We start from the raw sequence: 57,671 nt of genomic DNA, 5'->3' as shown, positions 1-57,671 counted from the left end.
TTTCTACCGAAAGTTGTGAAGTTTCGAAATCTGAGAGTGTTGAATTTTTGGATTTTTATGGATATGGAAATGATATATTTATCCTTGCTAGTCTAGATTTTATTCCTCATGTTTTACACTTGAATTTTACTGCCAAAGAGGTGCAATGCAAAAATATAGAGAAAGTGTCTGGGCTAGGAAGTGCGCGAAGCATTTTTATTACTGAAGATAACGAGTATTTTGTTTTGGGAATGTCCGATACATTGTCGCAACATTATCCTGTACTACTTTCAGAAAAAGGTGAGGATAAGTTACAGTCGATAAGAAGTAAGTTCCCTGTGCTTTTACAAAGTCGAGCTGTCAGAGCAACATTACTAGATAGTGAAATTCTGCTGTTTTTTAACACGAAAGATCTGAACAATTTGCATGCGCCAGCGCAAACCTTTTTTGTGGTTCTGGATAAAAATTTTCAGTTAAAAGGTAAGCTGAAGGAGCTTGACAATAAAGGTGTGTATCAGTTTTTGTCTAATCATAACTTTACCAGTCTCAGTGACTTCGAGCTGCTGGACAATTTCAACGTGCCTCGGGAGCATAAAAGGCAGTCTATCAATAGGATAGTGGACTTTATGTTTAGGATGGGGACCTTTGGATTCGTAGATGAATTTGTACCTTGTATTATCAAGGATGGAAACGCGAATATTTATCTGTTTCAGCCAAGCTATCAAGACACATATCTTGACAGGGGAAGAAGCCAAAGCCTGGTATATAGTGAGATATTGGGTGTTCAAGGCGAAGCTCCATTAGTTTCCACCTGCAAAGTGGTTGCATTATCTAAGGGTAAAGGAAATATTGTGTTTTTTAATGAGGTGGTTGCCGACCCCGCCACTGGGGGGCGAACTTCAAAAAGCGTTATCCGGGGATACAAAGTTGGTCATTAACAATAGCCATAAGTTAGATTTACCTACCCTGATATCGTTATTCCGCCAATCTATATCTAAAACCGGGCAGTGAATTATCTGTACATTCACTGCCCGGAGGAGTGTTACACCGTTTTGGTTTTCCAATTACCACGGCGGAAGTACCAGATGCCCACTACCGCCAGTAATGACTCGGCAATAGTGATGGCCATAAATACGCCGTTGGTGCCTAACTGCATATATTTGGCTAATCCATAGGCCAGCGGGATCTGTAGCATCCAGTAGCACAGGAAGTTAATCCGGGTTGGGGTCATAGTATCCCCCGCGCCATTAAAAGCCTGCACTACTATCATGCCGATACCGTAGAAACCATAACCATAAGCAACAAAGCGCAAGCAGTTTACCCCGTCGCGGATGACCTCAGGATCTACCGTAAACAGGCCGATTATGCCTTCAGCAAACAGGATAAATATCACCGCCACGCTGAGCATAAAGTACAGGTTGTATCTGGCGACCCGCCATACCGACTGTTCGGCTCTGTCTGGCTGACCCGCCCCCAGGTTTTGCCCCACCAGGGTAGCAACGGCGTTACTCATGCCCCAGGCAGGTAAGATGGTGAAGATCACTACCCTGATGGCGATGGTGTAACCTGCCACGGCCGCACTGCCATAGGTAGAGACAATGCGCACCAGTGCCACCCAACTGGCGGTTGCAATCAGGAACTGCAGGATGCCGCCAATACTGACTTTGATCAGTCCCAGCATCACCTCAAGCTGGGGTTTAAGCTCTGCCAGCCCAACCTTAATGCGACTGGCATGACCGCGCAGATGGTAAAGCTGATACAACACCCCCACGCCCCGACCAATAGTGGTGGCTACTGCTGCGCCGGTGACGCCCATTTCTGGGAAGGGACCGACGCCGTATATCAGCAAAGGATCAAGTACGATATTCAGACCATTGGCCAGCCACAAAGAGCGCATGGCCACCGAGGCATCACCGGCTCCGCGGAAGATGGCGTTGATCAAAAACAGGTACAGGATGGTGATAGAGCCACACAGCATCACTAAGGTGTAATCGGCACCTATTGCCAGTACTTTTTCGTCCGCCCCCATCAGGCGCAGAATGTCCTGGGAATAGACCAGACCGATAAATGCCACCATGGCCGATACCAGCATTCCCACCCACAGGGCTTGCCCGGCAACCTGATTGGCTTTTTGCGGATTGCCTTCGCCGATACGCCGGGCGACCAGAGCGGTAATGCCCATACTCAGACCAATGGCCACCGCATAAAGAATGGTCAGCACGGCTTCGGTCAGACCGACTACGGCCACGGCTTCAAAGCCTAAGGACGCGACAAAGAAGATATCCACAATGGCAAAGATGGACTCCATGGCCATTTCGAGCACCATGGGTACTGCCAGTAAGAAGGCCGCTATGCCAATAGAGCCCTTAGTGAAGTCATGTTGTACGTCGCCCTTAAGGGCTTGCCTGAACAACTGATACAAGCTTGGACGTTGAGTTTGTTCCGTCATAACGATTCCAATAATAAGCGGCATCAACCGATTGCAGTCCAGCGTAGATAAAGACGCCAAGGGTGAGCAGACGGATCAATGCCAAAAAAGCGATATTTGTGTGGGCCAAAGCCCAGTATTTTTATTTAGTTGCCAGATAACCCGGCTGGGAGGTTCCCGATCAAATCAGTTATTTGGTACACCGACAAATTCGATCGAAGCGGGATGTGACCGGAAACCCACAGACAATATCAGCCATGCAAAGTGTGCCTTGCATAGAGGAAGCTGACTTGTTCATTGGACTTCTCCGGTTTGGGTGAGAGGGTACTAATGTGCCAACAGTCACGCGTAGAGTCAACACATCGGTGGTAGAAAACTTGTTAAAAAATGCAATCATAAACAAGACCGCAGGGCAGGCCCCAATGGGGGGCCGTTTTGCCGCTACGCGGAAAAGCGCAATCTGGCTTTCAGTTTTTCTTCCAGCGGTACTAACTGCTGCTGTTTGTCGCCGACCAGAATCAGGCTGGCTTGCTGCATGTCCAGGGTTTTACCCTGATATAGCTTATCGCTGAACGCATCATCGGTTTTCTGTCCTTGATGATGGGGAACGATAAACACTGTTACTTTCCCTTGTGGACTCCCCACCACCAGATGCAAACTTTTAACATGCTTAAAATGGCAAAAATTGGCGTAGTAAACCTTACCGATATCATCGGTAAACTCTCCACCGAAGCTGGCCAGTTTAGCATTTACCTGCGTCAGGCTAATATCTTCATCTACTATCAGCGCTTTTTCTTCATGATAAATATGCGCCAGGGCATTTTCGGTTAAGTTCACTTCGACTGGACCTTGTTGCCACAGCGTAAAGCTCAGGCCCACCACTAATAAGAACGACGCTGCCAAACCCAATGTCCAGTGACGGCGTTGCCGCTGTTGACGGAATTCCTGCATAGACTGGCGTAACAGCAGGCGCTGGGCCATACCCTCTGGTACTGCCACGTGTGCCGCGCGTTTGATACGTTCATCCAATTGCTTTGCTTCCTGCCAGGCTTGCGCTTTGGCTGGCTCTTTGTCGGCCGCGTGTTTTAGCCGTTCATCCTGACTGTGAGGATCGGCATAAATGGTACGGCGAAATTCTAGATCATCCATTTTTACGTCCCCGATTCTGCTCGGCACTTTCTAATGCCTCTTTAATCTGGTTTCTTGCTCTGAACAGGCGTGTCATTACTGTGTTCTTGTTTAAATCCAACTGCTGGGCAATTTCATCGCCGCTGTAGCCAAAAATCACCTGCAGCATCAACGGCTCACGATATTCCTCTGCCAGTGAGGCGATAAGCCGGTGAATTTCTTGCTGTTGTAACTGTACATCATGCTCCGGCCCCTGATCGGCCAGGCTGTAATCGTCCATATCCACCAGATCAAATTGTTTACGTTCAAAACGGCGGGCATTTTCACGGCGAAGAATGGTAATCAGCCAGGACTTGGCTGCCTTTTCGTCGAGCAGGGAATCCAAAGATTTCCAGGCACGCAGAAAAGTTTCCTGCACAATGTCTTCGGCCACGGCCTTATCGCCCACCAGCCAGTATGCATATCTGTAAATATCACCGTGAAGGGCCTGCACCAGCGCTTCATAGCGTTTTTGTTTATTTGCCATGTCAGCATGGACCGAGGCAGACGGACTTTGCTTTCGAAAAAACATTGGCGTATTCAGTTCCCTGGCTTTTTATTTGTATAGTCTAATAAAAAAGTCCGGCAATCCGGACTTTTCTGGTCTCAGTTCAGGCTCTTTTGCCCTACCACCCATTGCTGGATTTTGCTTTGCAGCAAGTTCAGTGGCAACGGACCATGTCTGAGCACCTCATCATGGAAGCCTCTGAAGTCAAACTGCTCACCCAGTTCATCCATGGCGTATTGGCGCAGCTCCATAATTTTCAACTTACCGACCATATACGCTGTCGCCTGGCCGGGCATGGCAATATAACGCTCTATAGCCTTAGTCGAGTCGCCTTGTGAATTCGGGGTATTGTCCAGCAGGTATTGTATTGCCTGTTCGCGGCTCCATTTTTTGCTATGTATCCCCGTATCCACAACCAGCCGGCAGGCTCGCCATAGTTCCATGGCCAAACGGCCAAAGTCGGAGTAAGGATCCTGATAGAAGCCCATATCCTTTGCCAGTTCCTCGGTGTAAAGGCCCCAACCTTCAGTATAGGCGGTAAAAGATGCATATTTCTGAAACTCCGGGATACCATCGAGTTCCTGGGTAATGGCCCGTTGCATATGGTGGCCAGGAATACCTTCGTGATAGGCTAGGGCTTCCATCTGATAAATTGGCATATCGGCCATATTGTATAAATTGGCGTAATAGATGCCCGGGCGGGTACCGTCATTGGCCGGACTTTGATAGAAGGCTTTGCCGGCAGATTTTTCCCTGAACGCTTCTACTCGTTTTACAATCATGTCTGCTTTAGGCAACAAACCGAAGTAGCTAGGTAGTTGCATACGCATTGTGTCAATCAGGGCTTTGGCTTCGCTGAGATACTGCTCCCGTCCCTCATCGGTATTAGGGTAATAGAATTGTGCATCGTTACGCATAAAGGCAAAAAAGTCCTGCAAACTGCCTGCAAAGCCCACTTTCTGCATTATCTGACGCATTTGCTGGTGAATACGGGCAACATTGTCCAGACCCAACTGGTGAATCTGCTCAGCATTCAGGTCTGTGGTCGTGAACCAGGCCAGGCGATTGGCGTACCACTTATCGCCGTCCGGTAAGCGCCATACTCCGTCCCCTTCGGGAGATAAATCCCGCTGATGGCTGAGCTCTTGTATAAGTGCTTCGTATGCCGGCTTAACCTGCTCAATAAGTGCTGCCCTGGCGTTGTCCAGCAATGCCTGTTTTTCCTGCGCAGGCAGTTCGAGCTTGGCCACTTTGTTGTTAAAGTCTTCCCATAGGGTTGATGCCACGTCACTGCTATCAAAGGGAGCACCGCTGATGACGTTTTGTGAGGCTACCAGCATCTGCTCGTAAGACCATTTAGGTGGAAACACACCAAGTTTCTCACGGATTTTAAGTTGTTCGACAACCTGTTCAAACAGAGGCTTGATACCTTTTAGCCTGGCAATATAGGCCTGGGCGTCAGCACTATCGCCAATGCTGTGTATATTGATCAGAAAACTGGGCACTTGTGTATGCCAGGCGCTGAATTGATCCATGATATAGCTATGATGCCGGAACTGATCATTGGCCACTCGCCGTTCCAAATCCACTTTGTACAAAGCAAGGCTGAGCTTTTCCTGTTCACTGAGCTTGCTTTGATCAAACTGCGCGGCGGTCGCCAGTCGCTTTTGTCTGATGGCTGCACTTTGTTCGGCCGCTTGCTCTGATACGTCATCCCATTTGTCATAATCCCACTTTAACCCCCGGTAACTTTGCGTCATGGGGGAACGACTTAAATCCTCGTCATAGCTTTGCTGGAAAAATTCAGCCAGTCGCTGGGACTCTGTTTGCACTGCCTGTTCTGTTTCAATATCTGTTTGTTGTGGGGGCTGTGCAGGACTGCAGGCACTGATAGCCAGCGCAATCAGGCTGGCCTTGAAGAGTCTGTGAGGTTGCATGAGCATCTCCTAGTGTAATTATGGTTATATCAGGTGATCTGCAGGCTCACCAGGCCAGTGCCTGGTCTTTGTCTGCGCATCTTATGCTCCTTGCGAATAGCGGTCAGAATAGCTTTCAATTGCTCACTGCTCCAACTCGCGCCTGTTTGTGCATAGCGGCTGGCCAGTAACTGTTCGACAGCTGCATCTAATTCCTGGTTGTTCAGACGATGACGGTGCTGCACCAGATTGGCCGAATGGCCGGTTAATCGATCCAGCCAGCGAGGCAGAAGCTGCAGTGTCTGTTGACCGTCTGCGGCTTTGATTGCCTGTAACAGGGCTTGCCAGGTCGCCTGTTCACCGTCAGTGTCCGGAACTGTGTGGTTAACGGACACCTTAGTGCGACTTTGCCACCACCACAGTAACAGGGTCAACAGCCACAAGACCAACAGTACAGTACTGCTGACAGACCACCATTGCGGGACATCCTTTTTAACCATCTGCACTTGGTCTTCAGCCTGAGATTCTTCGTCGCTGGCCAGTGGGACGGGAGTGATGGCTTGTGGAGGTGGCGCCAAGCCAGTGGTGCCAGGCGCAGCCGGCAATACCTGAATGGTTTTGCTCGGCAGGGTGGCGAATTCGGTTTGGCGGGTAACGATATTAAACCAGGGCACTCGTATTTCCGGTAAGGTCAGTTCTCCTGTATGGGCAGGAATAATCGCCACCGATTCCACCCGCTGGGCAACCAGGGTGTCATCTTTTTCTACCGTGGTGCTGTTGGCCTGGTCCGGGTAGGTTTTTATGCCTGCTGGATACTGAGTTTCCATGGCCGGTAATTGTTCTTCCACCACACCCAGCGCGGTCAGCGTTACAGTGCGGGTAATAGGTTCTCCTACCCGGTACTCATTATTGGTGCCTTGCCATTCCTCATGCACTTCAACATATTCGCTGGGAAGCCAGTGATAGGGGTAAGCTGCGGGAATAGGCAACACCTCGATATCAATGGAAGGGCCGACCCGGCTAATGGTTTTGGTCTGGTTGAAAAAGCCAAAAGACTGACTGTTACGTTCAATCACTTCACCATCAAACAGAGGACCTTCGATAGTGAAAGTGCCGCTGGTCTGGGGAATAATGGCAAAACGGCGCTCAATTACCCGGTAGCGCTGACCATTGGCAATTTCATTGTATTCTTTGTCTTTGCCAATCTGACGAATATCAGCCCCCTGGAGTTTAGGCGCAGCCAGACTGCCACGCTGCAGGTCCCGGGCCAGATACAGCTTGACGCTATAGTGGATCTGCTGCTGCAGATACACCTGCTCCAGATCGGCTTTGGTTTCGATGTAGATATCCCTGGCCTGTCCGCGGGTCGCAGCACTGGCTGGCAGTACCATTAACGTGATGGGCTGGCTGCGTACACCGTCAATTTCAAACGCCGGGATCTGAAAGCGGCCGGGTTGACGGGGAATCAACTGGGTGGTCCATTTGGTCGTGCGGGTCATATCAAAATTGACAATCTGGGTTTGCGTGCTGACGGAGGTACGCCCAACCACGAAGTCTTTCAGCAGCGCAGATGGATCGAATCTGTCACTGTCCACCGAGTCATTAGCGGTTACTTCCAGTACTATACCTTCGTCCACCATGGCCGGATTTTTGTCTACCGAGGCTAATACTTCGGTAACATCGGCATAGGCCAACGGAGTCATTGCCAGACTAATCAGCAAAGACAGTGAAATGTAATGAGCATATTTGAAAAAGGTCGATTGCATCACCAATTCCTTTGAACGCGGTTAGGCAGGGTATGACGGCGGCGTTGCTGGTTTTCCAGCAACATTTTTCTTTTCAGCAGATAAGCAGGATCGTCCGGTACTTTGCGCAGCAAATTCTGCAGACGTTGCTGTTCCTCTCGCTCTTCATCGGTCAGTGGCGCTTCCTGAGCCTGAGCTTGTTGATCCTGTTCCTGCTGTTGTTGATCCTGTTGCTCAGATTGCTGTTGTTCAGATGCTTGTTGATCCTGTTGATCTTCTGGCGATGGCTGGTCTTGCTGTTGCTGGCTTTCACCTTGCTGCTGATCCTGTTCAGATGACTGTTGCTGACCATTCTGCTGATCTTGTTGCTGTTGGTCCTGCTGCTCATCCTGTTGTTGATCTTGCTTGTCTTGCGGCTGACTGTTTGATGACGGCGGCTGTTGCTGCTTCTGCTGCTGTTTCATTTGCTCAAGTAAGGCCTTATTTGCCTTGGCGTCGGCGTGATCAGGCTGTGCCTCAAGCACTTTATCGTATGCTGCGATGGCTTTATCCAGTTCACCCAATTGGGCCAGGGCATTGCCAGCATTATACATGGCCTCCACGCTATCCAGTTCCGAGAATGCCTGTAAAGCGGCGTCAAAACCTCCTTGCTTGTAATGGCTGGCACCACGCCACATTGGATCGTCAAAGACTTTTGCGGCTTGTTCAAAATCCTTGTTATTAAAGGCTTGCTGGCCCTGCTGATCGCCGCGTTGCCACATATCATCCCACCAGCTTGCCTGAACCGGCCGACTGATTAGAGGACTGATCAGTAGTGCTGCCAGTGCCACGCTCAGAATACCGCGGCGAAACGCATATGCAGCCACAGGCAGCAATAGCAATAATAAATAGGGCCCTTCTTCAGCCCATTGATCGCCAGCCTGCTGTTGTTCGTCTTCATTGGTGTCACGGGACAGCAAAGCCTGACTGGTCAGGTAATCTATATCAGTGTCATTGGCCTGCAAACTGACATAACGGCCCTGACCTTTTTCAGCCAATAACTGCAGATTGGCCTCGTCCAGTCTTGGGATCACAATGCTGCCATCTGCTTGTTTCAGCAATTCACCATTGGTTAGTTTTATCGGCGCGCCCTGGTTGGTGCCAACGGCCAGAATAGATAAGCGGTAGGGGCTTTGCGCAATAATATGACTAATAGGCGCAACCTGACTGGGTTCCACTCCATCGGTGATCCAGAATATTTCCCCTTGCTGATACCCCGCATTTTGCAGTAGCTCAACGGCTAAGCGCAGTCCGTCACTGGGCTCACTGCCAGCCACCGGCATAATTTCCGGCGACAAACTGGGGATCAGGGTAGTGAGGTTCTGTGCATCCGAACTCAAGGGACTAATCATAAAGGCTTCGCCAGCATAGGCGACTAATCCTGTTTCCCCCTCGGCAATAGCGTTCACCAGATCAATGGCTTTGTATCTGGCCCGGGTCAGACGATCCGGGCTGATATCAGTGGCGCGCATAGACAACGACATGTCCATCACTACCACCTTGCCTGTATGTAACTGAAAGACCGGTTGCGGCAGCCTTTCCCAGCTCGGCCCGGCCAGGGCGATAACGGCCAGCAGCCATCCCAATGCCAGCAGCCTCAGCGGCGGGCGCTGGCCTGCGTTGGCGGAATCCGTCACCAGATGACGATATAAATGGCCAGCCAGCACGCCTTGCCAGCCAGACTGGTGTCGACCCAGATATCGCAATGATATCAACAGTGCTACAAGCGGCAGCAGTGCCAGTAACCAGCCAGGGCGCAGAAAATGAAACTGACTGAAGTCCATTATGCTGGTCTCCTTAAACTCGCTGTCAGCCAGCGCGTAACCGGAATCAGACAGAGCAACACGGATAGCAACAAAGCAACACTTAAAGGATAGAAATACAACGCAGTTTGCGGGCGCATCTGACGACTTTCGCGGGCAATAGGTTCCAACTCATCCAATTTGCTGTAAATGGCTTCCAGGCCCTGGGTATCGCGGGCGCGAAAATATTGCCCGCCGGTACTTTGAGCCAGTTGAGTGAGCATTTTTTCATCCAGCTCCTGTGACGGATTGACCTGACGGGTGCCAAAAAAACTTTGCACCAGCATACTGTCGGCACCAACGCCGATGGTATAGACAGTGACGTCGTGCTGAATGGCCAAATCGTTAGCTTGTTTTGGGGTAATGTTGCCCGCTGTATTCTGACCATCGGTCAACAGGATCAACACCCGGTTGGATTCTTTACGTGCCTCAAAGCGTTTTACCGCCAGTCCGACCGCATCGCCAATCGCCGTTTGTTCGCCCACCAGGCCGATAACGGCCTCATCCAGCAACTGGTGTACGGTCTCGCGGTCATAAGTCAGAGGTGCTTGCAGATAGGCCGTATCGGCAAACAGAATCAGGCCAAGTCGATCCCCGACGCGGCGCTGGATAAAGTCACCTAACACATGTTTAATCATTACCAGGCGGTCCACGGCCCGGCCATTGACCTGCATATCTTCCACTTTCATCGAGCCGGATAAGTCAACCGCAATCATTAAATCTCGGCCCTCGGCAGGCACATTAACCGGCTCACCCAACCATTGCGGGCGGGCCGCCGCCAATACCAGGCATATCCAGGCCAATATTGCTGCGAAAATTCTCAATCTGTTGCTGGTGGCTTGTTTGTTGGTGCCAACGAAACCCGCATCCACTCTCGGTACTTTTAGTGCCGCGCTATGGCCCTGATGGCGTTCGGGTAATAAGCGGAAAATCAGAGGTAACGGCAAGGCCAGTAGAGCCCAGAGCCAGGCAAATTCAAACATCACTGGCCTCCTTCAAACGGCGTTTGCTAGGGGGCAGGGCATGCTTAATCCAAAACCGGGTCAAACGGCGATAAGATTCGGCATCATCCAGCGACGGGTTTGGACGATAAAGACCATCCAGCAGCGGTTGATAGCCCTTTGCAAATGTCGCACGATGCTTGGTCGGTAATAAGCTGGTCAGCAAATTCAGCCACTGCTGCTGGTGCAAGGCCGCGCTGCTCTCTCTGGGCAGGTAGCTTAGAGTCAGACGTTTGAGCAGGGCATTGAGCCCGGCTGGCCAGTCAGCTTGTGATAAATCCAACCGGTTTAATTCGTCAAGCGCCTGACGCACGGCCAGGCGTTTGTGTCTGGCCCGTATGTATACCAGTATCAAGCCAATCAACAAAGCCACTGCAACAATTGCCAGTAACCACCAGCCATAAGCCGGTGGCCAGGCACTGACAGGATCGGGCAGATGGATATCTTTAAGTTCACTCAGGGGATTGTTCTTCATCGTCTGTTCGCCAACTGCTGTTCCAGTGGCATAGCACTGGACACTGGTAATACCTGACAACGGCATTGTTTCAGCAGATGCACCATGGCCTCTGTTTGCTGCTGATGTCTTTGCTGGTATTGCTTAGCAGTCTGCTTTTCTCCAAGCAGCAAGGTGCGTTGCTCGTTGCCGTCGGTCACACTCACCAGTTGTGGCACTTTCACCGATGGCAAACTGTGTTCAAAGGGATCGCTTATCGGGTAAGCCATCAGTTCACAATGTTGGCCGAGGCGATGCAGATGTTGCCTGGCAGTATCATTGAGTTGGCTGAAGTCGCTGATCAGGAATATCAGACTACCGGGACGGGCCAGCCTGCGCAATCTGGCGCAAGCGTCACTGAAACTCAGTTGTTGCGGCCGCTGCTGGTTTGGTTGATGTAGCTGCATTAAGCCGCTTAACAAGGACAGTACGGCTTTTTGTCGGGTTAACGGTTTGTATTCAAGATGCTGATCCTGGTTATAAAGCAGGCCGCCAATTCTGTCACCGCGCTTGCGGGCAGACCAGGCAATCAGTGCTGTCAGATGGGCTGCCTGGACTGACTTAAATAAAAAACGGGTACCAAAATGCATACTGGCTGACAAGTCAGTAAGAATGAAGATAGGTCGCTCTTTTTCTTCCCGGTACAACTTGGTGTGGGTTTTACCGGTTCTGGCCGTAACCCGCCAGTCAATGGCGCGAATATCATCGCCTGGCTGATAATGCCGGGCTTCATCAAATTCCATCCCCCGGCCTTTGGTCTTGGCCAAATAGGTCCCGGCCAGTTTGGCCTGAATGGTTTTTCGGGGTGACAAATCCAGCAGGCTGGTTTTGCTTTGGTAATACAATAACTCACGAATCGACAGATTAATGCCGTCGCTGTGGTGTTGTGTCAACCAATGCGCTACATCCTGCAAGGGTTGCGATTGTGTGCTGACCACTTGCTGCTCCCTCACTCGACTCAGGGTACGGGTACCAGTTCCAGGATCCTGGCTAACACCTGATTGCTATCGATACCTTCTGCCTCGGCGTCGTAAGACAGCAGCAAACGGTGGCGTAACACATTGTGGAATACTGCCTGAATGTCATCCGGGCCGACAAACTCGCGCCCTTGCAGCCAGGCGTGGGCTCGGGCGCAGCGGTCCAGGGCTATAGTGGCACGTGGACTGGCACCAAACTCGATCCAGCCAGCTAATGCGCTGTCCAGAGCTGCAGGCTTGCGCGTGGCCATAATCAGTTGCACCAGATATTGTTCCAATGATTCGGCCAGATGAATTTTCAATACTGCTTCACGGGCGGAAAAGATATCCTGCTGCGTCAGGCTTGGGGCACTGACCTTGGCTTGGTGTAGTGCTTCATCGCGGGTCAGGCGTAAAATGGCCAGCTCAGTATCTGCACCCGGGTAATCAATTTCCAAATGCATCAAAAAGCGGTCGAGCTGTGCTTCCGGCAGTGGGTAGGTGCCTTCCTGCTCAATCGGGTTCTGTGTGGCCATGACCAGAAACAGTTCAGGCAATTGATAGGTTTTATTCCCCACTGTGATTTGGCGTTCCGCCATGGCTTCCAGCAGGGCGGACTGCACCTTGGCGGGCGCGCGGTTAATTTCATCCGCCAATACCAGATTGTGGAACAGCGGACCACGTTGGAAAACAAAACTGCCGTCTTCCGGACGGTAAATATCCGTACCGGTTAAATCGGCCGGTAGCAGATCCGGGGTAAATTGTACCCGATGAAAGTCCCCTTCAATGCCTTTTGCCAGGGCGTTTACGGCACGCGTCTTGGCAAGCCCGGGCGGGCCTTCCACTAATAGGTGGCCATCAGCTAAAAGGGCAATCAGAATATTCCTGGTCAAGGTGGACTGCCCTAACACCTGGGAGTCTAAATAGGCTTGCAGTTGTTTGAATTGTTCGGCTGCCATTGTACTTCCGTCATTTGCTAATTGTTGCGTTGTGCCTTTATGTCATCCTGCAACAGTATGTTCAGTATATAAAGGCTGCCTCTGCGCATAGAGCGTGAAAGCGCAACAGGATGATGCTCTTTGAGGCCTAAGTCTATATAGGGTTCCAACACGGAAATACAATGTTACAACTATTAAATGGTGGAATTTGGGGTTGTGGCACTGCGTTGTACCAAGCTTGATGAGGGCTAAGCGTGTCATCGGTGCAGAAAAAAGATGGTTGGCTTGTTTGAAAAATAATCAGATATTTTTCATGTGGTTAGAAATGTAAGCAAAAAATCGTGAGGTAAATTGCTGGTTTAGTATGCGGTTTCTAAATTCCTTCCGTAATCTTAGCAACGTGGATACAGCTAAGGAGTCCAATCATGAGCAAATTAGAGAATATCAAGAGTAAAGTGAATGAAGCCGAAGATTTTGCCCGCAAAATCTGGTTGGCTGGTCTGGGCGCCTACGGTAAGAGCCTGGACGAAGTACAAGGCCGTTATGAAAAGCTGAATGCCGAAGCGTCCAAAGTATTTGACGACCTGGTTGAAAAAGGCACCAAGATCGAGTCCGAAACTAAGGACAAGATCAAGGAAAAAACCAATGTTGAAGCCCGCGTTGCTGAAGTACGCAAGAAGTTGGGTTTGGACAAGCCGGATATGGAGCAGAAGGTGGAAGAACTGTCTGCCAAAATTGATGCCTTGACGGCAGCGGTTGCCAAGCTGGCTGATAAGCAAGCGAAGTCCTGATAAATAAGCCCGGCATCGCCGGGCTTTTCACGCTTTGATAGCAGTACTTTGGGCTGCTTAAAGGGTTTGTGTAACAGGCCGTTATGTACCGCATGTTGGCACGCGGATAAGGAGAAACTGATGAATCGTAGCAAGAAAACTGAACAACCCGGACGTAAGGCCTGGTTGGCCGGGGTCGGTGTTTATGGTCAGAGCCGTGAGTTCAGCGGTGAAAAACTGGACAAACTGGTAGAAGGTTCGACCGATTTGGTGGATCAACTGATAAGCCGTGGTGAAAAAGTGGAGCAGGATTTGCGTTCGCGCTGGCAAACGCCAGCCTGGTTACGCCAACGTATGCAGGTATTTAAGAATACCCTGGCGCCGGGCCAAGATGCATTGTCAGATGCCATGGCACGTTTAGACAGCGTATTGAAGGAATTGCAAAGCGTAGTAGATGCTGGTTTAAAAGCCCAGGAACAGCAGGCCAGCCCAAATGATGCGCAGACGACCAAGGCCGAAGCAAAGCCGCAGGAAAATGCTGCAGAGGCGAAAAGCGACAGCAAAGACGCAGCAAGCTCATCCACTGCTACAGCGAGTGGTGCGAAAACAGCAACGACTGAAACCAAAGCGAAGCCATCGTCAACCAATGGCCCCCGCACCAGACGCAGTACCAGTAATACCGCGAGCAAAAGCAGCTCTTAACTGGGGTTACTTGGGCAGTTCGCGAACCGGGCGGATTTCTATGCTACCCAAGCGGGCCGGTGGGATACGTCCGGCCAATTGGATGGCTTCATTTAAGTCTTTGGCCTCCATCAGGTAAAACCCGGCCAACTGTTCTTTGGTTTCGGCAAAAGGGCCGTCTGATAACTGTAACTGCCCGGCCCTGATCCTAACGGTACTGGCGGTATCGGTCATTTGCAGGGCATTACCACCGATACAATGGCCTGAACCCCGTACTTGCTCACCAAAGGCAATGCATTCTTTATTCAGATCCAGCCATTGCTGCTCACTCATATCGCGGATAATTTTTTCATCGTAATAAACAAGGCATACGTATTTCATTGCGGGTTCCTTAAATCAGTATTTTTCGGCGAAAAGTGGCAGTTTTTACCGGGGTGTTTTGTTCTGGTTGAGGTAGTGGAGAGCGTTCTTTCTGAGGCTTTACCATGTTCAGATCCTTTATGTGATATTCCAGTGTTAGTCGTATGGTCGACAACCAGATCGACATGGCTATACATTTAATTCCGACAATCGTTTGTGCAAAAAGCGCTGTTCCGGCCCTTGTTTAGTTAACGCCAGTGCTTGTTGATAGCAAATGCGGGCCTGTTCATGGCAATTCAGTCGTCGGTACAGATCGGCCATGGCGGCGTGGTAAAGATGATAGCCGGCCAGTTTATCCTGTAAGCCCTGCATCTGCTTGAGTCCAGCCTGCGGACCGTCACGCATAGCAATGGCGGCGGCCCGGTTAAGCTCTACTACCGGACTGGGAGAGGCCTGCAGCAGCAGTTCATAAAGTTGTACAATACGCTTCCAGTCGGTGTCGGCAAACTGTCTGGCCATGGCGTGTTGGGCGGCAATGGCGGCTTGCAAGGTAAAACTACCTATTTCTTCACCGGTCATGGCTTCCTGGACTAATACCAACCCTTGCCGAATCTGGTGAAAATCCCACTGTCTTCTGTCCTGAAACTCCAGTTGTACTATTTCCCCCTGCTCTGAATAGCGGGTCGCACGTCTGGCATCCTGCAGTAACATCAGGGCCAACAGACCACTGACCTCTGCGTCCGGCAATAACTCTCTGAGCAAATGTCCCAGTCTGATGGCCTCATTACAGAGTTCCTGTCGGATTAAATCATCGCCGGCAGTGGCTGAGTACCCTTCATTAAATACCAGATAGATAACATGCAGCACTGATTCCAGTCGCTGTGGCAACTGTTGTTGCTCTGGGATTTCATACGGAATACCTGCATCGCGGATTTTGTTTTTAGCGCGCACAATACGCTGAGCCAGTGTGACAGGGGATATCAGAAAAGCACGGGCGATCTCTTCGGTGGTCAGGTCGCAAATTTCCCGTAAGGTCAGCGCCAACTGCGCTTCAATGGCCAGCGCCGGGTGACAACAAGTGAAGATCAGCCTGAGCCTGTCGTCTTCAATATCTGGCTGACTATCGTAATCAGGGGCGTGGGCCGTAAGTGAATCTTCGGCCAGTTCGTCTTGCAATTGGTTAAAGCGTTGCTGACGGCGCAGTTGATCTATGGCTTTAAAACGACCGGCGGATACCAGCCAGGCGCGGGGATTATCAGGTATGCCCTCGGTGGGCCATTGTTGCAGCGCGGCACCAAAAGCCTCCTGTAGGGCTTCCTCGGCCAGGGTAAAATCTCCCAGCAAGCGGATCAACGTTGCCAGGACACGTCGGGATTGCTGTCTATAGATGGTTTGAATATGCGCCTGAACAACTGCAGCCCCTTGAGTTCCGTTTTGCGTATCCCGCATCCACCTGTCCTGCCGATAATCGAAACAGGAGGGTAACAGCTGCCACTGTTGATGAAAATCCTCTTAAGGTTACATTTTGTACCTTGTGCATGGGGGCCAGATTTTGTTAACCAGCCACACTACGTTGGTTGGATGGCGCAGGCAGGTTGCTGAGAATTCTGGCTTCACGAAGTTTCAGTAACTTCAGGTAGTGACGGAAACTTTTGCTGATTTGGGTACTGCGCCGAATCATATCCAACTGCGGCCAGGTTGCCCGTTCACCACTGTGAATCAGTTCACTGATACTTTGCTCACTGGGATTGGCAAGCAGATACTTAAAACTGGCCAGCTTCTGTTCGGGCAGTATGTTGATATCCCCAACATACTGCTGATCAATGATAGAGCGCAGCTTATGGATGCCCAGCTTTGCGGCTTTGCCAGGTACCAGATTTTCCAGAATATCAAAGGCATAAATACTATTGCTCTTGGCCAGACCGGTTAAATGACGCTTGGTTAACGCCAGCAGACCACGACTGTGCTGTTTGCGTCGGGACAAGAAGGGCACGGCCAGTGGATTGGTTTGACTGACAATACTGTGGTTGACCCCATACAAACGTGCAAGTCGGGAAAAGGGCATATCGGCCATTAAAGAGCCATCAGCAAAACGTCGGCTGGGAATGTAGGGCACAATGTCGCCAGCCTGGTTGCGGGCCTTTAACTGTACTGGGGCGAACACCAGGGGAATGGCGCAGGATGCGCGCACGGCCTGAGTGATGATGGCATTGGGAGACGTTTTGGCGTTGAGCAGGCGCGAATACTGATGCAAATCGGCGGGTGATACGGTAATCGTCACGTGGCGACCGGTAAGATTGTAGGCATCTTCAAACGTCAGCAGATCAAATAGTTCAATCAGGGCATTTTCCAGATTGGTGCTGTCTAACCAACTGCCGCGGCCCGGTCCTTGCCAGATGCTCCATTTGTGGAAACGGGAAAAGATCGCCTCGGGGGTCAGCATATCCAGCAACTGTTCATCCTTACGGGTTGCCACTAAGGCCGCCACAATAGAACCGGCGCTGGCGCCGGAAATCACCGGCGGCAGCAAGTCATGGTCTAGCAGTGAACGTACGACGCCGCAGTGAAAAAAGCCCAGTCCTGCACCGCCACTTAGCATCAGACAACTTTGTCCATAGGCGTGGGTGGTTTCCTCAAAGAACGACAGCTTCTCGTGAAAATCAATATCCGCTTCGTCGGCGTTATAAATAAATTCCAGGGCAGAGCAGACTTCGTCGAGAAATTCCTGGATCAGTACTTTTGTGCCCACTTTACTGTAATTGGCCAGTTCCGGATTAGAAATATTGGCCAGGTTGCCATGAATACCCTCATGCAAAATGAACATCAGACCGGCTGCATCGTTATTGGCTTTGGCTGTTTTCATTCGCTCGACACGCTTACGGATCAGGCGAAAATCGTAATCGTTGGATTTATCCTCATGTTTCCAATCGTCGGCGCCTGACAGGCGATCATGTTCCAGGCTGGCTTCCAGAAACTCCTGATAGCTGGCCGCATGATCAATGGCTGCCTGCAGCTTGTTTAATGCCTCTTTATTTGCCATATACCACCCCGACAATCAGATTTCGCTCTATGGCTTAATAAAATGCGAAAAAATTGGAAACGGCAACCTAATTTCCGTACTTAGCGACAGGCAACCCAAATCCGCGCTTATTCGGTATTCAATCCTTATTAAACCTTGCATTCACAGGCAAAATCCGTACAATACCGCGGCCCTTCAACCTGGCATCTATGTCTGGATTGCAAGGGCAAGTAAGGTAATGTCAACGCTTAACGAGTTTAGAGGCAACTATGGTTACTATTCGTTTACAGCGTGGTGGCGCTAAAAAAGCTCCATTTTATCAGGTCGTGGTGGCTGACAGCCGCCGTGCGCGCGATGGTCGTTTCATCGAAAACATCGGCTTTTTCAACCCGACTGCTCAAGGTCAGGAAGAGAAACTGCGTATCGATCTGGACCGTGTTGAGCATTGGGTTGGTGTAGGTGCAAGCCTGTCTGACCGCGTTGCTCGCTTGGTTAAAGATGCAAAAAAAGCAGCGGCTTAAGCCTGTCTGCTGAGGTATAGGAATGAGTGACGCGTCTGAAACTCTGGTGGTAGGCAAAATCGGTGCACCTTATGGTGTAAAAGGTTGGGTCAAGATCACCTCTTATACCGAACAACCGGAAGATATCTTCACTTATGCGCCCTGGCTTTTAAAGTCAGAAGGCGGTTTGAAGGAACTGAAGGTTGACCAATGGCGTGAACATAACAAAGGTTTGATTGCCAAGCTGGTTGGGGTCGAAGACAGAGATGCGGTCGACAGACTGAAAAATCTGGAAATTGTGATTTCGGCTGAGCTGCTTCCTGAATTGGAAGAAGGTGATTTTTACTGGCGTGATCTGGTGGGCATGCAGGTCGTGACCGAGAAAGGTTACAACCTGGGGACCGTCAGGGAATTGTTCGAAACCGGCTCTAACGACGTGCTCGTGGTTAAAGCCAATATTAATGACGCCTTTGGACAAAAAGAACGCATGATCCCATACCTTGTTGACCAGGTGGTTAAACAGGTGGATCAGGCGGCCAAAATCATCACAGTGGATTGGGAACCGGATTTCTGATGACCCGCAAGTTTTGTGTGGTCAGTTTGTTCCCTGACATGTTCGACAATTTCACCCAACAGGGTGTATTTGGTCGGGCGGTCAAGTCCGGCTTGTTACAGGTCGAGTGTTTCAATCCGAGAGACTTTACCCATGACAAGCACCGTACTGTGGACGACCGACCTTATGGCGGTGGCCCTGGTATGCTGATGATGGTGCAGCCGCTGACTGACGCCATCCATGCGGCCAAACAGGCTGCAGGGGAAAACCCTAAAGTGATTTATTTATCACCTCAGGGTAACAAGCTGGACCAGCAAGGAGTGAGACGGCTTTCCGAAACGGAAAACCTGATTCTGGTTGCTGGCCGCTACGAAGGCATCGACGAGCGGGTCATAGCAGCCGAAATTGACGAAGAATGGTCAATCGGTGACTACGTACTCAGTGGCGGGGAACTCCCGGCCATGGTGTTGATGGACGCGATAGCGCGATTTGTGCCCGGCGTGCTGGGACATGAACAATCCGCTGAGCAGGACTCCTTTAATGAAGGCCTGTTGGATTGTCCGCACTATACCCGTCCTGAAAATCTCGACGGTCGCCTGGTGCCAGACATTTTATTGTCTGGTAACCACGAAAAAATCAGGCAGTGGCGGTTAAAACAGTCGCTGGGGAGAACCTGGCAACGACGCCCTGAATTGTTAAACGACCTGGCTCTGACTGAGGAGCAAAAGCGATTATTGAGGCAGTTCCAAGATGAATTTGCCCAGCAGCAAACGCTTTTGCAGCATGATGACAGTTAATCCAGGATGAGAGGTTATGATGAGCAAAATCAATCAAGATATCATCAAGCGTATTGAAGAAGAACAGTTGAAAAAAGACGTTCCTGCGTTCGGCCCAGGTGACACTGTGGTTGTTCAGGTACGCGTTAAGGAAGGCGATAAAGAGCGTCTTCAGGCTTACGAAGGTGTAGTTATCGCCAAGCGTAACCGTGGTCTGCACTCTGCATTTACCGTACGTAAGATCTCCAGCGGTGAAGGCGTTGAGCGTGTATTCCAGACTCACAGCCCGGCTGTAGCTTCTATCGAAGTTAAGCGCCGCGGTGCGGTACGTCGCGCCAAGCTGTACTATCTGCGCGAGCGTAGCGGCAAGTCTGCACGTATCAAAGAAAAGCTTAACTAAGATTAATCTTCCGTTGACATACCTTACTGAAAAAGCCCGGCACTCGCCGGGCTTTTTACTTTGTGCCTTCCCTTTAAATCTATTTTGCAAATCAGATTTGACATGCAACCAATTGGTTGCATAAAGTCATCGTATGGATATTTTCACAGCCCTTTCAGATCCCATTCGTCGCCAATTGATAGAAGCACTCTGGCAGCGTGGGGCTTTGTCGATTAAACAGCTCGGTGAGGGGCTGAATATCAGCCGTCAGGCAGTGACCAAGCATCTGAATGTGTTGATTAAGGCTAAATTAGTCAGCGCTGAGTTCAGCGGCAAGGAACGTATTCATCAGCTCAACCCCAGGCCCATGGAACAAGTGGCCTTATGGTTGCAGCCATTCGCCGTGCAGTGGGACGACAGATTGTCCCGCCTTAACACTTACCTGGGAGAAGAACATGAGCAGGATTGACAGCATTAACCGGGAATTTACTCTCAACGCCCCCATTGAGCGGGTCTGGGCAGCCATTAGCGATCCGGCGCAAGTGGCTAACTGGTTTGGCTCAAAGGCAGAGTTCCAGTTGCAGGTTGGCAGCGAAGGCTGGTTTGAGTGGCCGCCGGAAATTTGTGAGGGGCGCTATGCCATGCGCGTTGAACAGGTGGATGCCCCCGTTTACTTCGCCTGGCGCTGGATGGCCGAGCAGGATGTGCCTTTTGATGAGAAGCAATCCACCTTGGTGGAATGGTGGCTGCAAACGTCAGAAAATGGCACACTGTTAAAGCTAAAAGAATCAGGTTTCCTGACCCTGAAACAGCAGCAAATGAATGTGCAAGGCTGGCAGCAGGAACTGGCCGAACTTGAAGCTTTTGTGCTCAGTTAATTTCAGTGTTTTATGCGCCACAAAGCACGGCAAAGAGACAAGAACGTTCATCGCACAGTCGCATATCACAAGGAGAAAAGTTCGCAGAGCAACATATTCAGGTTATGAAAGCTCTGTGATCTCTGCGCCTCCGCGGTGAATTTTTTAGACCTTAATCCTAATAGCCCCAGGGAGCTGCCGGGGCAGGGATTTCCTGGGTGAGATCAAAGTCGACCCTGAATTCCCGGCCTTCACGCACCAGGCGGTAAGTAAAAAATTCCGGATAGATATACATTTGCCAGGTATTGCCAATGGATTGTGGAATGCCCAGGCTGACAAACAACTCCTTGGAATACTGATCGGCAGGAAACGCTTGTACCTGTGGCCAGCCAGCATCGATGGTATGGCCGCCGTACATAGTGGATACATCATGGGTGCCATCTTGACGACGATGGTCATGTTTAAGGGACAAACCTGAGCCGGTTTTTCTGATTATCCAGGTACGGGAGGCATCGTCACCCACATGAAAAGGGATCTGCAATTCTGTCTCGCTACATTTACGAACATGCATGGTCAGGGGCTTGTTGGCCATACTGCCTGGCCCTTGATTATCCACACTGATTTTGCCTGCAAAGGCTTTGCCGCATAAGGCTTTAAGACTGTTAAAGAAGGTGTCCTGACTGGCTATGGACACCGCCGGAGCGGCAGAAATTTGCGTCTCGGCCTGGCCGGTCGAACAAAGGGCCAGACTCAGAAAAGTGGCAATCTGTATTTTATGCATGGTTGTTATCCGTGTTTTGAATCGCCGGTACTATAGCATTTCCGGCCGACTATATGGGTCTTAAGACTTCTCAGCATCACATCAGCTTGTTCTGGCTTTTGGATTCCAATCATTTGTTGTTCGGATCATTTTATCCCGATAGAGTGATGTGGGTTTTGTCTTATTCAGTGACTTTCGTGGTTGAAAGTTCAGAATGATCACGCACTATACGAAAAGCTCGAACTGGCCTCCGACTGATACAAATAACCTCTCGCAAAGACGCTGAAGGCTCAGAGAAAGACACGCGGAGTCATCATTTATTAAACAATACTGTGTTCTCTGTGGTTGATTATTTGCATACTGTTTGTTTTTGTCTGAAGGCGGTTTATCAGACTAACCCGTGTTGAGGAGGAAGTATGCAGCAACCTGGGAGGTTATTTTTCTTTTGCGGCAAAATGGGGGCTGGGAAATCCACCCGCTCAACACTATTGGCTGCGGACTATAACGCAGTACGTATTTCAGAAGACGAATGGCTGGCGGCACATTATCCCGGTCAGATCCAGACCTTTGATGAGTACCTGGCGTTGTCAAAAACCATCAAACCCTTTGTTAAGGGGCATGTGCAACAGATTTTACTTAGCGGCGTCCATGTGGTGATGGATTTTCCTGCGAATACCAAGGCACAGCGAGCCTGGTTCAAAACACTGTGTGCAGAAGTTAACTGTGCTCATCAGCTTATCTTTCTCGACCTGACTGATGAGCAATGCTTGTCGCAACTAGCTAAACGTCGGCTGGAACAACCCCAGCGCGCTCATTTTGACAATGCGCAGGTTTTTGCCCATGTCTCGTCATTTTTTGAGCCTCCGCAGGATGACGAGCAGTTGAATATTCTGCACGTCGCTAATAGCTCGGTGCTACATGCCTAACATTGCTGTTTACCTTTGTCTGGCCAGATAGCTATCCAGACCATTGGCAAAGGCTTGTTTTTCCCTGGGGCCCAGTGGCGGCGGGCCACCGGTTTGAACACCACTGGTACGCAGGGTATCCATAAAGTCACGCATATTCAGGCGCTGGCGGATAGTGTCTCGACTGTAGACCTCACCTCTGGGGTTAATCGCTTCTGCGCCTTTGGCCATAACCTCGGCAGCCAGGGGAATATCTGCGGTGACAACCAAATCGCCTTTTTCTACTTGTCTGACAATTTCATTGTCTGCTACATCAAAACCGCTCGGCACCTGTATGGCACGAATCACTTTGGATGGAGGGGTGCGTATTGGTTGATTAGCCACCAGTAATGTCGGAGTGCTTGTGCGCTCTGCGGCCCGGAAAATAATCTCTTTTATCACCACCGGGCAGGCATCGGCATCAACCCATATTGTCACTGGTGTCTCCTTTACTGATACTGATTCGATTGCGGCCCAGCGATTTAGCTTCATAAAGGGCTTTATCGGCACGTTCAAAACAATGTTGCATGGGTTCATGCTGCCGGACCTCGGCGATACCAAAGCTGCAACTGATTGCAAGATTGCGGCTAAAGCTGGTTTCTTCTACCTTGTCGGCTATGCGCCTGGCCAGGGCAACGGCGTCCTCAATATCAGCATTGTGACACAGAATCACAAATTCCTCTCCGCCCCAACGAGCAGCCAGATCATGTTCACGCACACATTGGCGCAATATCTGCGCAAGCTCCTGAAGGATCTGATCACCCACCTGATGACCATAGCCATCGTTGACCGCTTTGAAATGATCGATATCCAGCAGAATCAGGCTGCTTTGTTGTTGCGTGGGGTCGCGGTTGTCCTGATCAATACAATGGTTGAAGAAATGCCGATTGTGTAACTTGGTTAATGGATCATGGTCAGACAAAAACTGCAGTTCTTTGTTGGATGCTTCCAGTTCATGGCGCAATTTGACCAGTTGCCGGTTCTGTTCTGCCAGCTTCAGATTATAACGGCGGATCCACAGATTCCATGCGACCAACAATAAAATCGCCGTCAGGGTCACCAGGCCGATTTGCCAGGCTAATCGAACGTTGCTGTTTTCCACAATCCGCAAGTTATTCCATCTGTTTTGAATGTCCAGATGTTGTCTTTCAGTAACAGTTGATAAGGCCTGATTAATCTCTGGCAGCAGATAGGCATACTTGTGAATCACCCCAATGCGCAATTCATCCTGCGGGCCCCCCCAGCCGGCAATTTTCAGGTCTGCCAGGGCATCCTGCTGGATATAGGCATTAATGGAATATAACGAGCCAACAAACAGATCTGCCTGGCCGTCTGCTACTGCCTGCAAACCATCACGCTCACTGGCGACATTCAAGGTCTCTATACTTGGGTAATAAATATTCAGGTATTCCTGTAACCGATATCCGCCAGGAACGGCCAGGACCCGTCTGCCTACGTGTTCAAAGTTTTGTAAAAATGGTTGGTCTTTTCTGGCGACCAACACATTAGGAGCATAAAAATAGACCTGACTAAAGGCCAGATACTGGTCACGCTGCTGGGAACGGTTGAGCATAGGAGACAGTTCACAATCGCCGTCCCTGAGCTTTTGTAACGTCTGCTGCCAGCTATTGGTAGGCACCAGTTCCATCTTGATGCCAAGCTGCTGGGCGACCAGTGTCAGATATTCAGATGACATGCCACTATGCAGGCCTTCGCGCAGTGCTTCATAGGGCATCCAGTCAGGATCAACACAATAACGTAAAGTTTCAGGTACGCCGTGAGTGGATTTTGCCGCTTGGGCGTTTGCGGTGCTTATGCCAGACAATAGCCAGCATAAGATAAACCCTATTAGTGCAGCGTTGGCCGGTTTCCTCAACCTGGGCCCCTTATTGTTGTTTTTATTACAGTTTAGGGGCAATTATCGGGGAACGCTACGGTTAACACCCCTGGATTTTATGCTGAACTGGGCAAATTTACTGCGAATAAGCAGGATTCTGCCTTGTCTGATTTGCCAGCGCGCTTCAGTGTGGCACACTTTGCCGTATTCCTTTGGAATACGGAATCGTACCCATAACAACAATAACGGAGTAACCTGATGACAGCCCAAGCAAACTGGACCAGCCGGGCGCTGGACAAAATAGAAAAGGTAGGGAATAAGCTTCCCGATCCTGCCGTCATTTTTCTTATCAGCCTGGTCATCGTCTGGGTATTGTCGGCACTGTTGGCCAATGTCAGCTTTGATGCCCTCGATCCCCGAACCGGTCAGACGATAGTCGTCAACAACTTGCTTACCGGTGCCAGCCTGGCCGACTTTATGTCGCGTATGGTCACCATTTTTACCACCTTTGCGCCGCTTGGCGTGGTGCTGGTGTCTATGCTGGGAATTGGGGTGGCGGAACATTCCGGCTTTATTAATGCCGGTCTTAAACGCATGCTGGACTCAACACCGAAGTTTCTGCTGACACCATCTATTATTCTGGTGGCCATTGTCAGCCATACCGCCACTGACGCTGGCTACGTGCTGGTTATTCCGTTGGCCGGGGTAATTTTCTACGCCATGGGCCGTCATCCGCTGGCTGGTATTGCTGCCGCGTTTGCCGGCGTTAGTGGTGGCTTTGCTGCCAACTTTGTGCCATCAGCCATTGATCCATTACTGCAAAGTTTTACCCAAAGTGCCGCACAGATTATCGATCCAGGCATGCAGATAAACCCGCTGAATAACTGGTATTTCACCAGCGCTTCCAGCTTATTGATAATCGCCATTGGCTGGTTTTTAACGGATAAGGTGATTGAGCCGCGTCTTAAAGACACCCAGGTGGATGGTGATCCAAGAGAAATACCCAAGTTTGATGCCCTGAGCGATAAAGATCGCAAAGCCCTGCGCATTGCTACCTTGGTGATGCTGGCCGGGATTGGCTTATTGGTCGCTATTTTATGGCCGGTGGATTCACCGCTTCGCGATCCACAAGGACAACTGGCGTCTTTTTCTGCCCCGGTGATGCGCAGTATTGTGCCGCTGATTTTCCTGTTGTTTATTCTGCCTGGTGTGGTTTACGGCTTGGTAGCAGGCACTTTTAAATCCAGCCGTGACATCATCGGAGCTATGAGCAAGTCCATGGGCAGTATGAGCTATTACATCGTGATGGCGTTTTTCTGTGCCTTGTTTATTGATGCATTTGGTAAATCAAATCTGGGCGCATTGCTGGCCATTGAAGGCGCGCAAGTATTACAAACCCTGCAACTCCCTTCCATGGTGACGATTGTCGGGCTGATTTTCCTGACCGCGTTTGTCAATCTGTTTGTTGGTTCATCGTCGGCCAAGTGGGCGCTGCTCGGCCCCATTTTTGTGCCAATGCTGATGCAATTGGGGATTTCCCCGGACCTTACCCAGGCGGCATACCGGGTAGGGGACTCCTCCTCTAACATTATCACACCACTGATGCCGTACTTCCCGTTGGTGGTGGTGTATTGTCAGCGTTATGTAAAATACACAGGGATTGGTACGGTGTTGTCACTGATGTTGCCATTCTCTATCTGTATTATGGTGATTTGGACGGCATTTTTGCTGATCTATTGAGGCATGGGCATACCTTTGGGTATACAAGCCAGCTATGTATATCCGGCCGGTTGATGCAAAGACTAAAGGGGACTGTGTTTGAATCCGTCCCCTGATCTTACCGACCTGCTGCACAATTTGTTGCAGCAGGCTCCACAGGGCATAAGTGAATATGCGCTGATTGACAGGTTAAAAGAACCGGCAATGGGCGTTTTTACTGCCGATTTGGATTTGTCAGATAATCTGGTGTTATTTCAAACCCATTTCCTGCTGTTTAATCAGCTCTATCAGCTTCGTGAACAACTGCGCGCGCGCCGTGAAGGCGACTTGCAAATCAGCGCTCTGCGTATTCAACTCTTACCTTATTCATCCGGCTCAGCAGAGCTAACGGAGCATGATGCTCTGTGCAGCTATTATCTGGACTGGCAGAATTTGCAGGAAACGGACAGTGGCGGCGTGACGCAACTGCTGGAGGGATTCTGGCAACGTATGGCCGGGCAGTTGTCTGCCGACGAGCGCCGTGAAGCGCTGGCGGTGCTGGAACTGGATGAACAGGCTGATAGTGAAACCATACGCCGCCAATATCGCCGGTTAATGCATCAGCATCATCCCGATAAAGGCGGCCAACATCAATATTGTCAGTTACTGACTCAGGCCTATCGCAAACTGACCTGAAGGGCCGGCTCCATTGCTGGAGCTTAACGAATGAGCACTATTTGCCGGTGTTTGTTGCCGGGTCAGCGAGTCCACCACTTTATGCAGGTTTTGCGAAGCCTGTTTAACCGCACTGGACACATCAGTTCGCTCAGACAGGGCAATGTATTCCTGAGATGATTCCACCACCTGATTGGCGCAGGCATTCATCTGTAGCAGCACCGTAGACTGCGCTTCGGCGGCCTGATTCAGTTCAGCAACCACCGAGTTGATATCTGCCACATCTTCTACCAGTTCATTCAGACGAGCCAGTGCCGCTTTGGCCTCATCGGCATTGGCGATACATTGCTCTTTGCCTTGTTGCATGGCATTAACGGCCTGGCCGGAATCCTGCTGAAAGCTGCTGAGCATGGCCTGAATATCGGCGGTTGAGTTCTGAGTTTTGGATGCCAGGGTGCGAACTTCATCGGCAACAACCGCAAAGCCCCGGCCATGTTCACCTGCTCTGGCGGCCTCAATGGCAGCATTCAGCGCCAGCAGGTTGGTCTGATCGGCAATTTCATTGATGACCCGGACCACCTTGTGGATGCTGGCGCTCTTGCTCTGTAAATCTTCAATCAGTTTGCTGGTTTGCTCGGTATCCACCACCAGACGCTCAAAGCCACTGTTGGCTTTATCAAAAATTCTGAAGCAGGCGTCTACATTCTGCTTGGCCTGATGGGTGGCGCTGGAGACCAAATTAGTGACATTCTGCAGCTTATTGACTATCCCATTGAGATTATCCATACCTTGCTGCAGCTGCAGGGAAACATTCTGCTGGCTCCTGGCCCCTTCGTTGATAATGCTGCTGATTTCCTGCAACGCATCAAATGAATGATTAACCTCATGTTGTGCCTGGCTAAGTAAGGTTACCGTGCTTTGCATTTTATCCTGCATATGACGTGTGGCATTGGCTAGTTCACCCAACTCGTGATGACTTTGATAATTCATCACTGAGTCGTATTTACAATTCATCAAATCACGCACGCTGGTTGTGATGGATTTGGTCGGGCGTATCACTTGCTGGCGTAATACGTACATAACCAAGGAGATGGTGGATATGGTCAGAAGTAAACTGAGGACCAAAATGGACTGGATGACCGCATTGGCGTGGCCCTTAAGCTGGGTGAGTTCTTGTCGTGCCAGTTCAGCAATTTTCTTTTCCAGCGTCGCCAAACGAGCAGCGGGTTCTCTGTCCATACCCTTGACAACCTTATCGCCAAATTTAGGTTCGAAGTCTGCCTGAATAAACTGCTCAAGGCCTTCCCGGTATTGCCTGGCCATGGTTTGATGAGCCGTGCGGAAGGATTTTATGTCGTCAATGATATCAGCAGGCAAATGGTAGTTTTGTTCAAGCAGGTCCAGTTGCTGTTGGATCAGGCCTTCATGTTTAACGAAGCTGCCCCAGTATTTATCCAGGCTTTTGGCATCGTAGCCACGTAGCAATACATTTTTCCATTCCTGCACCTGAGTTTTGAAATTCGCCAGCACAACCGAGGTTTGTCGCTCAGCAGCTAAGGTGTTTTGTTCCATATTTTCAAAACCGCGAATAATTTTCTGAGTCTGGTGTAACGAGGCCATATTCAGTGCAAACAGCACCAAAAGGCCAAATAAAACGGGCAAGGAAATAATCAGGCTAAGCTTTTTCAACATGGGACTCTCACTGCTGTTGTTTGCCCGGTCATTGGGGCAACCGGGGGTTGCGCGCAGGCTAAGCTTGCTATGTGACAGCAGGATGAAAGCCGAGGCTGTTTGCTCAGGTTAAATTGTGACAAATTAACATAAGTTATGCAGAAACCACTTATAGGACTTCTTGCTCAATCGCGACTTGATAGTGAGTTCATGAAATGGTAAAAAGTCAATTATGTTTAAATTAAAAAATATCATGAAAGTAAATATAAAGTTACACCCGCTTTTTAAAACCTCCCGATACCGCTGATCTTTTCTGTTTCGGCGCGATTTTCGTGCCATACTTTCTTCGTATTTGTAAAGACATTAATACAGGTAATGACCACCATGTTAAAAGATTCCATTCATAACGTTCACGTATCTGGTGAGCAAGTTCTCGTTACCCCGGACGCCCTGGCCAGGGAAATGCCGGTGAGCAGTCGTGCATTGGAGCGAATCGCTCAGTCGCGTGCCACCATTGCCGATATTATTCATCGTCGTGATCATCGGCTGTTGGTGGTATGCGGCCCATGCTCTATTCATGATATTGAAGCGGCCAAAGAATATGCCCTTAAACTCAAGCAACTTCACGAAGAAACCAAAGACACCCTGTACATAGTGATGCGGGTGTATTTTGAAAAGCCCCGTACGACGGTGGGCTGGAAGGGCCTGATTAATGATCCGCATCTGGATGGCACCTTTGATATTGAAGCTGGCCTGCGTAAAGCCAGAGAGTTGCTGATTTGGTTGTCTGAGCTGGAACTACCAGTGGCCACAGAGGCGCTGGACCCTATCAGCCCGCAATATCTGGCTGAATTGTTTGCCTGGTCGGCTATCGGCGCCCGCACGTCTGAGTCGCAGACTCACCGTGAGATGGCCAGTGGCTTGTCTATGCCGGTTGGCTTTAAAAACGGCACGGATGGTAGTCTGGATATTGCGATTAATGCATTGCAATCAGCAGCGTCCGGGCACAGCTTTATGGGCATTAACAAGCAGGGGCAAGTCAGTATTATTCAAACTCAGGGCAACCCGGACGGACACATTATTCTGCGCGGTGGCAAACAGCCTAACTACGATTCCGTATGCGTATCTGAGTGTGAACAACAGCTTAATGCTGCGGGTTTAAGCGCCGGTTTGGTGGTGGATTGCAGTCATGCCAACTCCAATAAGGATTACCGTCGTCAGCCCTTGGTGGCGGCCAATGTTTCCAACCAGATATTGGAAGGTAACCAGTCTATTATCGGTATTATGCTGGAAAGTCATCTGCATGCCGGGAACCAGAGCAGCAATGGTAAAAAACCTGCCGAGCTGGAATATGGCCTGTCCATTACTGACGGTTGTATTGACTGGCCAAGCACCGACAAGCTGCTGAAACAGACCAGGGAGAAGCTGATTACGGTTTTACCTATGCGTCTGAAAAAACTGAAACAAGCGAGCTGACAATGAGCGAACAGGCCGATCCCCTGGCGCCCCTGCGCCAACAGATAGACGAACTGGACAGTCAACTGGTGGCGCTGCTGGTTAAACGCCTTTCCATCACCCGTCAGGTGGGTGAGGTAAAAAGTCAGATTGGGCTGCCCATTTATGTACCTAGCCGTGAAGCCGATCTTATTGCCAAGCGCCGGGCCGAAGCCGAAGCACTGGGATTGTCACCTGCTTTGGTTGAGGATCTGCTCAGGCGCATTATGCGCGAGTCGTACCAAACACAGCACCAGCGATACCGTTGTTGCCAGACTGAACTGGGTAAAGTGGTAGTGATAGGCGGTAAAGGCGCACTGGGGAGCGTGTTTGTGGATATGTTCAGAATGAGTGGCTATGACGTCGCTATTCTTGAGCAGGAAGACTGGCCTGATGCACAGAGCCTGTTTGCCGGGGCTGGTCTGGTGCTTGTATCGGTGCCGATGAAACTGACGGAAGATATTATCGGCAAACTGAATATGTTACCGGCAGACTGCTTACTGGCGGATATTACCAGTATTAAGTCCGCACCCTTGCAGGCCATGCTGGAGGTGCATAAAGGGCCAGTGCTGGGTCTGCATCCCATGTTTGGTGCAGATGTATCGAGCCTGGTAAAGCAAGTGATTGTGGTTTGTCATGGCCGTTACCCTGAACGCTATGAATGGTTGCTGGAGCAGATGCGCAGTTGGGGCGCTATTTTAAAAGAAAGTACGGCGCAGCAGCATGACGATGCCATGGCTTTTATTCAGGTGATGCGTCACTTCTGCTCTTATGTGTATGGTGCACATCTGGCGGGTGAGAATCCCGATCTGGACAGGCTGATTCAATTCAGTTCGCCCATCTACCGATTGGAGCTGGCAATGGTAGGGCGTTTATTCGCCCAGTCTCCCAATTTATATGCCGATATTATCTTTAATAATAAAGACAGTGTTGCCCTGCTCAGGCGATTCCGTGATCGTTTCGATCAGGCCCTGGCAACCCTGGAAGCGGGAGACAAAGGCACTTTTATCAAGGAATTCTTCCATATCGGCCAGTGGTTTGGCAATTTCGCCAAGGAGAGCCTGGTGGAGAGTAAAAAGCTACTACTAAAGGCTGACGATGATCGCAGCCACGCCTGAGGAGTGTGTACGCGCAGGGCTGTTCACATTGACGATAATCAACGGTAGAGTACAGCCCTGCTTCTCAGCTTTTCGATGAATTCCTCGCAATCCAATGACAGATCGCCAGCTAGATGAGATCCACCTGACCGACGTTGCGGACTTTCAACTGAGTGATCTGTTGGTGCGTCCCAGTGCTTTGGAGATCCTGAATACAGATAAGCAAGTGTTTAGCGTGGAGCCTCGCTGTATGAAGGTGTTGGTGGCCTTACATCAACGCAGTGGTGACGTAGTAAGTCGGGATGAATTGTTACAACGTTGCTGGCAGGGAAGGATAGTGTCAGATGGGGCAATCAATCGATGTATTGGCCAATTACGTAAGCTGATATCACCCCATCCTGGTCTGAGTATCGATACTATTGCAAAGATTGGTTACCGACTGCAAAACAGCGATCTGGCGGCTTTCTCGCTCTCATCTGAGTCGCACTGGCCAAGCTTCAGAATGTTAGTGTTGGGATCGCTGCTACTAGTGGTAGTAAGTGTCATTTTGTATGGTGGGTGGTTTAACTATGGAGCTCAATGGTCAACGAATCAAGTAACGCCACTTACCGCTAAGCAAGGGGTCGAAACGCAGCCAGCCCTGAGCCCCGATGGACGGCAACTGGCCTTTGTAACCAGAGGCGAGAACGGTTCTTGGGATATACATTTGCAGGAACTTAACGGCGTTGCCGCCCGTGTGTTGATCGACGGCAAAGCCGATGACATTTATCCCGTATGGCGCAATGACGGTCGGAAGCTGTTGTTTAACCGGGTGGAGGATGAACGTTGTACCTTGATGATGTTGGATTTGCTGACGCAACGTCAGCACAAGGTGACCGAGTGTGAGCCAGGCGGATATGGACGAGCTACCTTTGTAGGTAATAGCGAACAGGTTATTGTCAGTCGCAGTCAAGCGCATGATGACAGGCGCCGGCTGTATTTGATTGACTGGATAAAGGCGACAGAGTCGGTTTTGACCACCCCTCCCGCGGGTTCTCACGGCGATCTTGATCCCGTACTTTCTCCTGATGGCAGTAAGTTGTTGTTCAGGCGCACACCTTCGGCCGGCGTGAATGACTTAATGGTGGCCGACTTGGCTAATGGTCAATTACAGGACCTGCAACAATTAACCTTCGATGGTTGGAAAGCGCACGGTGCCGCCTGGGCTGCGGATGGTCATAGCATTTTTTTTAGTTCCAGCCGCGGTGGTGACTGGGGATTGTGGGCAATTGACAGCACAGGGGGGAGCCCCTACAGGTTAAACTGGGGTACCACGCCAATCACTCAGATTGCCACTAACACTCGGGGCGAGCTAGTGGCCGAGATGTGGCAAGCCCGGCGCCATCTGTATTGGCTGGACCAGGATACGCCGCAGCAAACCATTACCGCAGAAACCTGGTCGCCGGATATTGATACGCACGGTCGGATTGCCTTTGTGTCAATGGCGTCGGGAAGCCCACAAGTGTGGCTGATGAATGATAGGGGATTGCGCCAGCTAACTCACAGACAGGCCAGTTTTGTGCATGGGCCGGTCTGGAGCAACGACAGTGGTTTACTCGCCTTTGTGGCAGTGACCCAACGACAGGCACAGTTATTTTTGCTTTCAGCATTAGATGGTGAACCGGTACAGTTGACGCAAGTGACAGGAGATAAAGCCAATCCGCAGTTTTTACCAGATGATGATGGCTTGGTGTTTTTGGCTCGCAGCGAACAGCAGGGATGGCAGTTGGCAACGGCCGACGTGCAAAGCGGTCTGGTTACGGGGTATCCCGAGTTGGGGAACGATTGGCTAGCCTTGCGGGCAGGTCCTGCTGGTATCTTTGCTAAACGGCGGCAGAGCCCGGTATTTTGGCAGTTGAAGTGGCACGAGGGACAGCTGACGACTGCCCCGACCTTAATAACAACACATGGCAACAGGCCCTGGGTTGTGATCGAGCAAGGTATTGCCACAATAGAATCTGATGGTATCTGGCAACTCAAAACCAATGGCGAACGTGTGCAACTGGACACGACGCGCCTAAGTAAGGGAGTCGCCGACCTGGCCTTTGACCCCAGTCGGCAACGTTTATTGATTATGGATGGTGATGAAGATGAAAGCCATATTGCACTGATCGGCTTGGACAGACCTTAGAATCTGCTATTCAGCATCAGCCGGTAGCTTTGTGGCCAAATGGGAACCAAGGCACCAGAGGATGTTGCGTAGTAACCTTCCTTGTCCAGTGCGTTAATCCATTGTCCACGCAGCGAAAAGGCAATGTCATTCAATTTAAAGTTGTGCTGAAATCCCAGAGTCAGAAAGCTGACTCCGGGTATCTCTGTGTCGCCCTTCAGCCACATACGTCTAGCTCCTTCATGGACCAGTTGAGCATCAATAACCCAGTTATTGCTTAGTCTGTGTTCAACGTTAAAAGTAGCATTAAAAGACGACACGCCCGGTGGCTCTACGCGATTGCCGTCCTGTCCCTGTAAACTGGCATCCAGCCACACACCGCCCAAAACAACCCGGGTTGCCGAGTATATGTCTCCGGCCAGGGACAGTTCTAATCCTTTGTGGCTGACATCACCCACTAGCTGATAGCGACCATTGGCTGCGATGCCCGTGACAGGTTTGTCGATATCGAACAGCGAACCTTGCAAAGTTATTTGTGGTGAAACATCCAGATTAAATCCCAGCTCCCATTGCTGAGCTTTAACCGGTGCCATCACTTCACCATAATTGCTTGCCGAAGCAGGCGCGACACCATTCTCTTCCAAACCATTGACAAAGCTGCCAAATAGCTGCCAGTGCGCATCTAGTCTGGTGGTAAGTGAGGCATTGAAAAACCAATCATCCTGGCTAAGGAAAGACGATAAGCCACTGGGTTGTTGTACATCTTTTTCATAGCGGGATCTATGCGCCCCCAAACGGATGGACAGCGAGTTGGCATAATCTCCGGCATAGTTCAGGCTAGCCACTTGTTGATCAACCTTGTCACGCCCCATCGGCCATTGAACCGGAAGCATTGATACCGCCACGTTAAAGGACGAATCCGTCAGGCGGTATTGACCGCCATCTATTGCGTAAGCATCAACCAGGTCGGTATTGCTGCGCCTGCCCCTGAGACCTATGCCCAGGCTATGCTGCCACTCGCCGTTGTACAGCTGCCGGGCCAGTTTGGTTTCCACAGCACTGGCAGAACTGCGTGTTGCAGGTAAATGGTAGATGGTACTGTTGACTCGTCCGGCCTTATCAATACTCAGCAATGTGGTGTCATTGAGTTTTGTTCGTACAAAGGAATGGGTAACTGATGCATCAAGTGTCCAGTCATTGTGGTGATATTGATACAGCAAGCCAGCAGCCCCGTCGGTAGATTTATATCTGGCCCAATCCGGTGCAAGATTTTCTTTTAGTGGGATTGACGGGGGGGCATTGTCCTGAGCTGGGTAAACTTGCACATTGCCGTCATGTTCAAGGGTTTGCATACCTGTAAACAGATATACAGTGCTGTTGTCGTCAGGCTGCCATCTTAATGTGCTGCCGCCGCTGTATTTCTGCCCCGACTGTGCGGTGCCGCCATGATAGTCGGGTTGTGCCAATATGTGGCCGGATAGGGCCAGACTGTTGTCGGCTGTGATCAGGGTGCCTTGCGCATCGGCATGCAAAGTATCGATATCTCGCACCCCCAGACTTAGTGACAGACTATTCTGCTCTTGCGGTTCACGTAACCTGTATAGCACGACTCCAGAAGGCGAAGGCAGATCGAGCTGAGCCGCGGTGATTCCCACAGACACGGTTAAACCTGCCAGTAGCGATTCAGACAGGCCGCTGGCCCGGGCAAAATAGTGCTCGTTTATGCGATAAGCACCGCTTTGGGTTAAGTCGAAACCTCGCACCATAACCTCATTGTAAAGACCAATAGATTCAATGCCTTGCTTCTCTCCAAAGGCGGTTTGTGCGCCATCGGTTACGCTGGGCTCCTGTGCGCCGGTGATTGAACTGACAGAAAATGTGGATAGCAACAATAGTTTAAGTGCCGAAAATTGGCGGTTGAGCATGATATTCTCCTGCATTAAAGGCCGCCGAACAGTCTCAATGGTGGAGCTGCAATGCGATGCCGATGCCAGGATTTTTTGATGATGGAAATACGATGTGGGTGAAAAGTGCAGATAACTGCACATTAATGTCATGCAACAAAGAGCCCCGACATGCGGGGCTCACTTACTGAATTGCCTGATTAGTTTTTTACGGCTGCATCACTATTGCCCGGCATTCATGGCATCCAGTTTTTGTCCGATTGGCACTGAGAAAATATAGTCGTCATGAATATCCCAGTTAATCGACCAGGTCATTACACCGGCAAACTGGCTGAATAACTGGTTGGGCACAAGTGTTGCACACTGTGTTCCTTTGCTGATGCAATCCAGGGCGCGGATAATATCCGCCGTGCTGGCCTGCCCTGAGCCTGCTGAGCTTCTGCCCGAAGGCAGGCCCAAAGCAACCTGATCATCCCTAAGTGGTAAAAATCTGCTGCCATCGGCCAGCTCAAAGCCTTCTAACAGCATTCTGGCCGACGCTACCATCATATCCACCGAACCGGCGGGTGCCGTTTGGGCTGCGTAGGGGTGTCTGAGTCCACCATTGTTGTAAAGCTGAACGTGCAGAATATCCAGGGTGTCACGCAATTCATCAATCAGTGGAATATAGGCCCCCCAGATACCTGAATAGGCCACATAGCCGCCTTGCACATAGGGATGTTCCGGCGCCATGGTCAGGTACATATCCCGGCCCATATTTTTTTCTATCTGCTTCAGGGCTCTGGGTAAACGCGCCTGGATCTGTGAGCCATGCACCAAATTCGAACCGCTTTCCAGGTCGATATCCAGACCGTCAAATCCCCATTCATTGATAATGGCGGTTAAACTACTAACCAGGGCTTGTTCATCCGCATCGGTATTGAGGGTAATAGTGCCTTCTGCCCCGCCCAATGACAGCACCACTTTCTTACCCTGGGCCTGCAGCGCCGCCACATCCTGTTTAAACTGCGTGGCATCAATGCCCGCGCAACTTGAGCCCTGTCCATCAAACAGATTGAAATTGACCCGTCCGCTGACATTAAAGTCATTGTCGGCAAACGCAATATCAATAACGTCCCAGCGTGGAGATATGCTACCCAAGGGTACCGGGCATCCTGCTGGATTCTGGAAGTTATGCCAATAGCCGATAAGTTTATGAGTTTTACCCCTTGGTGTGGCATTGACGACAACGCTCACCGCACTGCTGGTGGCAGTGTTGCCGAGGTCATCAGTCACCATGGCCGTCAGATTGTAGTTTCCGGTCGACCCGGCTAGCCAGTTTGCTGAATAAGGGGCGCTGGTATCGGTAGAAATAACCACACCATTGACTTTAAAAGCGACGTTGTTTACCTGGGCTACGGCTGAACTGGCGTCGGCTGTCAGCGTCAGGCTTGTGCCTAAGTTAACGCGGGTTCCATTGGCGGGAGATGTCAGTGACACCACAACCGGTTCATTACTGACCCGCACTAACACGCTATCCTCGGCCTGATTATTGTCGTTATCGGTGGCAATGGCCTTCAGTTGCACATCGCCGCTTGGATTCGCCACCCAAAGCAGATGGTAGGGCGGCGTGTCGTCCTGACCCAGAAGCTGGTTGTTGGCATAAAAAGCCACGTTGGTCACGCTGCCATCGTCATCGGAAGCACTGGCCTGAATATTCACTTCTGCGCCTGCCAGCAGCACGGCATTATCCACAGGTGAGTCCAAATGCACCGTTGGGGCAATGGCACAAATTCCCAGGTCGCTCCAGGCCTGAGTCCAATGGGCACCAGTACCGGGCGCATAAGCCCAGTCGGCAGCGGACGAACACCAACCTGCCACGTTACAGCGGTATTGATGATTCTGGTTTTGTACCAGTTGACCGGCCTGATAGGCCGTGCCTGGCTGATAGACTGGCAATCCGGCACATCCGCCACCGGGTTTGTCCGCAATCATCAGTGTCACCACATTGCTGAAGCTTTCGGCCTGGTCATCGTCGATGACCCTGGCTTTAAAACTATGTTGACCCGCGACGGCCAGCCAGTTGGTTTGATAGGGCAGGGCGCTGGTTTCGCCGACCTGGATGTTATCTACATAGAAACTGACAGACTGAATTTGCCCATCATTATCACTGGCCTCGGCGCTGAGTGTGACATTGTTTCCGGCAGTCAGCTCTGCGTCTGCCGTAGGATTTGTCAGACTCACACTGGGTGCCTGATTATCCGGGTCCAAAACCTCAATATCCGCCCAGGCCTGGTTTGTAGCGCCTAGATCGTCAGTCACAGTGGCAAGGATGCGTTGTTGTCCAACTGCCGCCGGCCAAGTGACTTCATAGGGGATTTGGGTATCCACAAGCAGCAAGTTACCATTCACTGAAAACGCCACAGATGCGACCTGACCATCTGGGTCTGATGCAGCTGCTGAGATGACAACGTTGTCATTTTTACTGAAAATACTTCCGTTCAGGGGCGATGTAAGTGTGACGTTGGGGAGGAGATTGCCAGTATCGCAATCACCCAATCTGCGCCATTCCTGATACTGGCCTGAATGGCTGGCCGGTTGCTGATTCTGTGTCCACCAATTTGCCTGGTAAGCTATCTGCAGGTGTTGTACCTGATTACCGCCATGGTAAGCCTGGGCGGCGTCCCAAACAGGCAGGTTACTGCACTCCACAGCACCAGCGGTTGTGGGCAGCAGTAGTGTCAGAGCCGCCAGCGGCCCATAAAGAGATGTTTGTTTGTAAGATGACATGGTTTTCCTTATGGCTTGATTCAACAGCCTTTAATCCGTTGTGAAATGCCAGAGGTATTCAACCTACGTCTGAATGAGTGAATCCTTGGAGTGTCGGCAGTGACGATAAGACTTAGACTCACCTTTGCCTCGACAGCCAACCATAGAGTAATGTAAAAATAATGTAAATGTCGGTGGTTGCCTAAATGCCATTGCAAAGGCAAGCGTTTTGACCAAAGCAAGCTGCCGGATTCTCAACAGACAACATTCTTAGTAGAAACAAAACCACTAAAAGGAACACAAAATGCCACTGACCGACAACGTAGATTGCGAATTGACGTTCTACACCAACCCCTGGTCCCGCGGACAAATTGTCCGTTGGATGCTGGAAGAGACAGGTGCTGATTATCAGCAGCAAATTGTGCCATATGGCGAGCAGATGAAGGCCCCGGCATTTCTGCAAATCAACCCCATGGGCAAAGTGCCGGCTATCGTGCACAAAAGCAAGGTGGTCACCGAGTGTGCGGCTATTTGTGCTTATCTGGCTGAATGCTTTCCTGACGCGGCCCTGGCGCCTGAAAAAGCAGAACTGGCGGATTATTTGCGTTGGTTGTTTTTTGCCGCAGGACCATTGGAAGCCGCCATCGTGAATCGTTCTCTGAATGTGCAGGTCAGTGACGAGCAGCAGCGCATGGTGGGGTATGGAAGCTACGATAAAGCGGTTGACGTGCTGGCGGCAAAGTTAGCCGAGTCCGACTATGTGGCCGGTAGCAGATTTACCGCCGCCGATGTGTATGTTGGCTCCCATGTGATTTGGGGGATCCAGTTTGGTACATTACCCAAGCGCCCGGAGTTTGAGCAATATGCCGCGCGTTTGATGGAGCGGGCCGCCTTTAAGACGGCCAGAGCCATTGATGATGAACTGGGCGAAGCCATGAAACCCTGAGTGGACAGGGCTGAGCAGCTTAGGGCAGTGATGGGTTAAATCATGCACAGACTGCCGCCAAGTCGTTTATTCCTGCAATGCGCCAGCTGCGGCTACCCGGGTTGGCGCGACTTCCTCACTGGGATAACAACCCAGCACTTTTAAGAATCGGGTGATGCCGCGCAGCTGTTCAACCGCAGTCTGCATATGGCCGTCCTGCAGGTTAGCTTCCACGTCAATGTAAAACATTTCCTCCCAGGGATTGCCGTTAATAGGGCGGGATTCCAGCTTGGTCATATTGATCTCGTTGTCGCGCAGTACCAGCAGTGCTTCTACTAAGGCACCTGGTTTTTGTACGGTGCTTATCACCAGAGTGGTTTTGGCCGGGATCTGCAGCGGTACATTGACCGGCTTGCGTGACACCACAATAAAGCGGCTGTGATTCTCTTTCTGGTTGGCCAGATTCGACTTAATTGGTGTCAGACCATACAGGGCACCGCCTGGAGCGCTGCCGATAGCAGCGATTGATGGGTCCTGCATTTCACTGACCTTCAGCATTGCGGCAGACGTGCTGTCGGTGGGTTTGACCTCAATATTGCCAAGTTCGGCAAGAAAATGACTGCACTGGGAGAATACCTGCGGGTGGGCATACAAAGTTTTGAGTTTGCTGATATCAGTATCACAACCCACCAACAATGCATGTTCCACCGGATGCGTCAGTTCGCCGATAATCGACAGACGGGTGTGCTGCAGCAAATCGAATACTTCATTGATACTGCCCGATGAGGTGTTTTCAATTGGCAATACGGCGTAATCGGCTTCACCGGATTCAACCTTAGCCACTATGGCATCAAAACTGGGGCAGCCTATTTCCAGCAACTCCCCTGAGCGGCGGGCAAAATATTTTTGCGTGGCAAGATAACTATAAGAGCCCTTGTCACCCAAAAAGGCCACGCGGTTAAGTGGCTGGGCATTGTCTGGATTAGCCTTTTGTGCCAGTAACATTTGCTGGTTAAGCACTGAATCTTCAATGATCACATGAAATAGCGCAGTGATGTATTGGGGGGGCAGGCCCAATAGTTGGCCTTGCTTAATCAGCTTAATCAGCAGTTGCTCTTCGCGGGCTGGGTCACGCACCTGCATATGGGCCTTAATTTTGGTTTCTGCCACCTGATTGGTCAGTTGCTGGCGCTCAGCCAGCAAACCCAGTAGCTCTGCATCCAGGGCGCTGATATGTTGTCGAATCTCTTCCAGTTGGGCCTGATAGTCTGTCATCTGTATTTCCTGTTGCTGAAAACGAAAAAACCTCCCTGGTGGGAGGTTTTTGTATCCGACTTTCACGCAGCCAGTTACCTCCCGGGCTCAGGTGAGGTAAAAAAGTGCGCAAAAGACAATGTATATAATTTCATGCCCTCGAATCTAGGGGCTGACAGTCTGCTTGTCAACCCTAAACAAGCTGAATACTTATATCAATTCCAACAAAACTTTATTCACCTGGAATCAACCGGAGCTGATAACGCGTTGCTTGCGGCAACAGTCCGGTGGGCTGACCACTGCGCCAGGCTTCATGGCCCACACCAAAATAGGGGGACAGGGGATGACCGGCCTGACTTGAAGGCATATGGAATATGGCCTTGTCTTCATGGCCCGGAGCCACTACCAAACGCTGGGAAGCACCAGAACTGCTTTGCGCTACTCTTGGCATAAAGGAGTCGCCAGCCAGCGGTAGCTTAGGCATATCGGTAAGCTCACCGAGCAGCGGTACAAAGGCACTCATGGGGTGGCGAATATCCACGGCATTGAACTGACCCCAGGTCAGTGTGCGCCAGTCACCAAAGTCTTTATCCAGCTTGGCCAGACTGTCGGTCAGCGCGGCATTAAACAACTCCGTCCAACTGTCATAATCACTGGGTAGCAGGTTTTGCGGTTGCTGGCTCACCATCAGCCACAGCGGGGCTTCCATCTGATTGCGCACCGCATTGAAGTTAAAACGCGGCGAATGTGCCAGCATCAGGCGGTTGAGGTCCTGGAACACTTTATCGCGCAGGTTTAACCGAAACTGGCGCACCAACAAGTAGCCAAGGTCATCTTCTGCCGCGCTGGCTGTCCAGTTTTGCAGGGCTTCGATAACCAGCGCTTTTTGCGGATGCTGACTGGCTGGCAGAACGGTTTTAAGCATAAAGTCATGCCAGGGGGTTAAAAATACCGCGCGGTTATCCAACTGGATATCCAGCAGGTCTTGTTCATTGAGGCTATCCTTGGCGAATAAATCGTCACGAATTTGCTGGTTGCGGGCGCCCAATGCATAGCCACCATCGCCGATTTTATCGTACATCTGCCCGCCAACCACGCGCGCGTTGGCGGTCCACAGACGATGGTGAGCAGGATTAATAACTCGCGGATAATCGTTGGATTCCAGGTAACCGGACCAGCCAGCACTGCCGTCGCTCCAGTCGGCAATATAGCGGCTGTCAAAACCAAAACGCACGGGCATAGGGCCGGCAATAGTCCAGCCGATATTGCCCTGACTGTCAGCCATCATCAGATTCTGGGCCGGGATGCCCATGGTATTGCCGACATCAGCGCCTTGTTCCACGGTGTGTGCCAGTTCCAGACCAATCAGATTCATATTGGCGCCTTGCTGGTCATGGGCTACCCAGCGCAGTGCCAGCGGATTGCCGTGTTCGTCTTCAGAGACCACTGGTCCCCAGATGGTTTCTTTAACCTGAATTGTTTGTGTTGGCGCATCTTTAATATCGATTTGCTGGCTGACAAAAGTAAAGGGTTGATAGCCCGCCGGGGTCAGATATTGATCGCCGTTTTCATTCAGTTTCAGCCGTATCAGATCGCTCCAGTCACCATAACTATTGGTAAACCCCCAGGCCAGCTTACCATTACTGCCAACCACCATTAGTGGGGTGCCGGGCAGGGTAACGCCTGTTACCTGGTGCTGTTGACCATTCTGTTGCCAGTTAAATTGTGCCTTAAACCAGATATTGGGCACGCGCAGCCCAAGGTGCATGTCGTCCGCCAGGATCCCGGCCTGATAAGGACTCAATGCACCGCCCACAGCCCAGTTGTTACTGCCAATCGTTCGGTCTTCGGGGCTGCCGTCGAGCATCACTAATTCCTTATTCTGTGATGTCGGCCAGCCTGAAGTCGGAAGCGGGTTTGTTGCCAGTATGCTGCCGTCGATAGGCGCATCCCACTGGCTGCCAGGGGGGTGTAAAAAGGCGTAAAGGTCTTCGGGAAGGTAAGATTTCATCAACGTCAGACTGAGATCTCGTCGGCCATCATGGTGTTGTAAATCCAGATACATACTATACAGGGCCAGCATTGTGTCACTGGGCTGCCAGGGCACAGGTTCAGCACCCAACAGATAATATTCAAATGAACGTGCTGCGAGTGCTTCCAACCCCTGGTTTACGCCATGAGTATAGGCTTCGATGACTTCTCTGTGCTGGGCAGGCATGGTTTGCAAAGCAAGTTGCGCTCTGTCTCTGAAGCGGTGCAGACGGATTTCTTTGTCCCGCTTCAGGGCCGCCGCACCGAACAAGCCGGATAATTCGCCAGCGGAATTGCGCCTGAGCAGATCCATCTGGAAGAAGCGTTCCTGAGCATGTACAAAACCTACCGCATGGGCGAGATCCTGGCGGCTGTGCGCCGTAAATACCGCCATGCCGCCTGCATCACGCATGACATCAACGGTCTGGCCGAGACCTGGCAGTGCCTGTTCTCCATCCAGTTTTGGCAGACTGGCACGCAGCAGCAAATAGGCGCTCAGTAACATAATAATCAACAGAGCGGTAAGGCCCAGTAACAACGATTTGAGTAGTTTGGTTTTGGCAGCGGGCATGGCGCAACTCCTTGTTTTTGGAACCATAGTACGGTGATAGTCAGACAAAGAGAAGAGGTCGGATTAGATTGCTGCTTTGCCGCCGCATTCCAGAAAACGTGCCAGAGCAGAAAATGCCAGACAGCCTGCAGAAGGCGCTAAGGAGATGGCCAAGATAAAACGCAAAGCACCTTGCCACCTTGGTAACTCGCAGGTAAACAACGATAAGGGAGTGTGTATCTGTGTCCGTCCTTGGACAACTTGCCGCAGGTACGCGGCTTTTGTTGATTAGTGGCCCAGCAACGAGCTGAGTAACTTGCGAACCTCTGCCGATTCAAATGGCTTATCACATAAGGCATTGACCCCGGTTTGCTGAATATTACTCATATGGGCGCTATTGGCCTCAGAGGTCACCATAATAATGGGGATATGTGCCGTATCCGGGTTATAACGCACAAACTCTGACAGCTCGCGGCCATCCATTTCCGGCATATTGTAGTCTGTGACCAGCAGATCGAAGGCATGATCTTTCAGGAAGGTCAGTGCCATGGCACCGTTTTCGGCTTCGGTAATCTTCTTCAGCCCCATATTTTCCAGCACGCGGCGAATATGATTGCGGGCCATACGACTGTCATCCACCAGCAGGACTCGCACTTCGTTGATATCAAACAGCTCGAGTTCAAGCTCTTCAGCGTTGATTAAATCCAGTGTGGCATTTAAGGCGCGGGACAAATGCAGGGGTTCAAAAGGTTTGGGCAGAATGGCTACCACGCCGGCTTGCTTGAATTCTTCCAGTTTGGCCGGACGGAACTCGCTGGATACCAGCATAAAGGCCACGGCGGCGGTTTTTTCATCCTGCTTTATGGTTTTCAGCAAATCCAGGCCGGTGCCGTCTTCGAAGTACATGGCGCTGACGACCAGGTCGACCCCATGCTTATAGATAACGTCTAAAGCGGATTGCACATTACCGGCGGTCTCTACCCGGCCTATTTGTTCCTTGGCCAGCATGGCACCGATGATCTTACGCTGGGTATCGGAAGGTTCAACCAGCAGAATGGTCAGCTCGCTGCGGGAAATATGTTCCATTGGGGATCCTCAATGAGATAGTCTTGACGATGGGGCCTCAGCCTCCGGCAAGCTTAACCTGAAAGCCTTTCTTTTCAAGTAAAGCTTTAATCTTGTCGCGATTGTCACCCTGAATTTCAATGACCCCGTCTTTTATGGTACCGCCGGTACCACAGACTTTTTTTAAATCGCTGCAAAGCTGCTTAAGCTGCGCATCGTCCATCAGCATGCCATATACCGTGGTCACGCCTTTACCTTTGCGCCCTTTGGTTTCACGTTTAATGCGAATGATGCCATCCCCTTTAGGAACAGGTTTGGCAGGCTCAGTCTGCTGAATACGGCCGGTGCCGGTAGAATAAACCAGTGGATTGTCACTCATAAGATGACCCGTTATTTAATCGATGCCGGGATCTTACCCAACTGGCCTCGTTTTGCCCAGACGCTTGATGGCAGGTAAAGCAGGGCAGGTTGCTTTGGCAGTACCTTGGCTCTGGGCTAGAATGCGATTCGATTTTAGTTGGCAATAAGGCAGGACTTTTGATGCAGGATATTCTACTTCGCCAGGCAGTCGCGTCAGATCTGGAGGCGTTAACCCAGTTTAATCAGGCCATGGCCCTTGAAACCGAGAACAAAACGCTTGATGAAAACACCTTGCGCCAGGGGGTGAATGGCATACTTCGCCATCCGCAGTTTGGCTTTTATCTGGTGGCCGAGAAAGGCGGTGAAATTGTCGGTAGTCTGGCGGTCACTTATGAATGGAGTGACTGGCGAAACAGCCTGTTTTGGTGGATCCAAAGTGTTTATGTATTGCCGGCGCACCGTCGTCAGGGCATTTATTCTGCACTCTACACTAAGGCAAAGGCGTTAGCGGCAGAGCAGGGCAACGTATGTGGCTTTCGCTTGTATGTGGAGAAAGATAACCTGGCCGCCCAGGCAACCTATCAGCATTTGGGGATGCAGGAATGCCAGTATTTTATGTACCAGAGCAAGTGAAGACCATGCCGCTATTTCGTTAAATGACAGGCATGCTGCGACGGTCAGATAAGGTTGTTATTGAGAATGGTTCTCAAAAATAATAAAGTGGCGGCCGTGTCAGGGGCATGCCGCCCCAATTCAAATTTAAGGGAACATCATGCTAAAACCTGTTGCTGCTCTAATTCTTGGTCTGTCAGCTCTGGCGCCGGTGCAAGCCGCCGAGGAAGTGAATGTCTATTCTGCGCGCAAGGAAGCCCTGATTAAGCCGGTTCTGGACAAGTTCACTGCCCAAACCGGGATTAAAGTGAATCTGATCACGGGAAATGCCGACACCCTGTTGTCACGTATTGCCACAGAAGGTCAGTTTAGTCCGGCTGATATATTGGTCACTACCGATGTGGGCCGCCTGCAATGGGCAAAAGAATCGAATCTGCTGCAAAGTGTGCAATCTGATGAGATCAAAGGCCTGGTACCACAAAATCTGCGTGATCAAAACAATCAGTGGTTTGCCCTAACATTGCGGGCGCGTCCGGTAATGTATGCTGTCGATCGGGTTAAGCCTGAAGAATTAGGACGTCTGGAAGACCTGACCGACGCCAAGTGGAAAGGGCGCATTTGTGTGCGTTCTTCCAGCAATATTTATAACCAGTCCATGGTTTCCGCTCTGATGGAACAAATTGGCGAGCAGGCCACATTGGCATGGGCCAAAGGCCTGGTGAAAAATTTTGCCCGTCCACCCAAAGGCGGAGACCGCGACCAGATTAAAGCAGTGGCCGCCGGTCAATGTGATATCGCCATTGCTAATACTTACTATCTGATTGGCATGCTGGGGGATGCAGATCAGTCTCAGGTGGATGCCGCTAAGAAAGTCGCGGTTTTTTGGCCTAACCAGCAGGACCGTGGCACCCATGTGAATATCTCCGGGGCTGGCGTAACCAAATATGCTCCGAATGCTGAAAATGCCAAGGCGCTATTAAGCTTTATGCTCAACAAAGAGTCGCAGCAATGGTATGCAGAGCACAATGGCGAGTATCCGGTGCGTCAAGACGTTGAGATCAGCGACAGCCTGAAGGCGTTAGGCAAATTCAAAGCCGAGTCTATCCCCCTTGAGAAAGTGGGTGCCCGTAACGCTGACGCGCTGATGCTGATGAATAAAGCTGGCTGGAAGTAAGCAAAAAAATACGGATAATGCGCTGCGTTTGCGCATTTTCACAAAACAGGAATAGGTTTGACGAAACTGAATTTGAAGGGCCTGCTGTGTGGGTGGCGACTTGCTACCTTGCTACCTGCTATGCTGCTGGCTCTGCCTATTCTGTTGGTGCTGTTGAGCTTGAGCCAACCACAGTGGCTAATCTGGCAGCATCTGGCCGAAACGGTATTGGCCGACTATTTATTCAACAGCCTGGTGCTGGCGTTTTCTGTTGGGCTGGGAGCCATGCTGCTGGGCACCAGCCTGGCCTGGTGCTGCCACCACTATCAGTTCTGGGGCCGTTCCTGGTTTGAGTGGCTGTTGCTGCTTCCTCTGGCCATTCCGGCCTATATTATTGCCTATAGCTATACGGGGCTGTTGGACTTTGCCGGTCCTCTGCAAAGTACCCTTCGTGAGGCCACAGGTTGGGGGTATGGTGATTACTGGTTTCCGGAAGTCCGCTCCCTGGCTGGTGCTGTCTTGATGCTGGTACTGGTGCTTTATCCTTATGTCTTTATGTTGGCCAGAAATGCATTTCGTGACCAGTCTCAGAGCTTATTGGAAGCCAGTCGTAGCCTGGGCCTGACGCCTTCGGGGTACTTTTTTAAAGTGGCAGTACCCATGGCCAGACCCGCCATTATGAGCGGCACCGCCCTGGCCATGATGGAGGCCTTTGCGGATTTTGGCACGGTGGAATACTTTGGGGTCAATACGTTCACCACGGGTATCTATCGTACCTGGTTTGGTATGGGCAACCCGATGGCTGCAGCGCAGTTATCTGCCTTGCTGACCTTATTTGTTTTGCTGTTGGTACTGTGGGAACAATATGCCAGACGACGGATACAGTATTTTTATCAGGGCCATAAGCATCAGTCTCAACAGGCTGTTGTACCGCCTGCCTGGCTAAATCTGCTGTTATGGCTGTTTTGTGCGCTGGTGTTGAGTCTGGGCTTTTTAATTCCAGTCGGTATGCTGCTGCACTGGGCTTTGCTGGTGGGGACTGAACAGTTAAACAGCCATTTCTGGCAACTGGCGTGGAACAGTTTTTCCCTGGCACTGAGCGCTGCCCTGATCATTCTATTACTGGCTATGCTGTTTGCTTACGCCAGACGCCTGAAGCGGGACCCTATGGTTGCGTCAATGGTGGGACTGGCGAAACTGGGTTATGCCGTACCCGGTACTGTTATCGCCGTTGGTACTATGCTGCCGCTGGCCTGGTTTGACAAATCCGTGGATGGCCTGATGCAGGCCTGGTTCGGCATCAGCACCGGCTTATTGCTTTCCGGCACCCTGTTTGCTTTGCTATTGGCTTATGCGGTGCGCTTTCTGGCCGTGTCTCTGCATCAGGTGCAAAGTGGTCTGGAGCGCATCAAACCCGGTATGGATCAAGCCGGGCGCAGTTTAGGTCTGAATCCTTTTGGGGTGCTGACCCGGGTACATCTGCCTATGCTTAAAGCCAGTTTGTTAAGTGCGCTGCTGCTGGTATTTGTAGATGTGTTAAAGGAACTACCAGCCACTTTAATTTTACGCCCATTTAATTTTGATACCCTGGCCATTCGCACTTACGAGCTGGCCTCCGATGAGCGTTTATCCGATGCCGCCTTGCCAGCTCTGCTGATATTGTTCGCCGGGTTACTGCCAGTGATACTGCTGGCCACCGCCATCAATAAGGAATCAACCTGATGCTAGCCCTGAATAATCTAGCCGTTGCATACCATCGCCGTGTGGTGGTTGAGCATATGAGTCTGGCTCTGGCCAAAGGTGAGATAGGCTGTCTGCTGGGGGCTTCTGGTTGCGGTAAAACCTCAGTGCTCAGGGCCATCGCCGGTTTTGAGCCAGCCTATGCCGGGGAAGTGCATTTGCACGGTGAAAAGGTCAGCACAGCAGGCTATACCCTGGCACCAGAAAAACGCCGAATCGGCATGGTGTTTCAGGATTTCGCCCTGTTTCCACATTTAACCGTGGCGGAGAATATTGCTTTTGGCCTGCGCACATTACCCAAACGCGCGCAGCAAGAGCGCGTTAACGAATTGCTTGAGCTGGTGGAATTGCAGGCACTGGGCGGACGCTATAGCCATGCGCTTTCCGGCGGCCAGCAGCAGCGGGTGGCACTGGCCAGGGCACTGGCCGCAAAGCCGGATTTGCTGCTAATGGATGAACCCTTTTCCAGCCTGGATACCGAGCTGCGCGAGAGCCTGGCCTGCCAAATCCGCGCTATCCTTAAGCGGCAGGACATCGCTGCGCTGCTGGTGACCCATGACAAAACCGAAGCCTTTACCATGGCAGACAAAATAGGTGTGATGGACAAAGGCAGACTGTTGCAATGGGATAAGCCGGTCACTCTGTTTGATCGGCCTGCTAGCATTGAAGTGGCTGAATTTATCAGTAAGGCGACACGTATCCGCGTGCAGCATTCCAAGCGGCAACGCATTAGTGGCAGCATTGGCAACTGGCCTTTGCCGCAGCCATTAAGCGCTGCGCCTGATGCTGAATTGCACTTATTACTCAGGCCTCATCAGGTTAAACCTTGCGATGATGGCGCTTTGAAAGGAAAAGTCATACGTCAGGTTTTCCGTGGCAATGATTATTTGTGTGAAGTGGAGCTGGCTAATGGTGAGCAATTGTATTGTCAGGCTCCGCTGCATTTGAATCTGACTGTAGGGCAGGAAATAGGGCTGTTGCTGGATCTGCAACAACCTTGGTTGTTTGATATTGCTACTGGGGCAAGGGTGGTTTAGTCATGACGTTAGGTCAGAATTTTTTATTGTTGTTGGGTTTACTGCTGTCCTCGCAGGTTCTTGCCTGGGGCGAAAAAGGCCACCGCACTGTGGCCCTGATCGCCTACCAACAGCTTAACGCGCAGACCCAGGCCAGGGTAGATGCGCTGCTGGCCCATAAAGGCTTTGCAGATATTGGCGATGCGTCGGTTTGGCCTGACAAGGTGCGCGAACAAAAATTACCTGAATACGCCCATACCGGCCCTTGGCACTATGTGAACCTGCCCCGAGGTAGCAACGGTTTTGATATGCAGCGGGATTGCAGTCGTCCCTGTATAGTCAGTGCGCTGGCACAGATGTTGGAGCAATTAAGCAGTCACAGTCCGGATGCACAGGCTGAGGCTCTGGCGTTTGTGGTGCACTTGGTGGGTGATTTGCACCAACCTTTACATGTCAGTTTTGCTGATGATCGCGGCGGCAATGATCGTAAAGTGATGTTTGATGAAGAGCCAGTCAGCCTGCACTATTACTGGGATAGCCTGGTGCTTAAATCATTACCTCAATCTGATTTGCTCGCCGCACAGCTATTGGATGCCCTGTCAACCGAGCAACGTCAAAGCTGGCTGTCTGCTGACGTAAATCAATGGCTGGCAGAATCCTATGCTATTACAGCCTCCCTGTATCAAACCAATCCGGCCGTGATAGACCCGGTGGCAAATCAGCACTATCAACAGCAAGCCAAGCAAAGGATAGTTCAAGCCGGTCTCAGGCTGGCTTCGTTACTGAACAAATATCTGCCTGAATGATCTTTTGCCTATCTGTGCCGTAACTAAGCCTTTTTGGTTTTTGTTGGCTATGGATATTGCAGTTGTAGGTGCCGGAATCACAGGTTGTTTAATTGCCGCGACCTTGCAAAAGCAAGGGCATAAAATCACCGTATTTGAAAAATCCCGTGGCAGGGGCGGACGCGCCACATGCAAGCGTACGCATTGGGGCCAGTTTGATTTAGGCGCGCCCTTTATTCGGCCGACTGATCCCTTAGTGACAGAGCATCTGACTGAGCTTGAACAGCAGGGTGTGGCCAGACGGTGGCTGGTCACGCCCTATAAAAAACAGCAAACGCTGCAAGCCGATAAGGACAATACACCCGTCTATGTGTTGACCCCAGGTATGAATGCTGCCTGCCATTTCTGGCTACAGGGATGCCGGCTGGCCACTTCTACCCGTATTACTTATTTGCAGCACAGCGCGGGCAAGTGGCTTTTATGGGACGAAAGCCAATGCAAGTTTGGCTTATTTGATTGGGTCATTGTGACTGCACCCTGGCCACAAAGTCATGCATTACTTGCCCCCCATGTGTGTTTACCGGCTTTTGACGAAACGCATTGGTTACCTTGCTGGACGGTGGCGGCCCAATTACAAACCGCTTTGCCAGACGTGATGCCGATTATCTACCCAAGTGATTCGATACTGCAGTTGGCGGTGCTGGACAGTGAAAAGCCGCTGCGCCAGGGGCACAGCCAGATATGGACGATGCAATTAACACATCAGGCATCCAATGCCATGCGTGAGCTCAGTAGTACTGTTATCGCAAGAACGGCGCTTATGGCTCTGGCCAGCCTGTTTGAAAGGGACGCTGTTGATAGCCTGCAGTGCTATCAGCATTTTTGGCGCTATGCCAGGCTGGCACCCGATGCGCCTCGCCCATCGCCTGTTTGGGCCCCTGAGTTAGGCCTGGCCGCCACAGGAGACTGGGCGCTGGGCGGCTCAGTTGAGTCAGCCATGCGCGCTGCTGTGCAATTTTGTCAGCAATTTACTGACAACTTTTGTTATGCTCAAAGTAGGTCGGGATAAACACAAAATGAGCCTATGGATAATTGTCGCCGATGCCAATGTGATAAACCGCTGGATTTTGAAATTGCCATGGCGTTTCAGCCAATAGTGGATATTCAATCGCGCAGTGTTTTTGCGCACGAAGCACTGGTAAGGGGAACTAAAGGTGAAGGGGCTGGGCAAATTCTGGCGCTGGTTACAGAGCAAAATCGCTATAGCTTTGATCAAACCTGCCGTATTACCGCCATTCGTATCGCTGCTGAGTTAGGTTGCCAGACCCGTCTGAGCATTAACTTTTTACCTAATGCCGTCTATGAACCGCAGGCCTGTCTGCGTGAAACACTTAGTGCTGCCAGGCAATATGATTTTCCCCATGAACGGATTATTTTTGAGGTCACCGAAGATGAGCGGGTTGATGTGAAGAAAATCCTGGATATTTTTCGCACGTATAAGAATCAGGGCTTTATGACCGCTATAGATGATTTTGGCGAAGGCTATTCAGGGTTGAATCTGTTGGCTAACTTTCAGCCTGACATCATTAAGCTGGACATGATGCTGATCCGTGGCATTGACAATGATCCGGCTAAACAGGCGATTTTTAGTGGTATGGCACTGATTGCCAAACAACTAAACATTAAGCTGCTGGCAGAAGGGGTGGAAAGCCGACCGGAGTTCGACTTTCTAAGGGCGCATGGCGTGCGGTATATGCAGGGGTATTATCTGTGTAAACCACAGTTTATGGCGCTGGCTGATGCAGAGCAGATATTCAAGCATCTGGAGGATGAGATTTGATAAGCAAGGTGAAGCAATGGCTGAAAGCCCGTCTTGACCCTGTCTCGCAGGAGCAGACCAGCAAGGTGGATTTGGCCACCGCAGTATTATGTATGGAAGTGATCCGGGCCGACAATCAACTGGATGACACAGAGCTGGACTTGCTATGTCAATTGCTGCAAAAAGAGTTTGATTTACCCCCATCGCAGGCCAAACTGTTGCTAACCGAATCCAGAGCAAAGGCCGAGCAGGCGGCCGATCTGGTTAGTTTCACCCGACTGCTCAACGAACAATGCAGTGCCGAGCAAAAATGTCGGATGCTGGAAAATTTGTGGCGTCTGGCATTGGTTGATGGCCGCTTAGATGTGCACGAAGAACATATTATCCGCCGCATTGCTGACTTGCTGTACATTCCCCACAGTCAGTTTATTCAAACCAAACTAAAGGCACAGTCTTAGGGGCTGTTTATCTTTCAAGTATAGATTTTGTTCAAATCCAGCCCCTCGCCTACCACTATTCCACTTCTGGCATCCGCCAGGTGCTGAATGCGCCTCCTAAGGTCAGTAACCCCAAAACAAGCACGGTGCTGGTGACTGACCAGGTGGCAAGGGCGGCGGTTAACGCCCCTGCCAGTAGCAACAGTGCGCCAATCACACTATTGCTTAAAGACACATAGTCGGTACGTTTTACCCCTTCTGCCATATTAACCAGGTAGGTTTGCCTGCCAATGCGAACACCTTCATGTGCCATCATCAGTAGCAGGTAGAACAGCGCATACAGCCAGTCAGACAAGCCCTGGGTTTGCCATTGGCACGCCCAGACCGCCAGACAGCAACTACCGGCCAGGGTGCCGCCTAGCATCATAACCCTGCGACTGGAGGTATCAGCCATCAGGCCCCATAGCGTGGCAGATAAACTTGACGCCAAGGCACTGGCCAGCAAAAACAGCGCAAAGGTGTGTGCACCATGTTGCTGCTGTGCCAGCAATAACAAAAATGGACCGGCCAGGGCACTGCCCATTAACAGGGCTCGTGAAACAACAAAGTGCCTGAAAACCTTGTCAGTTGTCAGCAGCTCGGCGGCGCGTTGAATCAAGCCAGTGCTGTTTGCTGCATGGCGTGTTTCACCGTCCGCTTCGTTCAACCCAGCAAACAGTGCGCATGCACCAAGCCAAAGCAGAGCTGCAATCACCAGCAGCCACAAGTAAACAGGTTGTTGAGGGGCGGAAGTGGGGGCAAAAAAATACAGACTCACTAGCAATGTCAGGCCGCCGGCTATACTGGTGGCAAAACCGGACAGCCTGCCACGCTGACTGCGCTTAATCAGCTTGCCCTGAAGATCCTTGATAGTGACAGAACACAGCCCCCTGGCCAGACTGAACAATGCCAACAATCCGAGCACGACCAAACCTGCTGCATCTCCAGAGCCAAGTTGTAGTGTCAGTGCCATTAAGGCTACGCACAGACCCTGGCTAAAACTGCCCCATTGCCACAACCAGCCGCGTCTGGCAAAGCCGCTCACCCAGTTACCAATGGCCAATTGTGGGATCAGCGATCCTGACTCGCGGATCGGCACCAACAGGGAAATAATAGCAGGTGAAACACCGGCACTGCCTAGCAACCAGGTCAGCACGAGCTTAGGAGACGCAAGCAAGTCCCCCAGTTTTGTCAGTACCAAGCTGCTGCAGATAAGTTTGAAATGGCGACTTGCATACGGGCGCTGACAGGGATCCGCGCTGTGCACTGTTTTGGTCATTAGCTTGTGCCTGCGTAAACCTGATTTCGGCCCGCCGCCTTAGCCAGGTATAAATTTTTGTCTGCTGCTTTGAGCAATGCTTCAACGCCTGTATGGTCGCTGTGTTTGGATGGAATCTGACTGGCAACACCAATACTGGCGGTTAAGTACAAGGTGGTGTCATTCAGTTGCAGTGGCTCAGCGGCAATACAACGCCGGATTTGCTCAGCAACACCTATTGCGCCGTTAAGATCAGTGCCGGGCAGAACAAAAGCAAATTCCTCTCCACCATAACGTGCGGCTAAATCGCCTGGCCGGTGCAATTGTGCATCGAGACATTTTGCTACCTGAATCAGGGCTTCATCGCCAGCCTGGTGTCCATGTTGGTCGTTAAACGCTTTAAAATGATCGATATCTAACAGCAGTAATGCCAAAGGTTGCTGATGGCGAGTTGCCACCTGCCACTGGTACGCCAGTTGCTGGTCAAAGGCCCGGCGATTGGCAATACCAGTCAGGCCATCCTGAGTGGACAGCTTCTGCAGTTTTTCGTTGGCTTGTTGTAACGCCGCAGTGCGCCGTTGCACGCGACTTTCCAGCTTATCTATTGAGCTTGCCAACTCATCACCTAACTGTGCCAGATTATGTGATAGCTGCTTAACCTCGCGAATCGGACTCTGGTGATACCTGTCCTGACGTAGCGCACTCAGATTACGATTACTGGCAATACGGGAAATTTTTTCAATGGGACGCGCGATCAAGCGGCCTAGCAAGGCGCCACACAGCGCCAACACCACCAGGGTCAGCAGAATAAATATCAGGGTTTGGCGGGTGGCAACCATAGTGGGGCCGACAAACTCCTGCTCGGGCAGCATAACCCCCAGTTGCCACTGCAGACCATGACCAAGATCCAGAGGATGGATCTCTGCCAGATAGCCTTGTTCCTCTACCTGAAGTACGCCACTGAATGTCTGGTCAAAGGCCAATTGACTGGCAGCCCGTAACAGCGCACTGGGATGGTCGGCCAAACTGTACCTGAGCGTTGGCGAATCAGGAGACACGGCTGGCAAGGCGTCACTGGAACTGGCTATCATCAAGCCATCAGCATCGGCCAGAAAGGCGATGCCGCCTTTGCCAAGTGGGGCACTTTGCATAAATTCACTGATCTGTATCAGTGCCATATCTGCACCACAAACTGCTATCACTTGGCCTTGTTGATTGGTCACCGCCAGCGACATATTCTGGCCCAATCCAGCCATGCCGACATAGTGATAGACCTTGCCCCAAACCAATTCCCCTGGGTTGGCTAGAGCTTGCTGGACAAAGGGGCGTTGACGCGGGTCGTAATCGTATAAATCTGAGTGACGCTGACCAATGCTGCCATCAGCTTTAGCATGATAATCAGCCAACTTAAACGGGGCATCAATGAAGTTAGCCGCAAGCTTGGGTTTTGCCTCTAAGTCAGGGAATCGTGCGCCTGTGATGTAACGCCCATCTGGTAATGCCACCGAGATAAAGGTCATGCGCTCAAACTGCTGAATTTGCTGATAAAGCCAGGGGGCCAGAGTTTCGGGTTCGTCGATGTTCAGGCGCTTGCCTAAGATCCCTTGTGCGTTTAACTGCAATATGGTCGGCAATCTGGCAGTAAGTTGCTTTACTCTGCCGGCCAGCCGCTCGCTGCGCTCGGCAGCAAATTGTTGGCCAAAGGCCCGGCCTGTTTCTTTGCTGCTGCTAAGTGACAAGCCACCGATTAACAACGCCGCAATTAAAAACAACAAGGTTGAAGGTAAAATCATCATCAACCTTAGTGGCAATGCGCCAGACCAAGTCATATTAAGGATCCATCCGTACAGCTTTGAATTATCTTCAAACCAGATTTAACAGTATTCCGGGATTTGCTAATGTTACGGCAACTTAGCCCTAACCCGAAAGCTTTTGGTGTAAATCAAAGCCTGCTGACGCGCTGGATGCGATAATCAATCATCTACCGTAAAGGAGTGAACTATGTATACCGCATTGCCTAACCGGCCGGATTGGCAGTCGCTGCTTAAATCAGGTAACCGCATTTTTCTCGGCTCACACGCTGCCGTGCCCAATGCACTGCTGGATGATTTGATTGCCAATGCCCAGGGCCTGCATGATATTGAAATTGTGCATATTCTGACCTTGTCAGATCACCGCTGGGTCGACCCTAAATTAAATGAACTGTTTAAAGTTAATACCTTATTTATCGGCGGTGACAAAATGCGCGCTGCGGTATCAGAAGGGCGGGCCGACTATACCCCTTGTTTTCTGTCGGAAGTCCCAAGTCTGTTTGAAACCGATATTCTGCCGCTGGATGCTGCATTGATTATGGTCAGCCCCCCCGACAAATTTGGTTATTGTTCGCTGGGGGTGTCGGTGGATGTGGTGCAGGCAGCGGTGCGTAAGGCCCGCTATGTGATTGCCCAGATTAACCCGCTGATGCCCAGAACCAGTGGTGATTCCTTCGTGCATGTGTCTCAGCTAAGCGCTTGTATTGAACGTCAACAGGCCTTGCCGGAAATGCCGGAAGTGGAACCCGACCAGGTCACAGAGCGTATTGGTCAATATGTATCGATGCTGGTGGAAGATGGGGCCACTTTGCAACTAGGCATAGGCAAGATCCCCAATGCGGTATTGCAATATCTGCAGAATCACCGCGACCTTGGTGTGCACAGTGAATTGATTACCGATGGCATTATTGAGCTGATTGCCAAGGGTGTAATTAACAACCGCAAGAAGACCTTTCACCCGGGTAAAACGGTCACCAGCTTTTGTCTGGGCAGCAAGAAGCTCTATGATTTTGTTGACGGCAATCCCCATGTGGAGTTTTACCCCAGTAATTATGTGAACTCACCGGTGAATATTTCGCGCAACAATAAAATGGTGGCCATTAACAGTGCCATTGAAGTAGACCTGACCGGTCAGGTGGTAGCTGATTCTATTGGTTATCAGTTCTACAGTGGTATTGGCGGCCAGGTGGATTTTATTCGCGGCGCAGCAATCAGCCCCGGTGGTAAACCCATCATCGCTTTACCTTCTACTGCCAAAAACGGCAAGGTATCGCGCATTGTGCCGCATATTACCCAGGGGAGTGGCGTTGTTACGTCTCGCGGCCATGTGCATTACGTGGTGACCGAGTTTGGCGTCGCCTCATTAAAAGGTCGCAGTATCCGTGAACGGGCATTAGAGCTGATTCGGGTGGCGCATCCTAAGTTTCGCGCCCAACTGCTGGAGCAGGTACGTAAACATTATTGGGTGCCTCACTATCAGAAAGATTACCCCCGCGAAGTACCGGAACTGGGTAAAATCAGTGTCAAAACCCTGATTATTGATGGTGCCAGTTTTGACTTACGGCCGCTTAATCCGGCAGATGAAAGGCGCCTGCAGGAATTTTTCTATTCCCATACCAAGGAAACCCTGTTTTACCGCTACAACTATTATCCAACCCAGATGACCCGGGAAAAATCCTGTAGTCTGGTCAGTGTCGACCAAAGCCGCGATTTGGCTCTGTGTATCGTCAAGCAATATGGCTCGATGTCAGAAATTCAGGCCGTCGGGCGGTACTATCTGAATCAGGACGGTAGCAGTTGTGAAGTGGCTTTTGTGACCAGGGAAAAATACCATGGTAAGGGCATGGCCAGACAATTGCTGGCAGAGATGATCAGCATTGCCAGCAAGAGAGGCATAAAAACCATGCAGGCCTATGTGCGCTCTGACAACAAGAATATGTTGAAGGTGTTTGAGAATGCCAATTTTAAACGCCAGCCGATGGACGATCCCGGAGAAGTTATTTTGCAGTTATCATTAGAGGCTCAGCCATGAGCCTGGTATTTATCAGTCACCCGGCCTGTGCATTACATGATGTGGGCGATGAACACCCCGAGTCTCCAGAACGACTGGACGCCATTAACGACAGACTGATTGCGTCAGGGCTGGACTATTCCATCTTGCGCGCCGAGGCCAAAAAAGCCAGCCGTAAACAACTGTATCTGGCCCATGACAAAACTTATGTGGATAAGCTATTTGCCTGCACACCAAAAGAAGGCAGGGTGCAACTGGATGACGATACCAGCATGATGCCTCGCAGCCTGGAAGCCGCCCTGTACGCGGCCGGCGCGAATATTATGGCGGTGGATATGCTGATGCAGGGCAAAGCGGGGCAGGCCTTCTGTGCGGTGCGCCCGCCAGGCCATCATGCCGAGCGCGATAAAGCTATGGGCTTTTGCCTGTTTAACAATGTGGCCGTAGCGGCACATTGGGCCATGCATAAGTACAAACTGGAACGCATCGCCATTGTGGATTTTGATGTGCACCATGGCAATGGCACCGAGGATATCTTTTTTAATGATCCGCGCGTGCTGTTTTGTTCGTCCTATGAATACCCCTTTTATCCTTTTAATGTGGGACCGGGAAACGAGCATATTCTGAACTTGCCGTTACCCGCCGGGACCGACGGCGACACATTTCGTCAGGCCGTAACGGACAATTGGCTGGATAAGCTGGATGCCTTTGCGCCACAACTGATTCTGATTTCTGCTGGGTTTGACGGTCACTACGAAGACGATATGGCGCATTTTCGCCTGGTGGAAACCGATTACGACTGGATCACCCGCGAACTGAAAATTATCGCCAATAAACATTGCAGCGGTAGAATGCTGTCCAGCCTGGAAGGCGGTTATGCGATGAGTGCGCTGGGGCGCAGTGTGACAGTGCATATTAAGGCGATGATGGAGTAGGGGGCTGTTGCCGGTATTAAAGTATC

51 protein-coding genes (1 of these 51 running past the window's edge) are annotated in these 57,671 nt (G+C 50.9%); 26 read left to right on the top strand and 25 right to left on the bottom strand.

Going from position 1 to position 57,671, the window contains the following annotated elements:
* On the top strand, positions 1 to 917 hold the 3' portion of the coding sequence (locus ABD028_RS07840) for a hypothetical protein (protein ID WP_343843793.1). Its footprint begins 271 nt before the window's first position; 917 of the gene's 1,188 nt are visible here — the last part of the coding sequence; its start codon lies off the left edge, out of view; its stop codon occupies positions 915 to 917.
* 104 nt (positions 918 to 1,021) lie between these two features.
* On the opposite strand, the gene ABD028_RS07835 is transcribed toward ABD028_RS07840, so the two are convergent.
* From ABD028_RS07835 to ABD028_RS07790, 10 genes are all read right to left on the bottom strand, one after another.
* Complete coding sequence (locus ABD028_RS07835; RefSeq protein WP_343843792.1) at positions 1,022 to 2,428, bottom strand: MATE family efflux transporter; 1,407 nt, start codon at positions 2,426 to 2,428, stop codon at positions 1,022 to 1,024.
* Between the two features lie 420 nt (positions 2,429 to 2,848).
* Positions 2,849 to 3,556 (bottom strand): DUF3379 family protein, encoded by a 708-nt coding sequence (locus ABD028_RS07830; protein ID WP_343843789.1) that lies wholly within the window; start codon positions 3,554 to 3,556, stop codon positions 2,849 to 2,851.
* Positions 3,549 to 4,106, bottom strand: a complete 558-nt coding sequence (locus ABD028_RS07825) for a sigma-70 family RNA polymerase sigma factor (protein WP_343843786.1) — start codon at positions 4,104 to 4,106, stop codon at positions 3,549 to 3,551. Before ABD028_RS07825 ends, ABD028_RS07830 begins: the two co-directional genes overlap by 8 nt.
* A gap of 74 nt (positions 4,107 to 4,180) precedes the next feature.
* Positions 4,181 to 6,019 (bottom strand): DUF885 domain-containing protein, encoded by a 1,839-nt coding sequence (locus tag ABD028_RS07820; RefSeq protein ID WP_343843784.1) that lies wholly within the window; start codon positions 6,017 to 6,019, stop codon positions 4,181 to 4,183.
* 29 nt (positions 6,020 to 6,048) lie between these two features.
* On the bottom strand, positions 6,049 to 7,764 hold the full coding sequence (locus tag ABD028_RS07815; protein ID WP_343843781.1) for a BatD family protein: 1,716 nt from the start codon (positions 7,762 to 7,764) through the stop codon (positions 6,049 to 6,051).
* Positions 7,764 to 9,566, bottom strand: a complete 1,803-nt coding sequence (locus ABD028_RS07810) for a vWA domain-containing protein (RefSeq protein WP_343843780.1) — start codon at positions 9,564 to 9,566, stop codon at positions 7,764 to 7,766. The genes ABD028_RS07815 and ABD028_RS07810 overlap by 1 nt, the downstream gene beginning before the upstream one ends.
* A complete protein-coding gene (locus ABD028_RS07805) occupies positions 9,566 to 10,567 on the bottom strand; it encodes a vWA domain-containing protein (protein WP_102796054.1) in 1,002 nt (333 codons plus the stop codon). Before ABD028_RS07805 ends, ABD028_RS07810 begins: the two co-directional genes overlap by 1 nt.
* Positions 10,560 to 11,060, bottom strand: a complete 501-nt coding sequence (locus tag ABD028_RS07800; RefSeq protein ID WP_343843776.1) for a DUF4381 domain-containing protein — start codon at positions 11,058 to 11,060, stop codon at positions 10,560 to 10,562. Before ABD028_RS07800 ends, ABD028_RS07805 begins: the two co-directional genes overlap by 8 nt.
* Positions 11,057 to 11,992: a DUF58 domain-containing protein gene (locus ABD028_RS07795; RefSeq protein WP_343844075.1), complete on the bottom strand. Its 936-nt coding sequence runs from the start codon at positions 11,990 to 11,992 to the stop codon at positions 11,057 to 11,059. The genes ABD028_RS07800 and ABD028_RS07795 overlap by 4 nt, the downstream gene beginning before the upstream one ends.
* 44 nt (positions 11,993 to 12,036) lie before the next feature.
* On the bottom strand, positions 12,037 to 12,993 hold the full coding sequence (locus ABD028_RS07790; RefSeq protein WP_343843774.1) for an AAA family ATPase: 957 nt from the start codon (positions 12,991 to 12,993) through the stop codon (positions 12,037 to 12,039).
* 404 nt (positions 12,994 to 13,397) lie between these two features.
* Between ABD028_RS07790 and ABD028_RS07785 the strand changes: the two genes are divergently transcribed.
* Together ABD028_RS07785 and ABD028_RS07780 are read left to right on the top strand one after the other, a co-directional pair.
* A complete protein-coding gene (locus ABD028_RS07785) occupies positions 13,398 to 13,763 on the top strand; it encodes a phasin family protein (protein ID WP_102796057.1) in 366 nt (121 codons plus the stop codon).
* Between the two features lie 120 nt (positions 13,764 to 13,883).
* A complete protein-coding gene (locus ABD028_RS07780; RefSeq protein ID WP_343843770.1) occupies positions 13,884 to 14,444 on the top strand; it encodes a hypothetical protein in 561 nt (186 codons plus the stop codon).
* Positions 14,445 to 14,450: 6 nt separating this feature from the next.
* On the opposite strand, the gene ABD028_RS07775 is transcribed toward ABD028_RS07780, so the two are convergent.
* From ABD028_RS07775 to ABD028_RS07765, 3 genes are all read right to left on the bottom strand, one after another.
* Positions 14,451 to 14,804 (bottom strand): YciI family protein, encoded by a 354-nt coding sequence (locus ABD028_RS07775; RefSeq protein ID WP_343843767.1) that lies wholly within the window; start codon positions 14,802 to 14,804, stop codon positions 14,451 to 14,453.
* A gap of 168 nt (positions 14,805 to 14,972) precedes the next feature.
* Positions 14,973 to 16,232 (bottom strand): RNA polymerase sigma factor, encoded by a 1,260-nt coding sequence (locus ABD028_RS07770; protein WP_343843765.1) that lies wholly within the window; start codon positions 16,230 to 16,232, stop codon positions 14,973 to 14,975.
* Positions 16,233 to 16,338: 106 nt separating this feature from the next.
* Positions 16,339 to 17,823: a DUF3336 domain-containing protein gene (locus ABD028_RS07765; RefSeq protein ID WP_343843762.1), complete on the bottom strand. Its 1,485-nt coding sequence runs from the start codon at positions 17,821 to 17,823 to the stop codon at positions 16,339 to 16,341.
* Between the two features lie 248 nt (positions 17,824 to 18,071).
* Between ABD028_RS07765 and rpsP the strand changes: the two genes are divergently transcribed.
* From rpsP to ABD028_RS07735, 6 genes are all read left to right on the top strand, one after another.
* A complete protein-coding gene (gene rpsP / locus ABD028_RS07760; protein ID WP_102796062.1) occupies positions 18,072 to 18,323 on the top strand; it encodes a 30S ribosomal protein S16 in 252 nt (83 codons plus the stop codon).
* Positions 18,324 to 18,345: 22 nt separating this feature from the next.
* Positions 18,346 to 18,876, top strand: a complete 531-nt coding sequence (gene rimM, locus ABD028_RS07755; protein WP_102796063.1) for a ribosome maturation factor RimM — start codon at positions 18,346 to 18,348, stop codon at positions 18,874 to 18,876.
* The gene (trmD, locus tag ABD028_RS07750) at positions 18,876 to 19,652 is read left to right on the top strand and encodes a tRNA (guanosine(37)-N1)-methyltransferase TrmD (RefSeq protein ID WP_343843756.1); all 777 of its coding nucleotides are present in this window, start codon (positions 18,876 to 18,878) and stop codon (positions 19,650 to 19,652) included. Before rimM ends, trmD begins: the two co-directional genes overlap by 1 nt.
* A 19-nt stretch (positions 19,653 to 19,671) precedes the next feature.
* Positions 19,672 to 20,031, top strand: coding sequence for a 50S ribosomal protein L19 (gene rplS / locus ABD028_RS07745; RefSeq protein WP_102796281.1), 360 nt, complete (start codon positions 19,672 to 19,674; stop codon positions 20,029 to 20,031).
* A gap of 133 nt (positions 20,032 to 20,164) precedes the next feature.
* Entirely contained in the window at positions 20,165 to 20,479 is a 315-nt protein-coding gene (locus tag ABD028_RS07740; protein ID WP_343843752.1) for an ArsR/SmtB family transcription factor, read from the top strand.
* Positions 20,466 to 20,888 (top strand): SRPBCC domain-containing protein, encoded by a 423-nt coding sequence (locus ABD028_RS07735; RefSeq protein ID WP_343843749.1) that lies wholly within the window; start codon positions 20,466 to 20,468, stop codon positions 20,886 to 20,888. Before ABD028_RS07740 ends, ABD028_RS07735 begins: the two co-directional genes overlap by 14 nt.
* Positions 20,889 to 21,045: 157 nt before the next feature.
* Here the strand turns inward: ABD028_RS07735 and ABD028_RS07730 are convergent, their stop codons facing one another.
* Entirely contained in the window at positions 21,046 to 21,648 is a 603-nt protein-coding gene (locus ABD028_RS07730; protein WP_343843746.1) for a hypothetical protein, read from the bottom strand.
* Between the two features lie 395 nt (positions 21,649 to 22,043).
* Here ABD028_RS07730 and ABD028_RS07725 point away from each other — a divergent pair, with 395 nt between their 5' ends.
* Complete coding sequence (locus ABD028_RS07725; protein WP_343843743.1) at positions 22,044 to 22,553, top strand: P-loop nucleotide/nucleoside kinase family protein; 510 nt, start codon at positions 22,044 to 22,046, stop codon at positions 22,551 to 22,553.
* Positions 22,554 to 22,562: 9 nt separating this feature from the next.
* Here the strand turns inward: ABD028_RS07725 and ABD028_RS07720 are convergent, their stop codons facing one another.
* Together ABD028_RS07720 and ABD028_RS07715 are read right to left on the bottom strand one after the other, a co-directional pair.
* On the bottom strand, positions 22,563 to 23,009 hold the full coding sequence (locus tag ABD028_RS07720; RefSeq protein WP_102796068.1) for a YaiI/YqxD family protein: 447 nt from the start codon (positions 23,007 to 23,009) through the stop codon (positions 22,563 to 22,565).
* The gene (locus ABD028_RS07715) at positions 22,993 to 24,396 is read right to left on the bottom strand and encodes a diguanylate cyclase (RefSeq protein ID WP_343843739.1); all 1,404 of its coding nucleotides are present in this window, start codon (positions 24,394 to 24,396) and stop codon (positions 22,993 to 22,995) included. The genes ABD028_RS07720 and ABD028_RS07715 overlap by 17 nt, the downstream gene beginning before the upstream one ends.
* Before the next feature lie 270 nt (positions 24,397 to 24,666).
* On the opposite strand from ABD028_RS07715, the gene ABD028_RS07710 reads away from it, so the two are divergent.
* Together ABD028_RS07710 and ABD028_RS07705 are read left to right on the top strand one after the other, a co-directional pair.
* Positions 24,667 to 26,148, top strand: a complete 1,482-nt coding sequence (locus ABD028_RS07710; RefSeq protein WP_343843736.1) for an AbgT family transporter — start codon at positions 24,667 to 24,669, stop codon at positions 26,146 to 26,148.
* Positions 26,149 to 26,226: 78 nt separating this feature from the next.
* Positions 26,227 to 26,802, top strand: a complete 576-nt coding sequence (locus tag ABD028_RS07705) for a DNA-J related domain-containing protein (protein ID WP_343843733.1) — start codon at positions 26,227 to 26,229, stop codon at positions 26,800 to 26,802.
* Here the strand turns inward: ABD028_RS07705 and ABD028_RS07700 are convergent.
* Entirely contained in the window at positions 26,770 to 28,473 is a 1,704-nt protein-coding gene (locus ABD028_RS07700) for a methyl-accepting chemotaxis protein (RefSeq protein WP_343843731.1), read from the bottom strand. The genes ABD028_RS07705 and ABD028_RS07700 overlap by 33 nt on opposite strands.
* 363 nt (positions 28,474 to 28,836) lie before the next feature.
* Here ABD028_RS07700 and ABD028_RS07695 point away from each other — a divergent pair, with 363 nt between their 5' ends.
* The 3 genes from ABD028_RS07695 (at position 28,837) to ABD028_RS07685 (ending at position 33,213) form a co-directional block, all read left to right on the top strand.
* On the top strand, positions 28,837 to 29,928 hold the full coding sequence (locus tag ABD028_RS07695; RefSeq protein WP_102796283.1) for a 3-deoxy-7-phosphoheptulonate synthase: 1,092 nt from the start codon (positions 28,837 to 28,839) through the stop codon (positions 29,926 to 29,928).
* A gap of 2 nt (positions 29,929 to 29,930) precedes the next feature.
* A complete protein-coding gene (tyrA, locus tag ABD028_RS07690) occupies positions 29,931 to 31,064 on the top strand; it encodes a bifunctional chorismate mutase/prephenate dehydrogenase (RefSeq protein ID WP_343843727.1) in 1,134 nt (377 codons plus the stop codon).
* 94 nt (positions 31,065 to 31,158) lie between these two features.
* A complete protein-coding gene (locus ABD028_RS07685) occupies positions 31,159 to 33,213 on the top strand; it encodes a winged helix-turn-helix domain-containing protein (protein WP_343843725.1) in 2,055 nt (684 codons plus the stop codon).
* Here ABD028_RS07685 and ABD028_RS07680 read toward each other — a convergent pair.
* Positions 33,210 to 35,117 (bottom strand): TonB-dependent receptor, encoded by a 1,908-nt coding sequence (locus tag ABD028_RS07680; RefSeq protein ID WP_343843723.1) that lies wholly within the window; start codon positions 35,115 to 35,117, stop codon positions 33,210 to 33,212. The two genes, ABD028_RS07685 and ABD028_RS07680, sit on opposite strands and share 4 nt — an antisense overlap.
* Before the next feature lie 201 nt (positions 35,118 to 35,318).
* On the bottom strand, positions 35,319 to 37,865 hold the full coding sequence (locus ABD028_RS07675) for an Ig-like domain-containing protein (protein ID WP_343843720.1): 2,547 nt from the start codon (positions 37,863 to 37,865) through the stop codon (positions 35,319 to 35,321).
* A 283-nt stretch (positions 37,866 to 38,148) separates the two neighbouring features.
* On the opposite strand from ABD028_RS07675, the gene ABD028_RS07670 reads away from it, so the two are divergent.
* Positions 38,149 to 38,790, top strand: coding sequence for a glutathione S-transferase family protein (locus tag ABD028_RS07670; protein ID WP_343843717.1), 642 nt, complete (start codon positions 38,149 to 38,151; stop codon positions 38,788 to 38,790).
* A 66-nt stretch (positions 38,791 to 38,856) separates the two neighbouring features.
* On the opposite strand, the gene pheA is transcribed toward ABD028_RS07670, so the two are convergent.
* The 4 genes from pheA to yciH all read right to left on the bottom strand — a co-directional run bounded on the left by pheA (position 38,857) and on the right by yciH (position 44,048).
* Complete coding sequence (gene pheA, locus ABD028_RS07665) at positions 38,857 to 40,044, bottom strand: prephenate dehydratase (RefSeq protein ID WP_343843714.1); 1,188 nt, start codon at positions 40,042 to 40,044, stop codon at positions 38,857 to 38,859.
* A 211-nt stretch (positions 40,045 to 40,255) separates the two neighbouring features.
* Positions 40,256 to 42,625 (bottom strand): penicillin acylase family protein, encoded by a 2,370-nt coding sequence (locus ABD028_RS07660; RefSeq protein WP_343843710.1) that lies wholly within the window; start codon positions 42,623 to 42,625, stop codon positions 40,256 to 40,258.
* A 267-nt stretch (positions 42,626 to 42,892) separates the two neighbouring features.
* On the bottom strand, positions 42,893 to 43,690 hold the full coding sequence (locus tag ABD028_RS07655; RefSeq protein ID WP_343843707.1) for a response regulator: 798 nt from the start codon (positions 43,688 to 43,690) through the stop codon (positions 42,893 to 42,895).
* A 37-nt stretch (positions 43,691 to 43,727) separates the two neighbouring features.
* Positions 43,728 to 44,048 carry a stress response translation initiation inhibitor YciH gene (gene yciH, locus ABD028_RS07650; protein ID WP_343843704.1) on the bottom strand — a complete coding sequence of 107 codons (321 nt, stop codon included), beginning with the start codon at positions 44,046 to 44,048 and terminating at the stop codon, positions 43,728 to 43,730.
* A gap of 170 nt (positions 44,049 to 44,218) precedes the next feature.
* Between yciH and ABD028_RS07645 the strand changes: the two genes are divergently transcribed.
* The 8 genes from ABD028_RS07645 (at position 44,219) to ABD028_RS07610 (ending at position 51,612) form a co-directional block, all read left to right on the top strand.
* The gene (locus ABD028_RS07645) at positions 44,219 to 44,662 is read left to right on the top strand and encodes a GNAT family N-acetyltransferase (protein WP_172449315.1); all 444 of its coding nucleotides are present in this window, start codon (positions 44,219 to 44,221) and stop codon (positions 44,660 to 44,662) included.
* 139 nt (positions 44,663 to 44,801) lie between these two features.
* Entirely contained in the window at positions 44,802 to 45,815 is a 1,014-nt protein-coding gene (locus ABD028_RS07640) for a Fe(3+) ABC transporter substrate-binding protein (RefSeq protein WP_343843701.1), read from the top strand.
* Between the two features lie 120 nt (positions 45,816 to 45,935).
* Positions 45,936 to 47,516: an ABC transporter permease gene (locus tag ABD028_RS07635; protein WP_343844071.1), complete on the top strand. Its 1,581-nt coding sequence runs from the start codon at positions 45,936 to 45,938 to the stop codon at positions 47,514 to 47,516.
* Positions 47,516 to 48,571 carry an ABC transporter ATP-binding protein gene (locus ABD028_RS07630; RefSeq protein WP_343843698.1) on the top strand — a complete coding sequence of 352 codons (1,056 nt, stop codon included), beginning with the start codon at positions 47,516 to 47,518 and terminating at the stop codon, positions 48,569 to 48,571. The genes ABD028_RS07635 and ABD028_RS07630 overlap by 1 nt, the downstream gene beginning before the upstream one ends.
* A gap of 2 nt (positions 48,572 to 48,573) precedes the next feature.
* A complete protein-coding gene (locus tag ABD028_RS07625) occupies positions 48,574 to 49,356 on the top strand; it encodes a S1/P1 nuclease (protein ID WP_343843695.1) in 783 nt (260 codons plus the stop codon).
* A 49-nt stretch (positions 49,357 to 49,405) separates the two neighbouring features.
* The gene (locus tag ABD028_RS07620) at positions 49,406 to 50,404 is read left to right on the top strand and encodes an NAD(P)/FAD-dependent oxidoreductase (protein WP_343843692.1); all 999 of its coding nucleotides are present in this window, start codon (positions 49,406 to 49,408) and stop codon (positions 50,402 to 50,404) included.
* 15 nt (positions 50,405 to 50,419) lie between these two features.
* Positions 50,420 to 51,175 (top strand): EAL domain-containing protein, encoded by a 756-nt coding sequence (locus ABD028_RS07615; RefSeq protein WP_343843689.1) that lies wholly within the window; start codon positions 50,420 to 50,422, stop codon positions 51,173 to 51,175.
* Complete coding sequence (locus ABD028_RS07610) at positions 51,172 to 51,612, top strand: tellurite resistance TerB family protein (RefSeq protein WP_343843687.1); 441 nt, start codon at positions 51,172 to 51,174, stop codon at positions 51,610 to 51,612. Before ABD028_RS07615 ends, ABD028_RS07610 begins: the two co-directional genes overlap by 4 nt.
* 55 nt (positions 51,613 to 51,667) lie before the next feature.
* On the opposite strand, the gene ABD028_RS07605 is transcribed toward ABD028_RS07610, so the two are convergent.
* Both ABD028_RS07605 and ABD028_RS07600 read right to left on the bottom strand, forming a co-directional pair.
* Positions 51,668 to 52,909 carry an MFS transporter gene (locus ABD028_RS07605; protein WP_343843685.1) on the bottom strand — a complete coding sequence of 414 codons (1,242 nt, stop codon included), beginning with the start codon at positions 52,907 to 52,909 and terminating at the stop codon, positions 51,668 to 51,670.
* Positions 52,909 to 54,717 carry a sensor domain-containing diguanylate cyclase gene (locus tag ABD028_RS07600; protein ID WP_343843682.1) on the bottom strand — a complete coding sequence of 603 codons (1,809 nt, stop codon included), beginning with the start codon at positions 54,715 to 54,717 and terminating at the stop codon, positions 52,909 to 52,911. The genes ABD028_RS07605 and ABD028_RS07600 overlap by 1 nt, the downstream gene beginning before the upstream one ends.
* A gap of 172 nt (positions 54,718 to 54,889) precedes the next feature.
* Here ABD028_RS07600 and ABD028_RS07595 point away from each other — a divergent pair, with 172 nt between their 5' ends.
* On the top strand, positions 54,890 to 56,731 hold the full coding sequence (locus ABD028_RS07595) for a GNAT family N-acetyltransferase (RefSeq protein ID WP_102796092.1): 1,842 nt from the start codon (positions 54,890 to 54,892) through the stop codon (positions 56,729 to 56,731).
* The gene (locus ABD028_RS07590; protein WP_343843680.1) at positions 56,728 to 57,645 is read left to right on the top strand and encodes a histone deacetylase family protein; all 918 of its coding nucleotides are present in this window, start codon (positions 56,728 to 56,730) and stop codon (positions 57,643 to 57,645) included. The genes ABD028_RS07595 and ABD028_RS07590 overlap by 4 nt, the downstream gene beginning before the upstream one ends.
* Positions 57,646 to 57,671 lie beyond the last annotated feature (26 nt).

Source organism: Bowmanella denitrificans (genome assembly GCF_039522935.1).
Lineage (GTDB): Bacteria > Pseudomonadota > Gammaproteobacteria > Enterobacterales > Alteromonadaceae > Bowmanella > Bowmanella denitrificans.
Note: the sequence above shows the minus strand (reverse complement) of the source record. Positions and strands in the feature narration are given on the sequence as shown.

What these genes read in the sequence shown, in the direction of transcription:
- ABD028_RS07815 (WP_343843781.1), bottom strand. Translation starts at nt 7,764, where the DNA reads ATGCAATCGACCTTTTTCAAATATGCTCATTACATTTCACTGTCTTTG.
- ABD028_RS07670 (WP_343843717.1), top strand. Translation starts at nt 38,149, where the DNA reads ATGCCACTGACCGACAACGTAGATTGCGAATTGACGTTCTACACCAAC.
- ABD028_RS07640 (WP_343843701.1), top strand. Translation starts at nt 44,802, where the DNA reads ATGCTAAAACCTGTTGCTGCTCTAATTCTTGGTCTGTCAGCTCTGGCG.
- ABD028_RS07730 (WP_343843746.1), bottom strand. Translation starts at nt 21,648, where the DNA reads ATGCATAAAATACAGATTGCCACTTTTCTGAGTCTGGCCCTTTGTTCG.
- ABD028_RS07595 (WP_102796092.1), top strand. Translation starts at nt 54,890, where the DNA reads ATGTATACCGCATTGCCTAACCGGCCGGATTGGCAGTCGCTGCTTAAA.
- ABD028_RS07600 (WP_343843682.1), bottom strand. Translation starts at nt 54,717, where the DNA reads ATGACTTGGTCTGGCGCATTGCCACTAAGGTTGATGATGATTTTACCT.
- ABD028_RS07810 (WP_343843780.1), bottom strand. Translation starts at nt 9,566, where the DNA reads ATGGACTTCAGTCAGTTTCATTTTCTGCGCCCTGGCTGGTTACTGGCA.
- ABD028_RS07635 (WP_343844071.1), top strand. Translation starts at nt 45,936, where the DNA reads ATGCTGCTGGCTCTGCCTATTCTGTTGGTGCTGTTGAGCTTGAGCCAA.
- trmD (WP_343843756.1), top strand. Translation starts at nt 18,876, where the DNA reads ATGACCCGCAAGTTTTGTGTGGTCAGTTTGTTCCCTGACATGTTCGAC.
- yciH (WP_343843704.1), bottom strand. Translation starts at nt 44,048, where the DNA reads ATGAGTGACAATCCACTGGTTTATTCTACCGGCACCGGCCGTATTCAG.
- ABD028_RS07660 (WP_343843710.1), bottom strand. Translation starts at nt 42,625, where the DNA reads ATGCCCGCTGCCAAAACCAAACTACTCAAATCGTTGTTACTGGGCCTT.
- ABD028_RS07805 (WP_102796054.1), bottom strand. Translation starts at nt 10,567, where the DNA reads ATGTTTGAATTTGCCTGGCTCTGGGCTCTACTGGCCTTGCCGTTACCT.
- ABD028_RS07680 (WP_343843723.1), bottom strand. Translation starts at nt 35,117, where the DNA reads ATGCTCAACCGCCAATTTTCGGCACTTAAACTATTGTTGCTATCCACA.
- rpsP (WP_102796062.1), top strand. Translation starts at nt 18,072, where the DNA reads ATGGTTACTATTCGTTTACAGCGTGGTGGCGCTAAAAAAGCTCCATTT.
- ABD028_RS07620 (WP_343843692.1), top strand. Translation starts at nt 49,406, where the DNA reads ATGGATATTGCAGTTGTAGGTGCCGGAATCACAGGTTGTTTAATTGCC.
- ABD028_RS07685 (WP_343843725.1), top strand. Translation starts at nt 31,159, where the DNA reads ATGACAGATCGCCAGCTAGATGAGATCCACCTGACCGACGTTGCGGAC.
- ABD028_RS07785 (WP_102796057.1), top strand. Translation starts at nt 13,398, where the DNA reads ATGAGCAAATTAGAGAATATCAAGAGTAAAGTGAATGAAGCCGAAGAT.
- ABD028_RS07835 (WP_343843792.1), bottom strand. Translation starts at nt 2,428, where the DNA reads ATGACGGAACAAACTCAACGTCCAAGCTTGTATCAGTTGTTCAGGCAA.
- ABD028_RS07615 (WP_343843689.1), top strand. Translation starts at nt 50,420, where the DNA reads ATGGATAATTGTCGCCGATGCCAATGTGATAAACCGCTGGATTTTGAA.
- ABD028_RS07710 (WP_343843736.1), top strand. Translation starts at nt 24,667, where the DNA reads ATGACAGCCCAAGCAAACTGGACCAGCCGGGCGCTGGACAAAATAGAA.
- ABD028_RS07775 (WP_343843767.1), bottom strand. Translation starts at nt 14,804, where the DNA reads ATGAAATACGTATGCCTTGTTTATTACGATGAAAAAATTATCCGCGAT.
- ABD028_RS07655 (WP_343843707.1), bottom strand. Translation starts at nt 43,690, where the DNA reads ATGGAACATATTTCCCGCAGCGAGCTGACCATTCTGCTGGTTGAACCT.
- ABD028_RS07740 (WP_343843752.1), top strand. Translation starts at nt 20,165, where the DNA reads ATGGATATTTTCACAGCCCTTTCAGATCCCATTCGTCGCCAATTGATA.
- ABD028_RS07770 (WP_343843765.1), bottom strand. Translation starts at nt 16,232, where the DNA reads ATGCGGGATACGCAAAACGGAACTCAAGGGGCTGCAGTTGTTCAGGCG.
- ABD028_RS07675 (WP_343843720.1), bottom strand. Translation starts at nt 37,865, where the DNA reads ATGTCATCTTACAAACAAACATCTCTTTATGGGCCGCTGGCGGCTCTG.
- ABD028_RS07820 (WP_343843784.1), bottom strand. Translation starts at nt 6,019, where the DNA reads ATGCAACCTCACAGACTCTTCAAGGCCAGCCTGATTGCGCTGGCTATC.
- ABD028_RS07695 (WP_102796283.1), top strand. Translation starts at nt 28,837, where the DNA reads ATGTTAAAAGATTCCATTCATAACGTTCACGTATCTGGTGAGCAAGTT.
- ABD028_RS07780 (WP_343843770.1), top strand. Translation starts at nt 13,884, where the DNA reads ATGAATCGTAGCAAGAAAACTGAACAACCCGGACGTAAGGCCTGGTTG.
- ABD028_RS07590 (WP_343843680.1), top strand. Translation starts at nt 56,728, where the DNA reads ATGAGCCTGGTATTTATCAGTCACCCGGCCTGTGCATTACATGATGTG.
- ABD028_RS07765 (WP_343843762.1), bottom strand. Translation starts at nt 17,823, where the DNA reads ATGGCAAATAAAGAGGCATTAAACAAGCTGCAGGCAGCCATTGATCAT.
- ABD028_RS07700 (WP_343843731.1), bottom strand. Translation starts at nt 28,473, where the DNA reads ATGTTGAAAAAGCTTAGCCTGATTATTTCCTTGCCCGTTTTATTTGGC.
- tyrA (WP_343843727.1), top strand. Translation starts at nt 29,931, where the DNA reads ATGAGCGAACAGGCCGATCCCCTGGCGCCCCTGCGCCAACAGATAGAC.
- ABD028_RS07825 (WP_343843786.1), bottom strand. Translation starts at nt 4,106, where the DNA reads ATGTTTTTTCGAAAGCAAAGTCCGTCTGCCTCGGTCCATGCTGACATG.
- pheA (WP_343843714.1), bottom strand. Translation starts at nt 40,044, where the DNA reads ATGACAGACTATCAGGCCCAACTGGAAGAGATTCGACAACATATCAGC.
- ABD028_RS07735 (WP_343843749.1), top strand. Translation starts at nt 20,466, where the DNA reads ATGAGCAGGATTGACAGCATTAACCGGGAATTTACTCTCAACGCCCCC.
- rimM (WP_102796063.1), top strand. Translation starts at nt 18,346, where the DNA reads ATGAGTGACGCGTCTGAAACTCTGGTGGTAGGCAAAATCGGTGCACCT.
- ABD028_RS07800 (WP_343843776.1), bottom strand. Translation starts at nt 11,060, where the DNA reads ATGAAGAACAATCCCCTGAGTGAACTTAAAGATATCCATCTGCCCGAT.
- ABD028_RS07630 (WP_343843698.1), top strand. Translation starts at nt 47,516, where the DNA reads ATGCTAGCCCTGAATAATCTAGCCGTTGCATACCATCGCCGTGTGGTG.
- ABD028_RS07605 (WP_343843685.1), bottom strand. Translation starts at nt 52,909, where the DNA reads ATGACCAAAACAGTGCACAGCGCGGATCCCTGTCAGCGCCCGTATGCA.
- rplS (WP_102796281.1), top strand. Translation starts at nt 19,672, where the DNA reads ATGAGCAAAATCAATCAAGATATCATCAAGCGTATTGAAGAAGAACAG.
- ABD028_RS07790 (WP_343843774.1), bottom strand. Translation starts at nt 12,993, where the DNA reads ATGGCAGCCGAACAATTCAAACAACTGCAAGCCTATTTAGACTCCCAG.
- ABD028_RS07830 (WP_343843789.1), bottom strand. Translation starts at nt 3,556, where the DNA reads ATGGATGATCTAGAATTTCGCCGTACCATTTATGCCGATCCTCACAGT.
- ABD028_RS07725 (WP_343843743.1), top strand. Translation starts at nt 22,044, where the DNA reads ATGCAGCAACCTGGGAGGTTATTTTTCTTTTGCGGCAAAATGGGGGCT.
- ABD028_RS07625 (WP_343843695.1), top strand. Translation starts at nt 48,574, where the DNA reads ATGACGTTAGGTCAGAATTTTTTATTGTTGTTGGGTTTACTGCTGTCC.